49 protein-coding genes (2 of these 49 cut by a window edge) are annotated in these 57671 nt (G+C 55.3%); 17 read left to right on the forward strand and 32 right to left on the reverse strand.

Annotation, left to right across the window (positions count from 1 at the left end; all coding sequences use genetic code 11):
- From SH678x_RS07585 to rpsO, 16 genes are all read right to left on the reverse strand, one after another.
- A protein-coding gene (locus tag SH678x_RS07585; RefSeq protein WP_496922288.1) for an ABC transporter ATP-binding protein crosses the window boundary here: on the reverse strand, nucleotides 1-564 show its 5' portion. The gene continues 366 nt to the left of window position 1, outside the view; the window shows 564 of its 930 coding nt (coding positions 1-564); it begins with the start codon at nucleotides 562-564; its stop codon lies off the left edge, out of view.
- Nucleotides 565-572: 8 nt separating this feature from the next.
- Entirely contained in the window at nucleotides 573-1532 is a 960-nt protein-coding gene (locus SH678x_RS07590; RefSeq protein ID WP_496922289.1) for an ABC transporter permease, read from the reverse strand.
- Nucleotides 1519-2451, reverse strand: coding sequence for an ABC transporter ATP-binding protein (locus tag SH678x_RS07595; RefSeq protein ID WP_496922290.1), 933 nt, complete (start codon nucleotides 2449-2451; stop codon nucleotides 1519-1521). Before SH678x_RS07595 ends, SH678x_RS07590 begins: the two co-directional genes overlap by 14 nt.
- Nucleotides 2452-2537: 86 nt before the next feature.
- Nucleotides 2538-4628, reverse strand: a complete 2091-nt coding sequence (locus SH678x_RS07600; RefSeq protein WP_496922291.1) for an elongation factor G — start codon at nucleotides 4626-4628, stop codon at nucleotides 2538-2540.
- Nucleotides 4629-4716: 88 nt separating this feature from the next.
- Nucleotides 4717-5472, reverse strand: a complete 756-nt coding sequence (gene hisA, locus SH678x_RS07605; RefSeq protein ID WP_496922292.1) for a 1-(5-phosphoribosyl)-5-[(5-phosphoribosylamino)methylideneamino]imidazole-4-carboxamide isomerase — start codon at nucleotides 5470-5472, stop codon at nucleotides 4717-4719.
- Nucleotides 5473-5736: 264 nt separating this feature from the next.
- Complete coding sequence (gene hisH, locus SH678x_RS07610; protein WP_496922293.1) at nucleotides 5737-6345, reverse strand: imidazole glycerol phosphate synthase subunit HisH; 609 nt, start codon at nucleotides 6343-6345, stop codon at nucleotides 5737-5739.
- 117 nt (nucleotides 6346-6462) lie between these two features.
- Complete coding sequence (locus SH678x_RS07615; protein ID WP_496922294.1) at nucleotides 6463-7227, reverse strand: OmpA/MotB family protein; 765 nt, start codon at nucleotides 7225-7227, stop codon at nucleotides 6463-6465.
- A 158-nt stretch (nucleotides 7228-7385) separates the two neighbouring features.
- Nucleotides 7386-7895: a hypothetical protein gene (locus SH678x_RS07620; RefSeq protein WP_496922295.1), complete on the reverse strand. Its 510-nt coding sequence runs from the start codon at nucleotides 7893-7895 to the stop codon at nucleotides 7386-7388.
- A complete protein-coding gene (locus tag SH678x_RS07625) occupies nucleotides 7895-9232 on the reverse strand; it encodes a prepilin peptidase (RefSeq protein ID WP_496922296.1) in 1338 nt (445 codons plus the stop codon). The genes SH678x_RS07620 and SH678x_RS07625 overlap by 1 nt, the downstream gene beginning before the upstream one ends.
- A gap of 82 nt (nucleotides 9233-9314) precedes the next feature.
- Nucleotides 9315-9845: a shikimate kinase gene (locus SH678x_RS07630; protein ID WP_496922297.1), complete on the reverse strand. Its 531-nt coding sequence runs from the start codon at nucleotides 9843-9845 to the stop codon at nucleotides 9315-9317.
- 14 nt (nucleotides 9846-9859) lie between these two features.
- Nucleotides 9860-11362, reverse strand: a complete 1503-nt coding sequence (gene aroE, locus SH678x_RS07635) for a shikimate dehydrogenase (RefSeq protein ID WP_496922298.1) — start codon at nucleotides 11360-11362, stop codon at nucleotides 9860-9862.
- Nucleotides 11363-11471: 109 nt separating this feature from the next.
- Complete coding sequence (gene mutL, locus SH678x_RS07640) at nucleotides 11472-13364, reverse strand: DNA mismatch repair endonuclease MutL (RefSeq protein WP_496922299.1); 1893 nt, start codon at nucleotides 13362-13364, stop codon at nucleotides 11472-11474.
- Nucleotides 13365-13386: 22 nt separating this feature from the next.
- A complete protein-coding gene (locus tag SH678x_RS07645) occupies nucleotides 13387-14787 on the reverse strand; it encodes a sigma-54-dependent transcriptional regulator (RefSeq protein ID WP_496922300.1) in 1401 nt (466 codons plus the stop codon).
- Nucleotides 14788-14845: 58 nt separating this feature from the next.
- Complete coding sequence (locus SH678x_RS07650) at nucleotides 14846-15652, reverse strand: two-component system sensor histidine kinase NtrB (RefSeq protein ID WP_496922301.1); 807 nt, start codon at nucleotides 15650-15652, stop codon at nucleotides 14846-14848.
- 156 nt (nucleotides 15653-15808) lie between these two features.
- On the reverse strand, nucleotides 15809-17926 hold the full coding sequence (pnp, locus tag SH678x_RS07655) for a polyribonucleotide nucleotidyltransferase (RefSeq protein WP_496922302.1): 2118 nt from the start codon (nucleotides 17924-17926) through the stop codon (nucleotides 15809-15811).
- 201 nt (nucleotides 17927-18127) lie between these two features.
- Entirely contained in the window at nucleotides 18128-18397 is a 270-nt protein-coding gene (gene rpsO / locus SH678x_RS07660) for a 30S ribosomal protein S15 (protein WP_496922303.1), read from the reverse strand.
- Between the two features lie 357 nt (nucleotides 18398-18754).
- Between rpsO and SH678x_RS07665 the strand changes: the two genes are divergently transcribed.
- Nucleotides 18755-18994: a hypothetical protein gene (locus SH678x_RS07665; RefSeq protein WP_496922304.1), complete on the forward strand. Its 240-nt coding sequence runs from the start codon at nucleotides 18755-18757 to the stop codon at nucleotides 18992-18994.
- Nucleotides 18991-19272 (forward strand): hypothetical protein, encoded by a 282-nt coding sequence (locus SH678x_RS07670; RefSeq protein WP_496922305.1) that lies wholly within the window; start codon nucleotides 18991-18993, stop codon nucleotides 19270-19272. The genes SH678x_RS07665 and SH678x_RS07670 overlap by 4 nt, the downstream gene beginning before the upstream one ends.
- A 20-nt stretch (nucleotides 19273-19292) precedes the next feature.
- Here the strand turns inward: SH678x_RS07670 and SH678x_RS07675 are convergent, their stop codons facing one another.
- The 3 genes from SH678x_RS07675 to SH678x_RS07685 all read right to left on the reverse strand — a co-directional run bounded on the left by SH678x_RS07675 (nucleotide 19293) and on the right by SH678x_RS07685 (nucleotide 23996).
- The gene (locus SH678x_RS07675; RefSeq protein ID WP_496922306.1) at nucleotides 19293-20042 is read right to left on the reverse strand and encodes a PEP-CTERM sorting domain-containing protein; all 750 of its coding nucleotides are present in this window, start codon (nucleotides 20040-20042) and stop codon (nucleotides 19293-19295) included.
- 224 nt (nucleotides 20043-20266) lie between these two features.
- Complete coding sequence (locus SH678x_RS07680) at nucleotides 20267-21274, reverse strand: acyl-CoA desaturase (protein ID WP_496922307.1); 1008 nt, start codon at nucleotides 21272-21274, stop codon at nucleotides 20267-20269.
- 196 nt (nucleotides 21275-21470) lie between these two features.
- Nucleotides 21471-23996, reverse strand: coding sequence for a ComEC/Rec2 family competence protein (locus SH678x_RS07685; RefSeq protein ID WP_496922308.1), 2526 nt, complete (start codon nucleotides 23994-23996; stop codon nucleotides 21471-21473).
- Between the two features lie 174 nt (nucleotides 23997-24170).
- On the opposite strand from SH678x_RS07685, the gene SH678x_RS07690 reads away from it, so the two are divergent.
- The 4 genes from SH678x_RS07690 (at nucleotide 24171) to SH678x_RS07705 (ending at nucleotide 30438) form a co-directional block, all read left to right on the forward strand.
- A complete protein-coding gene (locus SH678x_RS07690; RefSeq protein WP_496922309.1) occupies nucleotides 24171-26312 on the forward strand; it encodes a S9 family peptidase in 2142 nt (713 codons plus the stop codon).
- Between the two features lie 111 nt (nucleotides 26313-26423).
- Nucleotides 26424-28097 (forward strand): CotH kinase family protein, encoded by a 1674-nt coding sequence (locus SH678x_RS07695; RefSeq protein WP_496922310.1) that lies wholly within the window; start codon nucleotides 26424-26426, stop codon nucleotides 28095-28097.
- A gap of 258 nt (nucleotides 28098-28355) precedes the next feature.
- Nucleotides 28356-29759, forward strand: coding sequence for a TrkH family potassium uptake protein (locus tag SH678x_RS07700; RefSeq protein ID WP_496922311.1), 1404 nt, complete (start codon nucleotides 28356-28358; stop codon nucleotides 29757-29759).
- A gap of 22 nt (nucleotides 29760-29781) precedes the next feature.
- On the forward strand, nucleotides 29782-30438 hold the full coding sequence (locus SH678x_RS07705; RefSeq protein ID WP_496922312.1) for an NAD-binding protein: 657 nt from the start codon (nucleotides 29782-29784) through the stop codon (nucleotides 30436-30438).
- Nucleotides 30439-30491: 53 nt separating this feature from the next.
- Here SH678x_RS07705 and SH678x_RS07710 read toward each other — a convergent pair whose 3' ends face one another.
- The 4 genes from SH678x_RS07710 to SH678x_RS07725 are packed head-to-tail and all read right to left on the reverse strand — an operon-like array spanning nucleotide 30492 to nucleotide 34550.
- Complete coding sequence (locus SH678x_RS07710; RefSeq protein WP_496922313.1) at nucleotides 30492-30782, reverse strand: putative quinol monooxygenase; 291 nt, start codon at nucleotides 30780-30782, stop codon at nucleotides 30492-30494.
- Nucleotides 30783-30824: 42 nt separating this feature from the next.
- Nucleotides 30825-31871 (reverse strand): glutathione synthase, encoded by a 1047-nt coding sequence (locus tag SH678x_RS07715; protein ID WP_496922314.1) that lies wholly within the window; start codon nucleotides 31869-31871, stop codon nucleotides 30825-30827.
- A gap of 22 nt (nucleotides 31872-31893) precedes the next feature.
- Nucleotides 31894-33816: a flavohemoglobin expression-modulating QEGLA motif protein gene (locus SH678x_RS07720; RefSeq protein WP_496922315.1), complete on the reverse strand. Its 1923-nt coding sequence runs from the start codon at nucleotides 33814-33816 to the stop codon at nucleotides 31894-31896.
- Nucleotides 33813-34550 carry an N-formylglutamate amidohydrolase gene (locus SH678x_RS07725; RefSeq protein ID WP_496922316.1) on the reverse strand — a complete coding sequence of 246 codons (738 nt, stop codon included), beginning with the start codon at nucleotides 34548-34550 and terminating at the stop codon, nucleotides 33813-33815. Before SH678x_RS07725 ends, SH678x_RS07720 begins: the two co-directional genes overlap by 4 nt.
- A 192-nt stretch (nucleotides 34551-34742) precedes the next feature.
- Between SH678x_RS07725 and SH678x_RS07730 the strand changes: the two genes are divergently transcribed.
- Nucleotides 34743-35720, forward strand: a complete 978-nt coding sequence (locus SH678x_RS07730; protein ID WP_496922317.1) for a DUF6807 domain-containing protein — start codon at nucleotides 34743-34745, stop codon at nucleotides 35718-35720.
- A gap of 16 nt (nucleotides 35721-35736) precedes the next feature.
- Here the strand turns inward: SH678x_RS07730 and SH678x_RS07735 are convergent, their stop codons facing one another.
- On the reverse strand, nucleotides 35737-36630 hold the full coding sequence (locus SH678x_RS07735) for a peptidylprolyl isomerase (RefSeq protein ID WP_496922318.1): 894 nt from the start codon (nucleotides 36628-36630) through the stop codon (nucleotides 35737-35739).
- A 320-nt stretch (nucleotides 36631-36950) separates the two neighbouring features.
- Between SH678x_RS07735 and xylA the strand changes: the two genes are divergently transcribed.
- From xylA to SH678x_RS07770, 7 genes are all read left to right on the forward strand, one after another.
- The gene (gene xylA, locus SH678x_RS07740) at nucleotides 36951-38261 is read left to right on the forward strand and encodes a xylose isomerase (protein WP_496922319.1); all 1311 of its coding nucleotides are present in this window, start codon (nucleotides 36951-36953) and stop codon (nucleotides 38259-38261) included.
- Between the two features lie 183 nt (nucleotides 38262-38444).
- Entirely contained in the window at nucleotides 38445-39569 is a 1125-nt protein-coding gene (locus SH678x_RS07745; RefSeq protein WP_496922320.1) for a C45 family autoproteolytic acyltransferase/hydrolase, read from the forward strand.
- Between the two features lie 160 nt (nucleotides 39570-39729).
- The gene (locus SH678x_RS07750; RefSeq protein ID WP_496922321.1) at nucleotides 39730-40503 is read left to right on the forward strand and encodes a glycosyltransferase family 2 protein; all 774 of its coding nucleotides are present in this window, start codon (nucleotides 39730-39732) and stop codon (nucleotides 40501-40503) included.
- Between the two features lie 144 nt (nucleotides 40504-40647).
- Nucleotides 40648-40977, forward strand: a complete 330-nt coding sequence (locus tag SH678x_RS07755) for an ArsR/SmtB family transcription factor (RefSeq protein ID WP_496922322.1) — start codon at nucleotides 40648-40650, stop codon at nucleotides 40975-40977.
- Between the two features lie 17 nt (nucleotides 40978-40994).
- On the forward strand, nucleotides 40995-41513 hold the full coding sequence (locus tag SH678x_RS07760) for a rhodanese-like domain-containing protein (RefSeq protein WP_496922323.1): 519 nt from the start codon (nucleotides 40995-40997) through the stop codon (nucleotides 41511-41513).
- A gap of 31 nt (nucleotides 41514-41544) precedes the next feature.
- On the forward strand, nucleotides 41545-43191 hold the full coding sequence (locus tag SH678x_RS07765; protein ID WP_496922324.1) for an FAD-dependent oxidoreductase: 1647 nt from the start codon (nucleotides 41545-41547) through the stop codon (nucleotides 43189-43191).
- Between the two features lie 13 nt (nucleotides 43192-43204).
- Nucleotides 43205-43633, forward strand: a complete 429-nt coding sequence (locus tag SH678x_RS07770; protein WP_496922325.1) for a ferritin-like domain-containing protein — start codon at nucleotides 43205-43207, stop codon at nucleotides 43631-43633.
- A gap of 169 nt (nucleotides 43634-43802) precedes the next feature.
- Here SH678x_RS07770 and SH678x_RS07775 read toward each other — a convergent pair whose 3' ends face one another.
- From SH678x_RS07775 to SH678x_RS07785, 3 genes are all read right to left on the reverse strand, one after another.
- Nucleotides 43803-44705 (reverse strand): PfkB family carbohydrate kinase, encoded by a 903-nt coding sequence (locus SH678x_RS07775; RefSeq protein WP_496922326.1) that lies wholly within the window; start codon nucleotides 44703-44705, stop codon nucleotides 43803-43805.
- Between the two features lie 119 nt (nucleotides 44706-44824).
- Nucleotides 44825-46471, reverse strand: coding sequence for a DUF1559 domain-containing protein (locus SH678x_RS07780; protein ID WP_496922327.1), 1647 nt, complete (start codon nucleotides 46469-46471; stop codon nucleotides 44825-44827).
- A 41-nt stretch (nucleotides 46472-46512) separates the two neighbouring features.
- Nucleotides 46513-47106: a transposase gene (locus SH678x_RS07785; protein ID WP_496922328.1), complete on the reverse strand. Its 594-nt coding sequence runs from the start codon at nucleotides 47104-47106 to the stop codon at nucleotides 46513-46515.
- A gap of 145 nt (nucleotides 47107-47251) precedes the next feature.
- Here SH678x_RS07785 and SH678x_RS07790 point away from each other — a divergent pair, with 145 nt between their 5' ends.
- Entirely contained in the window at nucleotides 47252-48667 is a 1416-nt protein-coding gene (locus tag SH678x_RS07790; protein ID WP_496922329.1) for an NCS2 family permease, read from the forward strand.
- Here SH678x_RS07790 and SH678x_RS07795 read toward each other — a convergent pair.
- Nucleotides 48664-50343, reverse strand: a complete 1680-nt coding sequence (locus SH678x_RS07795) for a glutamine--tRNA ligase/YqeY domain fusion protein (protein WP_496922330.1) — start codon at nucleotides 50341-50343, stop codon at nucleotides 48664-48666. The two genes, SH678x_RS07790 and SH678x_RS07795, sit on opposite strands and share 4 nt — an antisense overlap.
- Nucleotides 50344-50659: 316 nt before the next feature.
- On the opposite strand from SH678x_RS07795, the gene SH678x_RS07800 reads away from it, so the two are divergent.
- Together SH678x_RS07800 and SH678x_RS07805 are read left to right on the forward strand one after the other, a co-directional pair.
- Nucleotides 50660-51139 (forward strand): hypothetical protein, encoded by a 480-nt coding sequence (locus SH678x_RS07800; RefSeq protein ID WP_496922331.1) that lies wholly within the window; start codon nucleotides 50660-50662, stop codon nucleotides 51137-51139.
- Nucleotides 51140-51268: 129 nt separating this feature from the next.
- Nucleotides 51269-52321 carry a response regulator gene (locus SH678x_RS07805; protein ID WP_496922332.1) on the forward strand — a complete coding sequence of 351 codons (1053 nt, stop codon included), beginning with the start codon at nucleotides 51269-51271 and terminating at the stop codon, nucleotides 52319-52321.
- A 6-nt stretch (nucleotides 52322-52327) separates the two neighbouring features.
- On the opposite strand, the gene SH678x_RS07810 is transcribed toward SH678x_RS07805, so the two are convergent.
- From SH678x_RS07810 to SH678x_RS07825, 4 genes are all read right to left on the reverse strand, one after another.
- Nucleotides 52328-52804, reverse strand: coding sequence for a hypothetical protein (locus SH678x_RS07810; RefSeq protein ID WP_496922333.1), 477 nt, complete (start codon nucleotides 52802-52804; stop codon nucleotides 52328-52330).
- Between the two features lie 141 nt (nucleotides 52805-52945).
- Nucleotides 52946-54097 (reverse strand): glutamate 5-kinase, encoded by a 1152-nt coding sequence (proB, locus tag SH678x_RS07815; RefSeq protein ID WP_496922334.1) that lies wholly within the window; start codon nucleotides 54095-54097, stop codon nucleotides 52946-52948.
- Nucleotides 54098-54183: 86 nt separating this feature from the next.
- Entirely contained in the window at nucleotides 54184-56202 is a 2019-nt protein-coding gene (locus SH678x_RS07820) for a S1C family serine protease (RefSeq protein WP_496922335.1), read from the reverse strand.
- Nucleotides 56203-56208: 6 nt separating this feature from the next.
- Nucleotides 56209-57671, reverse strand: the 3' portion of a protein-coding gene (locus SH678x_RS07825) for a fused MFS/spermidine synthase (RefSeq protein WP_496922336.1). The gene runs 1054 nt beyond the window's last position; 1463 of the gene's 2517 nt are visible here — the last part of the coding sequence; its start codon lies off the right edge, out of view — the gene reads right to left on this strand; the stop codon is at nucleotides 56209-56211.

The raw sequence follows: 57671 nt of genomic DNA on the forward strand, positions 1-57671 counted from the left end.
ATGGCTGGCGAGCAGCAAGCTTTTTCCCTGAGAAATCCATTGTTTGAGTAACGCCCCCATTTCGTGTCGGCCAATGGGGTCGAGGCCATTGAACGGTTCATCGAGAATTAAAAAATCGGGATTGTGGACGATCGCTTGGGCCAACTTCACGCGTTGCCGCATCCCGCGGGAATAGCTGGAAATGGCCCGATGCATGGCGTCCTTCATGCCGACGATGACCAGAGATTCTTGCGCCGCTTTGGTGGCAGCCGATGCGCTCATCCCTTGCAGTTGACTCAGATAGCGGACCCATTCGTAGCCCGAGACGTTCGCATACAGCCCTTCGCTACCAGGACAATATCCTAAGCGACGAAATAGCTCCGCATTGTTGCTTGGCGATTCTCCGAACACTCGCACACGACCAATCGTGGGGCGAAGCTGACCGGTGAGCAAATTCAGAAGCGTGCTCTTCCCCGAGCCGTTGGGTCCCAGCAGTCCATACGCTCCCGCCGGTAGTGACAGCGTCATATCGTTGACGCCGATCACCGTGCCGTAGAGTTTCGTGACGTGGGAAAGTTCAATCATGGCTCAATCTAAGCACGCAGTGGTGCGGAAATCCTGCGGAAAAGAATCACGGTGGAAATAACGGTTATCGTGGCGAGGATCGCGGCGGCGTGCTTCACCTGGTCAAACGTGGCAAAGTCGAAGACCCACCGCTGCACTTGTCCCAGCGAATGATAAAGCGACACCGTGGACCATTTTTCCAGCACTTCTGGCGCGTCGGAATTCATACGCTCCATTTCGATGCCGGTCATCACAACGTAAGTGAAAGCGCCAAGAATCCAGACGGCGAACCAGCCGAACCCCGCGTAGCGGCTCTCCTGAGTCATCGACGACATGCACAAAGCGAGCGAAGCCGTGGGAATCATCAACACAGCCGACGCAGCGATGATTCGCAGCGGTAAATCCCACGTGTCGTACACGACGTTCGCACTCGGTGAAAGCAACACACCGAGTATGTACAGCACCAAAGCCGGTGCCGCGGAGATCATGATCAAATAAAACCAGACCGTGGCCAGCTTGCCGAGCGCATACTGCCACCGTGCCAACGGACGCGAGAAATACAGGAGAAACGCGCGTGAACGGACGTCTTGCGAGATCAAAGGTGGGGCGATGATTCCCACCATCAACACCATCAGCCCTCCCTGAGAATAGCGGAGGAACAAATAGAGAAGCCAGGACCATACCGAATGGCGCGCGACGGCTTCATCTTCGATATCGAGAGTTGCGGACAGCCCTTCCAATGTTGCTGCCTCGCGAGGAAGAATAAATCTGAGGTTATCTCGCATTTCTTTCACTGTGAGTGAATGTTCCCAGAGAAAGAAAAATACTCCGAACCAAATTGCCGGTAGCCAAGCGAAGAACATCATCCGCTTGAGCCACGCGCTTTGCCACGCACGGCGCACACCGGCTTTAGTAATGACCACCCAGCGCGTCCAGGGGGACGCCAGCCGCTCGTGCCACTCGCGGTAACCCAGATCATGAATTGGCATCTGGTTGCTCCCGAACGGCAGAGAGGAAAATTTCTTCCAGCGAGTTCCGCGACGGTTCCAATGACCGAATACCTATATTGGCTTGATTGGCGACCTGCCAAATTTTAACCGCAAGTTCCGCGTGCTGGCCATCGACGGTGATCGCACCGAGGGCGTCGAAACGTGCTTTGAGTCCGGCGCGTTCCAATTTCTTTGCAAATTCTTCGGCGTTATCGATCACATGAATCTTGAGAGAAGGCGCAGTTGGCTGGCTCAAACGATCCAGGCGATCAGCCACGCGCACCCGTGATTTCGCCAGAATAATTACGGCGTCGCTTACAGCTTGCACGTCGGGCAAGATGTGCGTGCATAACAAGACCGCCTTGCCGTGATTGCGAGCCAATATCTTTATGCGGCTCAGCATGGTTTCCCGTTCGGCGGGATCAAGGCCTGACGTAGGTTCGTCGAGAATCAACAGTGGCGGATCATGCACCAACGCTTGCGCAAATCGCAGCTTTTGCCGCATGCCGGTCGAATAGGTCTCCACCGTCCGATAGCGTTCTTGGCCCATGCCGCAGAAATCGAGAATTTCGTGAGCACGACGGAGGGCTTCCAAACCTGGGAAACGCGAAAGCTGCGCGGCGAGCTGGACCGATTCCACGCCCGAAAGACCGGCGAGGTAGCAATCGTCCTCGGGCATGTAGCCCACGCGTTCGCGAATCTGGCGGTTGTGACGGCCGAGTTGGTATTCCAACAACCGGCCGCGGCCGCTCGTGGCCCGCAACAAGCCCAGCAAGACTTTAATGAGCGTGCTTTTGCCCGCACCGTTGGGCCCCAACAGGCTTGTGATGCCAGGCTCGATCTGGAGCGACACCCGGTCGAGCGCCCGATAAGAACCGTAGTTCTTGGTGATCTCTTCCAGTTCGATCAGTGGGGTCATCAAGGGCTCGCGCCAGCAGGTCGGTTCGTGTATCTCGCTAGGAAGATAATAGCGTATTCGCCGCCCGAGTGCGATTCTTGGCTTCCTTATTCTTCCTCGGCTTTGAGTTGTGCTTTGGAAATAATCTCCTGCTGGACGTTGCCGGGAACGACGTCGTAATGGGAAAATTCCATCGTGTAGCTCCCCTGCCCTCCCGTCATTGAAGAGAGCGTGCGAGCGTACGTTGATACTTCCGCGAGTGGGGCTTTGGCTTCGACCGTGGTCATGCCGCCGCCGACTGTTTCCATGCCGACCATCTGTCCACGCCGGCCCGAGAGATCACTGGAAATATCACCGACATTCCCCGCGGGGACGGTGATGTGCAGATTTACGATTGGTTCCAGCAAACCTGGGCGAGCCTGCTTGAAAATCTCCGCGAAGACGCGGCTTCCGGCGATGCGAAACGCTGTTTCGTTGCTGTCGACGGGGTGGTCTTTGCCGAAGTGGACTTCAACGCAAACATTTTGAATGGGGTAACCAGCGACAACTCCCTTGCCGATCCGCTCAAGAAAACCCTTTTCAATGGCGGGCATGAAGTTGCCCGGGATCGTGCCCCCCACGACGGAATCGACCCAGAGGAAATTATTCTTGGCGTGGTAATGCGTCGATTTGAGATGGGGAAATCGTTCCTTGGTGGCGAACTCTTCAGGATTAGCGCCTTCGGGGAAAGGGTAGATTCTCGCATGCACTTCGGCGAACTGACCCGCCCCGCCTGATTGTTTTTTGTGACGGTAGCTTCCTTCGGCGTCGGTCTGCACGGTTTCACGATAGGGGATTTTCGGTTCCTTGGCATCGACCTCGACGTGATCGCGCCGCTTGAGCCGCTCACGAATCATCGATAAATGCAATTCGCTCATGCCGGTGAGCACCATTTCTTTTGTTTCCGGATCATGGTCGAGATGGATCGTGGGATCTTCCTCGGTGATCTTGTGCAGCGCACCAGAAAGTTTGGCTTCATCGCCACGAGTTTTCGGTGCGACGGCCAACCCCACCATCGGTGTGGGATAGTTGATCGGCGGCAACTGGACGTCGCCGAGCGACATTCCTGTATGGAGGTCTTCGCACTTCGCCACCGCCACGATGTCGCCCGGACCCGCTTCATCGACTGCGGCCGTATCGTGAGCCTGTACGCTGAGTAACGCGGGAATCTTGATTCCTTTGCGCGAGCCGTTGGCTTCGAGCGTCGAATCCTTCTTGAGCGTTCCCGCATAAACGCGAATAAAACTCAAGCGATGCACGAAGGGATCGATGCGGGTTTTGAACACCTGTGCCGCCAGCGGAGCCTTGGCGTCGGCCTTAAGTGTCACGGTATCGCCATTACGACCGGCAGTCCGTGCCACGCTATCTGGCGGCAGCGTGGCCGTTGCCAACACGTCGAGCAGTTCCGTAACCCCGACATCCTTTTTCGTCGACACACACACAATGGGCGTGAGGTTTCCCGCGGCAACAGCCTGGACCAACAACTTGTTGAGCTCGGCTTGGGAGGGCATTTCACCTTCAAAGTAGCGCTCCATCACTTTCTCGTCGACTTCGATGATCGATTCCACGAGTGCTTCGTGGATCGCCTTGGGATCCATCACCGCGCCGTTAGTATCACCAGGGACTTCCAGTGTGTTAATGACCCCTGTGAGCGATTCCCCCAAACCGACTGGTATATTCAATAGCGCACAGCCGTTGCCAAATACTTCTTTGATCGTGTTGATCAAACCGGGGAAGTCGATATTCTCGGTGTCGAGCTTATTGATCACCAGGATCCGGCCGCAACCGGCTTTGCCTGCCTCGTTCCAAGCGCGGCGCGTGTTCACTTTAATGCCCGAGTGGGCGTCGATGGCGATGAGTGCCGTTTCCACGGCTCGCAAGGCGCCGACCATTTGGCCGACGAAATCGGGGTAGCCCGGACAGTCAATGATGTTGATCCGCTTGCCAGCGTGATCGAGATGGACGACGCTCGATTCTATTGAATGTTTGTGATGTTTCTCTTCTTCGTCGAAATCACAGATGCTCGTGCCGGCATCGACACTTGGCTTGCCATTCACTGCTCCGCTGTGAATAAGCAGTTGATCGACCAAAGTGGTCTTGCCGGCATTGCCGTGTCCACAAATCGCAAGGTTCCGAATATCGGCGACATTCCTGACCATGGTTGCTCCCTGTGAAAAGCTACTGAGCAAACGCACCAGCCGCCGCCGCGGCGCGCGTCTGTCATAATGTAATTGAAAAGTAAGTTCTTTAGCGCTCTGCTCCTCTGACTAAGGGGTTCTTGGTTGCAAACTCCGAGGTGAGTTGAATCGCTTCCGCCAGATCGATCGTGTTTTCGTACAAAGCTCGGCCAATAATCGCGCCGGCCATGCCGGCTTCGGCCAGTTGCTTCACGTCGTCGAGCGTAGTGACGCCCCCCGAGGCGACCACAGGCACGCCAACATGTTGCTGCATGCGAGCCATTTCGGGGACGTTCGCGCCCTGCATCATGCCATCGGTGGCGATGTCGGTGTAAACAATCGCTGCCAAAGGAACATCGCGGAACCAGTCGGCCAGTTCGATCGCTTGCATTTTGCTGACTTCCAGCCAGCCGTCGGTCGCAACATAGCCATCCTTGGCATCGATACCGAGCACGAGCTTCTCGGGATAGGTTTTGCACATCGTGCGAAACCAGTCGGCGTTTTTGAGGGCCTGAGTACCAAGAACCAAGCGATGTAAACCAAGTCCCAAGAGATCTTCGATAATCGCTTGATCGCGGACGCCGCCGCCGAGTTCACATTCCATGTCAACCGCGGCCACGATGTCGCGAATCACGCTGCGATTGGTGGGTTTGCCATCTTTCGCGCCGTCGAGATCGACAATATGCAGATGCCGAGCACCGGCTTGTTGAAACTTCAGCGCGAATTCGACGGGATTATCAGAAAACACCGTCACCCGGTTGTAGTCGCCTTGTCGCAGGCGAACACACTGACCACCCAGAAGATCGATCGCAGGCCATATCTGCATCGTAATGCCACCAACTTCCGAGTGCTAATTGACGAGTGCCTATTTGAAATATCGCATAGAAATGCGTGAATTTCAAGGAGCGGGGTCAGCAAGATTTACCACGAAGGCACCAAGAACACGAAGTAATCTACTTAGATTGATGCAGTTTTGTCTTAAGATACTTATTCTGGGAGTTCTGCTATTCCTTAGTATCAAGACGGCAAAATTCAGCTGTCAGCGAAAACTACTTTCCTTGGAGTTCTTCGTGTCTTTGTGGTTCAGGATTTACTTTAGCTCCGCGAAATTACGTAACACACGCAAACCATCGCTCTGACTTTTTTCGGGGTGGAATTGCGTGGCAAACAGATTATCGCGCCAAATCGATGCGCAGAAGGGATCAGGATACGACGCTTCGCCGTCGATTACACCTTTGTCCTCAGGCACAACGTAGTAAGAGTGAACGAAGTAAAAATGAGCGTCGTTCGATATGCCTTCGAAGATGGGGGCACGCCGTTGAAAGCGGACTTGATTCCAGCCCATGTGCGGCACTTTGTACTCCGAGGGAATATCAAACTTGCGGACCTCGCCGGGAATGATGCCCAGCCCTTCATGTTCGCCATCTTCAAAGCCGCGATCGAACAGGAGCTGGAGACCCAAGCAAATTCCCAAAAACGGTTTGCCACTTTCGATGGCATCGTTAATCGGTCCAACCAATTGGCGGCGATGCAGTTCGGCAATGGCGTCAGCGAAAGCTCCCACGCCGGGCAGCACAATCTTGCTGGCTTTAGCAAGAATACTGGGATCGCTCGTGATGGCCGCCGCATGGCCGACGCGTTCAAAGCCTTTTTGAACACTGCGGAGGTTGCCCATTTGATAGTCGATAATTGCGATCATGCGGTTGCCGTGGAGTAAAACAATATCAGCCGCTCGCGGCTTAGCGAATCCGTGGCCACTGGACGGACACGTGAGTGAATTCCAAGTTCACATTGTAACTCAGAAACCGCGCCATTTCTAAGGGCGGCTGGCGATTCGTTCGGGATAAACCACGAACTCGATGCGGCGGTTGCGCGCCTTGCCTTCTTCAGTCGCATTAGAAACGACCGCGTGGTTGCCGCCGTGGCCGATCACAAAGATTTGCACGGCGGGCATCGTTCCCTGCTCGATCACGGCATTGTAGACGGCCAAGGCTTGGGCCGCAGAAAGGTGATGATTACTGGGATGCTGCTGCGAATGAGTGGGCGAATCGTCGGTGTGGCCTTCGATGCCCACGATGTGCTCGGGAAAATTCTGGCGGAGATCGGTGGCGATGCTCACCAACAGCGGCTTCGCATCATCTTTGAGGTACGGGCTTCCCGGCATGAAGAGTTGATCGGCGGGAACCTCCACGCGGAGTTGATCGCCGTCCTGACGAATTTGCACGCCGGGCATATCGGCGATCTTCAAATTCTTGGTCATGCTGTTATTCGCACGAATCTCGCCCGACTCGCGCTGCGTGGCCGAGGCCATGAGTGCCGACGTTTTGTTGCGGAGTTGCGAATTGTCGTCCCGCATCGCTAGAAGTTGATCCGTCGTCGAACGAAGTTGATCGCGCGTGGCGCTCACTTCATCGGTGAGGAGCTGCACTTTTTGCCGTGATTGGGCAAGCAGTGTTTCAAGTTCTTGATTGTCGCGATCGAGCGATTGGGCTCGTGTTTGATATTCTTGACTTTGCTGTGCGACGAGCTGCATTTGCTGATCGGCCGCTGCGGCGGCTTGCGCATTGGGCTTCGAAGCCATGCGTCCACAACCGCTTGTGGCGAATAAGCTGAGACCGACAACAGTGATCAGAACGCGTGTGAGCATGTTTTGCTGAGATATACAGACGGCGCGTGCGGCGAATCGACCTCGCGCGAGGGCGGACGTTAGCAAGCACCGCCGAGAGCAACAAGAGCAGCTCAACAACTGCTAGCAAAAGGCAAACGGACGGCTGGATATTGGCCGTAGAATCGTTTGATGAAATTCCGATGCCAGCGTTGCGGTTTGTGCTTTTCCCACCCTTGCCGTGCTAGTAGCCGATCCGACAATCGACCATTGGCAGCATCGCACACAATCGCATCAATTTGCTTTTCGGCCGCAATGGCATCCAGAGTGGTAATCGCTGCGCGGCAAGTGGCGTAATTTGTCCCCATACTGGAGACCAAATATTTAAGGGCCAGAAAACTTGGGCAAGAGCGGGGTTGGTTATAGTACAACAGGCAGCGATCAGACCGCCCCTTGGCATGGTAGCGGCTGGCAACTGGCCACAACTCCGGCAGATCGATGAGTTTGGGAAACCAACGCAAGTGAACGGCCTGCAGGCGGCCCGCCGATGTTTCGATCACGGCATAGCGTGCCTTGCGAATCGCTGGCAACGCGGCGAGCCATTCTTCTGGTGTTCGACATAATAGAGTTTTCGCGAACCACATTATTCGCTCTCTCCCCAACCAAAGAGACGAAGCTTGATCTGCTGCCAGATAAACAGAATCACGCCTAACAGCAGGAAACACACAAACAGCACGGCCGGCATCAGCCAGCCCAACTGGAAGGCGAATTCCACGCGGTTCCACACGGTCGCCCAGTAAACCATCACAAATAATGCGCCCAGGCAGAGAAACGGACCGTAGGGGATCACGTCGTCGCGTTTCGTGACCGCTTGAGCAAGACCGATGACGAGTCCTGCAAACGGGGCGACAAAAAACACGACCACACAAGCTTGCCAGCCGAGGAACGTGCCGATCATCATCATGAGTGTGACGTCGCCAAAGCCCATCGCTTCGCGACCCAAGGCTGCCGAGCCCACGAGACGGACTATCCAGACGAGACCTCCGCTCACAACAAGCCCCACCAGCGCGGTGAATAACCCAATCCACGCCGCCTCGCCCCACAGCCAAACGCCGGCAATCGCCAGCGAGCCAACCAACGCAATCACGCCCAGCGGTGGCCGCGTCAGTTCGCGCACCACACGTCGAGTGATGACTTTCAATTTGCTGATCGCACTACGTCGTCCCCGCCAGATCCGCGGCGTGAGCGCGAAACACCACAGCCACCAACAGGCCAGTCCCGCAGCGAGCGATTTCCAATTGGGGGCACCATTGAGGCTTTCCGGCCAAGCATTGGGCGCAGAAAGCGTGGCTGGTTCGACATATGCAGTCAGTTGAGGGGCAAGTTGGGCAAGTGGTACTTCAGTTCCCAGCGATGGAACGGCGAGAGGAAAGGTCCCAATGGGCAGTAAACTCAAAGGGAGGCACGCCGCCAATATCAGACCGAGAAACGTGCCGGGGACAGTGATTTCGTCGGGGATGATTTTTTCATCGATATCGATGAAGCTGGCAGCAACCATCAGTGTGATTAGCAGTACGTGACTGAGGAACGTCGGCCAAACCGCTGCAAAGGGAATTAAGCTGGGATCAATTGTGATAGGTTGATTGGCGTTGAGTAACAGAATGTCTTCAAGTTGAGCAACCGCGAGTCCGCGCTGAAACACTTCCCACCAGCAAAGCGTCGCCAGGCCGAGACCCATGCCAAGTTCCAAAAGCATGGGCCGAATCCAAAAGCCACGACCATGAATTTCGCTCTCACGCGCCAGTCTTACCCAACCGAGCACCGGCACACGATCCCCAGCCGCTCGCGGCTTAGCGTCGGTGTGCATCGGCCCCCAAGGCGAAATTTCGCGTGGGTTCCAAGCCAAGCGATAGATGGCCCAATTCGCAAGTGCTCCCAGCACCGTGCCTAAAACAAAGATGGCCGCCAGTACAATCGCCATGGCTAATAGCCGCGGGCGGTAGCCAGCGGACGAGACAGTGCTGACCGCTGGCTACCGCCTGCGGCTAGGAAAGATGCTTGAGTTACCGAGCCCTGAGCGCCGCGAAAATTTCGTCGGCAATCTCGGCCGGTTCCTTACTATCCGTATCGACCTCAAGCGTAGCACACCCCCGATAAAATGGCTCTCGTTGAGCCAAGAGGGTTACGATTTCGGTCCGTCCGCCGTGATTAGTCAGGTTAGGACGCCGCGCGGCCGTCGTTGCATCCTGGTTAATCCGTTCGTCCAGTGTTTCCGCCGTGGCCCGCAGCCAGACAACGGCTTGGCACTCTGCAAGAGCCGAGCGGTTGGTTTCGCGTAAGATGACGCCTCCACCGAGCCCCAAAACGGTTCGTTCGCGGCGGCAAAGCTCGGTCGTGATTTGTTCTTCGAGATCACGAAAGGACGGTTCGCCGTCGTCGGCAAAGATCGCGGCGATGGATTTCCCCGCGCGGAGTTCCACTTCCACGTCGGCGTCTATCCAATCCCATGCCAGCCGCCGGGCGAGCAGCTGCGCGACGGTCGTTTTGCCCGTGCCGCGGTAACCGATCAATGCGATGGGGCGTGAATCGTTCATGGAGGGGAATTCGATCAACGACCTCCCCCGATGGGGCCGATCGCCTTCTTCAAAACTTCTCGCATCAGATTCGGCGGGGCTTCTTGCCGTGTGAACAAGAAGAACTGCAATTGTGCCTGACGCACGAACATCTCGACGCCGGTGATAACTTCGCAATTTCGCGCGCGGGCATCTTTGATGAGCAAGGTCGACTCAGGATTGTAAACTGTGTCGAACACCAACATCGAAGGTTTGAGGAACGTCTTGCTGATGGGGGATTCATCGACGTTGGGATGCATGCCAATCGGGGTGCAATTGACGATGATGTCGCATTGAGCCCGATGCCGGGCATCCCAGTCTATGGCTTTGCTATCAAACGCTTCGGCGAGCCGGTCGCTGCGCTGCTTGGTCCGCGAGGCAATCGTTACCAGTGCCCCGCGACTTTTGAGCCCATAAACAATCGGCCGAGCCACGCCGCCGGCGCCTAAGACCAGCACTCGCTTGTTCTTGACGGGGCTCGGCTTTGCGCCGATTTCTCCCAGCGAGTACTCAATGCAATCCATCGCCGCGTTGTAGTCGGTGTTGTAGCCGATGACTTCCGTGCCTTCGAAAACGACCGTGTTGACCGCTGCAATACTTTTGACCGCGGGGTCGACCTTGGTGAGGTATTTGGCGATCGCTTCCTTGTGGGGAATCGTGACGCTCAAGCCCTTCACGCCCAGACGCGGGGCATCTTGGATGAATTGGCCGAGCGCATCCGAGGGTACGCGAAAGGGTACGTACACCGCGTTGATTTCTTTGTTCATGAACGCCGCATTATGCACGTGCGGGCTCAGGCTATGGCCCACGGGGTCGGCGATCACGCCGTACACGGCCGTTTCTGGAGTGATGTGATTGTAACGATAGACCTCGTTCATCTGCTGAAAGCTAAGCTGCCCGGGCGCGAGGGTTCGCTCGTGATGAAATGTGGCGTAGGTGTAGGGCGCGCCAAACTTCGCGGCGAGGATTCGCGAAGGCGTGCCAATGTCTCCCATGCACATCGCCACAGTGGGAATCTCGCTCTCCTGCATCATCTCGAGCATTCGCAGATTGTCGTGCGGGTCGTTGGCCATCGTGGCGATCTTGATGATGTCGGGATCAAGCTGCGCCATTTCGGCGTGCAGTTCGCGTAAGTTTTCGGGTGTCTTGCGAAAATTGTGGTAGCTGATGATCCGCTTGGTCTTGCCGAAGCGGGGAATCTGCGAAGCGATGTCTTCTTCGATATCAACGTAATCAACCCCTTCGGCAATGGCTTCGCGCAAGAGCAGTTGTCGCGCCTCTTCGGTGCCGGACCACTTGCCACCGTCTTCCATCCGCCGGCAGGTGATAATGACTTGGCAATCCAAATCGCCTTGCTCGGCGAGTAACCGGCGAATGTTGATCTTGCTGGCGACATAATCCAAGCGCAGCTCGACAAGATTGGCCCCCTGCTCCGCCAGATGGCGATGCTCGGCCATGATGTGCTTGTGACGACTGCGTCCGATGGCAACACAAATCATGAGAAAAGAACTTTCAACGAATTTATAAAATATATGAACTATTTTCTGATGCCGCCGCTCGCGGTTTAGCGGCACGAACTCTCTATTGTGATAGAATCCCCGCCCCAATTCAAATCCGCTTGAATTGCCGGTCCAACTCGTCGCGGGTAAATGTGAGGGCCGTCGGCCGACCGTGCGGGCAATGATGGTGGTCCTGGGCCAAATGGCGTTGGGCGAGCAGGGCGTCGACCTCCTCGGGGGTGAGGGAATCCCCAAATTTAATCGCCGCTTTGCAGGCGATCATGTGCAAAAGCTCATCGAGCAGGTCGCGAGATTGCAATTGCTTTCCGCCGGCTTGCAGTTGCTCGACTAGTCCCGCCAAAACTTCCCGGGGACTAAAATTGGCCAGCATCGCCGGATAAGCTGAAACCAAGACCGTCTCACCCCCAAAAGGTTCAACTTCCAGCCCAAGCTGCGCGAGCACGTCGCGATGTTCGAGCAGCGCCCCCGCCTCGCTCGCGGCCATGTCGACCGGTTCGGGGACCAGGAGTTTCTGACTTTCGAGCTGACCTTGAGCGACTTTTTCGCGGAGTTGTTCGTAGAGAATTCGTTCGTGCAGCGCGTGTTGATCGATGACCTCCAGGCCATCGGGATTCTCCACCACGATGTAGCGATTATGAATTTGAATCGCCCGCGCGGCAAAATGCGCGGCGGGGATTGTGGCCGCTTGAGTCGCGGACGGCGCGGGATCGACTCTGAGCGTGGGAGTCGCGGGCGCGACACGAAATGATGCTTCGAGCGTGTGCAGACGCAAACCCTCGGCGGCCGAACCTTGGGGCGAATTGCTACCGAAGCTATTAAACTCCGCTTGCACTTCAGGGGTGCGGCTCAGTTGGTTTTTCGCCCAAGCGTAAAGCTCACTCGCACCAGCGGGCTCACCGTCGCTGACAGTCGATTGGCCAGGAAACGAGCCGCGGGCCACGAGGTCGGTGGTGAGAAACTTCGTGCGCAGTGTGCCCAACAGTTGGCTGTAAATCCGCCCTCCATCTTGAAAGCGAACTTCCAGCTTTGTCGGATGAACATTCACGTCCACCAGCGCGGGGGACAATTCCAAGTTCAAGAAACAAATCGGATAGCGGCCCGTCAGCAGTAATCCCCGATAGGCTTCCCCCAGTGCATGCTGCAACGAGCGGTCGCGAATGCAACGGCCGTTGAGCATGAGGTATTGCAACCGATTGTTGCCACGGCTTTGGCTGGGATTGGCCACGTAACCCGACAGCCGCACCTGCTCGTCGGAACTATCGATGGCAATCAGTGCGTTCGCGATTTCTTTGTCGAACAGCACGGCGATGCGCTCGCGTAGATCACTCACCGCCGGCAAATCGTGAGTCACCCGCGTGCCATGATTGAGGGTGAAGTGAACGTGCGGGGCCGCGAGTGCCAGTCGGGTAACCGCTTCGCTGATGTGACCCATCTCGGTTTGCGTGGTACGCAGGAATTTATGCCGCACCGGTGTATTGAAAAACAAGTGCCGAACTTCAATCGTCGTTCCCACGGGGCAGCCGACGGGGCGAATCGGCTCGGCACGGCCCCCCACGACTTCCAGTTCCGCACCCGCTTCACAATCACCGGGACGGCTGCGAAGCACCAGTCGGCTCACTTCGGCAATCGACGCGAGGGCCTCACCGCGAAAGCCAAGTGTCGTGACGTGAAACAAATCGTCTGCCGCGGCAATCTTGCTCGTGGCATGGCTCGCTACCGCGAGCGATAATTCATCGGCCGCGATGCCACAGCCATTGTCCGCAACACGTATCAACTCCACCCCGCCCTGCTCGACCGTGATATCAATTCGCGTCGCGCCACTGTCGACCGAGTTCTCGACCAATTCCTTGACGACGCTCGCTGGCCGCTCGATCACCTCACCGGCGGCGATCTTGTTAACAACACTCGTCGGCAGTTGGCGGATTGTGGGCATAAGCGAAAGTTGAAATAGGAAAGTGGAAAGGGGAAAGGGGAATCGCATTTCCACTTTCCTATTTCTCCTTTTACAAGTTGTATTCTTTGATCTTCCGATAAAGCGTCCGCTCACCGATGCCGAGCATTCGCGCGGCTTCTTCGCGGTTGCCACCGGCGAATTCCAACGTCTCGGCGATGAACATGCCTTCTAGGTCGGCCAGCGACTTGCCAACCAAACCCGAAAGCCCTTGGCCGCCGACTTCGACGGTGGTGTGGTTATTCGTCGCCGCAAGTTCGTCCGGCAAATCATCGACGTCGAGCACCTGATCGTAGTCGACGACGATCATGCTTTCGATGATGTTCTTGAGTTGCCGCACGTTGCCGGGCCAATCGTAGGTCATTAGCCGCCGCCGCGCGGCCGTAGTGATGCTCTTAATCTCTTTGTGATGCCGTTGGCTGTGGATTTTGATGAAATGATCGATCAACAGCGGAATATCTTGCGTGCGGTCTCGCAGCCGCGGCAAAGTGATCGTCACAACTTTCAATCGATGATACAAATCTTCGCGGAACGTGCCGGCACGGATCGCTTCTTCCAGGTCACGATTGGTAGCCGAGATGATTCGCACGTTGACTTTAATTGTTTCATTGGAGCCCACACGAGTGATCTCACTGCTTTCCAAAACTCGCAACAGCTTGATCTGCGTGGGAAGTGGCATGTCTCCCACTTCATCAAGAAACAGCGTTCCCCCGTGGGAATATTCAAACTTGCCGACGCGGTCGGCACTGGCGTCGGTGAATGCCCCCTTCACATGGCCGAAGAGCTCGCTTTCTAAAATGTGTTCACTCAGCGCGGCACAATTGAGGGCCACGAAGGGGCGGCTCTTGCGCGGGCTGTTCTGATGAATTGCCTGGGCGATCAATTCCTTGCCCGTGCCGGTGTCCCCTTGGATCAACACCGTGGCATCGGTGGGGGCGATCCGCCGCAAGCGGTCGATCACCTCATACATTTGCGGACTGTTGCCGATGACTCCTTCAAAGCCAAATTTTTCATCAAGCCGACGGCTCAGCTCCGCGTTGGCGCGGCGTAGATGTTGATTACGCGCGGCGTTGTCGACCACTGCGCGGAGTTGTTTCAAATCGAGCGGCTTGAGCAGGTAATTGAAGGCCCCCTGCTGCATCGCTTCGACGGCCGATTGAATCGTGCCGTGGCCCGTGACGAGAATCACTTCGGCATCGGGTTGCAAATCCTTGCAAATCGCCAAGATTTCGAGGCCACCCACGTCGGGCATTTTGAGATCGCTGATTACGATCTCGAACGTATCCTGTTCAAGCAGCTTGGCCCCTTCGGTGCCCGTAATCGCGACAGTGCACTGATAGCCAACCCGCGATAAGCTGTCGGCCATGGTTTCGGCGTGCGCAGCATCGTTGTCGATTATTAGAGCCCGAATCGGTGGGCCCGTGGTCGCGGTGGTAGTTCGGGATTCAGCCATGAATACTCGAAGCGTTAAAGAGGTGTGAAAGCAATCTTGGAAAATCGTGGGACAACGGTCAATAGTCGGTCGGTAACGTCACGACCGACGACGGAGTCAAATCGATGGTGCGGGTTTCTTGAGTTAATCGCGCAGGGATAGGCAGCTCGATCGTGATTTGCGTCCCGTGCCCAACTTCGCTCTGCACGGTAATGCGGCCATTGTGTGCATCGATAATTTTGGCCGTGGTCGGCAAGCCCAATCCCGATCCCCCTGGCTTGGTCGAGAAAAAGGCGTCAAACATTTGCGCGGCGGTCCGGTCGTCCATGCCGATGCCCGTGTCGATCAAGTGGATCGCCACGCTGCCGTTGGTGGCGGCGGTGCGGACCATCAGTTGCCCCCCCTCGGGCATCGCTTGCTTGGCATTCAAGATTAAATTAAAGAGCGCGCCTCGAAACGCTTCGCGATCCAAGAGCACCGTCGGCAATTCAGGATCGAGATAACGCACGATCTCTACTCCTGCCTCGGCGGCCTCGGGCTGGAAGAAGTCGAGCGTGTCTCCGATTTCCTTGTTGAGATCGGTTGGCGTCAGATGCAGATGCCGCACCTTGGCGTATTGTAGAAAATCATCCAGCAAATCTTGCAGTCGTTGGCATTCACGCTGCATGACGTCGATCCGCTTGGCCGCGCGACGTTGTGCAGGCGTTTGGGCTTCCTCTAAATCTTCGGCCAAGAGTTCCATGTTGAGCCGAATCGTCGAGAGCGGATTCTTGATCTCGTGAGCCAACGCCCCCGCGAGCCGAGCGATCTCGGTGTACTGATCCATCAGCCGCTTGACGGCTTCGGAAGTTTGCTCGGTACCGATGCTGGCTGGTTCGTGCGACATGCTTAGTATGATAGAGGAATTATTCCCATTTCTGGAGACATCACGCTGGGAATTAAGGCAGGAACGCTATTCTTCTGGATCACACAACAAAAAACGCTCAACGCCCTGCAGGTGCCGAGCGGTGAGCGATAAGCATTCTTAATGTTGGTCCGGATGCTATTCAGCAGCCGAATCGACCGTTTCGTTGAGCTCTTCCATCGCAGCACGACGGCTGAGCTTCACGCGGTCTTGCTCGTCGACGGCGATCACTTTCACTTTCATCGAGTCGCCAACCGAGCAAATGTCGGCCACGCTGCCGACGTACTCGTTGGAGAGTTCGCTGATGTGGCACAAGCCGTCACGACCGGGCAGGATTTCAACAAACGCGCCAAAGTCCTTGATGCTCGTCACGCGGCCGTTGTAGATCTTGCCGACCTGTACGCTGGCCGTCAGGGCATCCACGCGGGCCAAGCCTTCTTCCGCGGAAGCCTGATCGGCGGCAGCGACGGTAACCGTGCCGTCTTCTTCGACGTCGATCGTGCAACCAACATCTTCTTGGATACCGCGAATCGTCTTGCCACCAGGGCCGATCAACAGGCCAATCTTCTGGGGGTCGATCTTCGTACGCAACAACCGTGGGGCCGATTCAGCCGTGGTCGAGCGAGGACGGGGAATCGCGCTGAGCATCTTCCGCAAGATTTCGATCCGCGCTTCCCGGGATTGGGTTAACGTCGCGCGGATGATTTCCTCGCTGATACCCTTGATTTTAAGGTCGAGCTGGATACCCGTGATGCCGTTCTGCGTGCCGGCGATCTTGAAGTCCATGTCGCCGAAGTGATCTTCGTTGCCGATGATGTCGGTCAGCAGCGTGAACTTGTCACCCTCCTTGATCAACCCCACGGAAATACCGGCGACGGGATTCGTGATCGGCACACCCGCGGCCATCAAGCCCAACGTGGCACCGCAGACCGAAGCCATTGAACTCGAGCCGTTGGATTCCAAAATGTCCGAAATCACGCGGATCGTGTATGGGAACTTCTCGTGATCGGGGAGCACGGGATTCACGCTCCGTTCAGCAAGAGCACCGTGGCCGATTTCGCGGCGACCGGGACCACGAATCGGACGGCATTCACCGACCGAGAACGATGGGAAGTTGTAGTCGAGCATGAACCGCTTGGTGTATTCGTCGAACAGACCGTCAACGCGTTGCTCATCGCGGCCCGTGCCGAGCGTAACGGTGATAAACGCTTGGGTTTCACCACGCTGGAACACGGCCGAACCATGCACGCGGGGGAGCAAGTCCACTTCGCAATGAATGGGACGCAGTTCCGTGCTGGCGCGACCGTCGGAGCGGGTGCCATTAAGGATTTGCTCGCGAGTGAGCTTTTCTTCCAAGATGTGCCACTGCTTGTAGAACGAATCGAGTGTGTAAGCCCCTTCAGCTTTCGGATCAGGAATCAAAGCCGCGACGGCTTCTTCCTTGATCGCAACAACGGCATCGTGCCGAGCATGCTTGCCGTCAATCAAATTAGCTTCGCGATAGCGATCGCCATATTTCTCCATGATGACGTCGTACAAGCCATCCGAAGGAGCTGCTACGTACGGAACCTTCTCCGTGCCGACCTTTTGGGCCAATTCTTCTTGCAGTTCGCAAAGCTCTTTCACATAGCGATGGGCCGTCATAATCGCTTCGGCCATCACGTCTTCGGGCATCTCGCGCGAGAAGCCCTCGATCATCAGCACGGCATCCTTCGTGCCCGAGACGATCAAGTCGAGCGAGCTGACTTCCAAATCATCTTGCGTAGGGAACGGCACAAATTGGCCTTCGATATAACCCAGACGCACCGAACCCAAAGGGCCAGAGAACGGCAGCGGCGAAACGCACAACGCAGCGCTGGCACCATTCATGGCCAACACGTCGCCATCGGTTTGCTTATCGCTCGACATGACGAACGCTTGGATCTGAACTTCCTCGAAATATCCTTCGGGGAACATCGGACGAATGGGGCGATCCATCAAACGGGCGGTCAGCGTTTCTTTGGTCGTGGGCCGGCCTTCACGCTTCATGAAGCCGCCGGGGAATTTGCCTGCCGCGGCAGTGCGCTCGCGATAATCGCAAGTCAAAGGAAAGAAGTCAGTACCGGGACGAGAAGGGCCACCCGCGGCGGCACACAAGACAACGGTGTCGCCGTATTGGACGAGACAGCTACCTGCCGCTTGCTTGGCGAGATAACCGGTTTCAATGCTCAACGTGCCGTTGCCGATTTGTCTTTCAACGCGAATTTTATTGCTCAATGTTTTCTTCCTACTTTTGGGAAAGCCAATAACGCATGTTCAATCAAGGATTGGCGAGAAATTCGCGCAAAACTGCGCGAATACTCTGAGCCGACCGGCATGCGGCGAGAGAGAGCCTAAACTCATTGCAGAACGAAGTAATGGCCGTAGCTTGCGTTCGCACTTTCTGCGATTTACCTACGCCAAATTACTTACGCCAAATTACTTACGAATGTCCAGACGGCGTAACAGATCGAGATACTTTTGTGGATTCTTGCGCTTAACATAATCCAACAAACGGCGGCGCTTGCCGACGATAGTTAGCAGGCCACGGCGGCAAGCATGATCCTTGTCATGCTCGCGCAAGTGCTTGGTCAACTCGGCGATGCGGGTTGTCAGAATGGAAATCTGAATCTCGGGAGAACCCGTATCCGTCCCACCGCGCCCATATTCAGTGACCAATTCCTGCTTGCGTTCTTTCGTGACCGACATTTTTTCCTACTCTTGAACTGTTATTGCCAGCCTGTCACCGATGAGATTAGACGGTTCGTCCCGCCGACCCGAAGCCCATTGCTTCGTGAGCCAGCTTATCCAGCGAACCTCAGTGACATAGTGTTGCGGCTGTTCCTACCTACTCTACGTGTTACAAAATTAAAATACGACCCCTCTAATTTAGCGATCTTTGGCCTGCTGGCAACCGCAAAAATATGGGGAAAAGGGTGTAAATTGAACATGTGGCAGCCATTTAGCAGTGCTTCAAGGCCATCGAAGTGCTCTTTTCTGGTATGTTGAATAGCACCTCTTTAGAATACGGGAGGCATCACCTTTTGAGCGAGAGCATTTTCAACCATGCAAGAAATCACCGTCGCGCAATCCTTCGGCGATCAACTCGGCAAACTCGCCAGCCAAGCCATTGTCTGTGACAGCCATGGCAGGGCTTTGGGCATTTTTTCGCCCCTACCCGCTCATCCGCCCGTCAAAGATTTGCGGCTTGAGCCGCCACTTTCAATTGCCGAAACAGAGAACCTTCGCAGCGTGAAGACTGGTAAGCCCCTGGATGAGATTCTTAACCGACTTGGAATCCAATGAGCTACAGGGTCTTCTGGTCGCCTCAAGCTGAAGAACGTCTTGAGGCAATATTTGCGAACCGAGAAGATCGTGATCAATGTGTTGAGGCAGCGAGAGATCTTGATCGCGCCTTAGCCACGGACCCTGATGGTTTCGGTGAATCTCGCTACGATACGGTAAGAGTTGGATTTGCACTGCCCTTGGGCATCCAGTTTGAAGTGCTGGCAGACGTTGATACCGCCATCGTCTACGATGTATGGCGTATTGATCGTTCAATCGGCGAAATAGCTGCTGAATAATTCAAGGTAGTTTTAAATTTCTAAGCCATCACACGCCGCGTCATCATCGCACAGCCGGCAACGACAAGCAGACCAAGCGTCGATGGTTCTGGCACGGTCAGGTTCGCCGTGATTTCTATGTTGTCGATTTCCATCTCATCGTTGCCATTCCCTTCGACGAAGTCGTTGATGATGAGTTCGATCGAAGCGCCATTGAGGATCGAAGAAAGCGAAATAACTCCGCTGTCTGCGGATTGGTTCTCGGGGTCAGCAGGAACGTAATCCATGAAGCTCAGCGGTACGTTGTTCTGCGCTAGTAATCGGTACCAAGTGCCGCCCGTTCCGCCTGTGCGGAAGGAGATGTCGAATGAAGGCGGCAACTCGCCGGGAGTTGCTTCGACATCGAAACGGATCTCAAAATCTTCATAACCGGTGCCGTCAAGCGTGATATAAAGAAGCGCGTCGTTACCGAAGTTACCCGCTAAAGGTCCTGCACCATCGCTCTTGTCGACCTGAAAAGTGCTGACGCCGCCAATGTCAAAGTTACTTCCGCCCCCCTTGATATCGTCGAACTTGAGGGTGTTGGTGGGATCGAAGATAGCGCCGCTGGTGGGCGAGGTATATGAGACAAACCCTGTTCCGCCATTGTTGTCTAAGCTATTAGCGACTCCCAAAAATGCTTGCAGATTGGCGTTGCCTGCTACTGTGCCATCTACCTCGGGTGCAAAATCCTGTTTGTTGGGATTGGTGGTGAAGTCGTAATCGCTGGCGAATCCCCAGAAAGCAACCACTTCGCGCGCCGAAGTTGTAGAACTAGATGACAAGAGGACGCAGAGGCACATAAGCGCGGAACAAGTAAAAGTAGGTCGCATCATGAGTCGTATTTTCTGGAGAAGTAGTGAAAAGCAAGCGTGAAATAGTGGGATTGATCCACCTAGTATAAACTGGGAGAGAAACGCTGTATACTTTTTTGTTCTCCACCGGCTCAGACTAAAGCTCGGCTTGAGAAACATTGTTACACGGCTTGCTTGCGGACGTCTTTCAGTCGAATCACATCCCAAGCCAGCCCAAGCTTTTCCATCAGTAGGATGCACCAATAGGTGACATCGATCTCCCACCAACGGTGGCCCTGGCTGGCAACACGCTGATAGGCGTGATGGTTGTTATGCCAACCTTCACCCCAGGCCAAGATCGCCACCCACCACAAGTTACGGCTATTGTCGGTGGTGTCGTAATTGCGATAGCCCCATAGATGCGTGGCGGAATTCACGAACCAGGTAACGTGCAGCACGTAGACCATCCGCACGCCGAGGCCCCAAAAGACCATTGACCACCCAGCCCAGGCCGAGCCGAGTCCCCAACTTTCGGGACCAAAATAGCCCATGGCGAAGAGAACGCCACCCAGCAAGAAGTGCGAAGGCAAGAACATATAGTGCAGCACGACCATCACCTTGTCTTTGGTGATATCGGGGGCATAGCGGCTCAAAAGATCTTTGTGCCACTTGCGGCCGAAGTCCGGCATGAACCACAACAGATGGCTCCACCAGTTGCCATGCACGGGCGAATGAGGATCGCCATCTTCATCGCTATGTGCGTGGTGTTTGCGATGTTGAGCCACCCACGTGAGTGCCGAGCCTTCGCCCGATAATCCTCCGAGGAACGCGAGTAGCCAGCGGATCGGACGATAGGTTTGAAAACTCTGATGCGTAAGCAAGCGATGATAACCCATGCAGACGCCAAAGCTGCCGGTAACAAATGCCAGAATCACGCAAGTAATAAGTGCGGGCCACGTGAAAAAGAACGGTGCGATCACGGCCAGGACATGAACCACCGCGATCCAAATCACGATTGGCCAGTTTGGTCCCAGTTCATCGAAGGCTTGCTTGCCACGGAGGTAGGCAGCATTGGCGGCTGCCATCGCGGCCGTGCCCGATTGTTTGAGACTGGCCTGATAATCAGCGGCCCGTTGCTGCCAATGGGGATGATTATTATTGGATTCGGGCGAGGAAGATTCCGTCGACACGTTTGCTGTTCCTTAAAAGTTATGCAAAGTGTTGTTGATATCGAGTTTCAAGAAGTCGTCTCGATACATCAATCTTTACCAACTAACCCCCGGCAATCAATGGCTGGTTTTGGCTGTTTCAGGTTGCCACATAGTCGCCAACCTAGAAAGCATAGGGAATTTGGGTGTTTATCGATAGGGCGTCCAAAAGCCTGAATTAATTGTTATGCAAGAAACTGCCGCGAAAGGCGTGCCAAACGACTCCGGCAGAACTGACAGTAAAATCGACCGCACCTTCTTGCGAGGTGTGAAAGACTTGGGCTCCAGCTTTATTGTACGAGACCGTGGCGAATTGGGTTTGAGTAGGTTGATAGCGGCCGCTTAGGACCACCCATTCTGGCGTACACCAGTTGGCGAAACCCGGCGGGTCGCTGTTGTTGCTACCGTGATGCGGGGCGAGCAGCACATCGACGTCCAGCGGGGCTTCGGCCATCACGGCTTCAATCCCAGGAGATTCCAAATCGCCCGGCAACAGAATACGCTGACCGGCGAATTCAATCAGCAGCAGAACGCTGTTGGCATTATCGAGACCGGCCACTCCGAATTGGGGCGGATGCAGAACTTCGATGTTCACCCGTTCGTCATCAATGGGCAGGACATCGTTCATCCACACAACTTCCAGCGGCACACCTGCCTGAGTGATTTTTTCTTTCAAAAAGTTGGGTGCGGTCAATTCGCCTTGCGTTGCCCAGGGATCGAACATTAAGGGTGAGACGAAGATTTGATCGACGGAAAATCGCTCGAGCAAGCCGGGCACGCCGTTGTAGTGATCCACGTCGGCATGCGAGATCACGATGGCGTCGATGTGTGTGATGCCTTGTGACCAAAGAAAGCTGGAAATGACGTTTGTGGTTCCTTCGGGCGAGCCCAAACTGCCCGCATCGTAGAGAAACGTTTCGCCCGAGGGAAATTCCATAACGACGCACGTTCCATGTCCCACCGAAAGGAAAGTGCATTGCAGTTGATCGCTGGCGCGATGATTCCAAGTCGAAACGGCAAGCCCGAATGCAATCCAAAACATTGCCAGCACAGCCTGATTCTTAAGTTTCGGCCGCAAGTGGGGGAGCAAAGCAAACCAAGCCAGCGCTGCATAAAATACGACAAGCCACCACAGCGTTGGACCCGCGAAGTAGGCGTAGCTTCCCGGCACTCGGCTGCCCAGGTCAATGATCCATTCACTCAGTAGTAGGCAGATTCCACAGACTTTCCCGAGTAGCCAAGCAATGGGAGCAAACAAAAATCCGACCGTACAAATCAGTAACCCGGAAACCAAAGCAATTGACATCGGCAGCCAAGCGAGTGGCGTTAGCACAAACGATGACGGACTGATGATATTAAAGTTGTAAAGGAGCAACGGTGTCACGACGATCCAAGCCGCGATCGACGCGACGCATACGAGCCACACGCGATGCTTAAAGCCATCCCAGAAGAATTGTGGCCACGTGGAGTAGCTGGCGATCATCCGCTCTAGGGGATCATTGTCGTCGTGCGGCCAGATCCATGCGATTGAAGCGACGACAGCCGCGACTCCCAGAAAACTGAGTTGGGTTCCCGTGCGAAATAATTCCGCCGGGTTGATCACCATCACCAACAAAGCTGCCGTGGCAAGGGAATTCACGATATTGAGTTGACGAAATCGCGCGATCGCGAGGAGCGAGCAGACCACAAAGATTGTCGAACGCACGACCGAGGGTTGCGGCCCAACAATGGCTGCGTAAGCCAGGACGCAGAAAATTATCAGAACGAGCCTTGTCGACTGTGAAACAGGCAGAAAACTTGCAACCAGCCCAACTAACACGGCAATGAGGCCCACGTGCATGCCGGAAACGACGACTAAATGAATCGTCCCCGTATTCATGAAGGCGTCCATGGTTTCGTCGTTGAGTTCTCCCCGTACACCCAAGGTCAGAGCTTGCGCCATCGACTGTTGGTTGAAGCCGACATAGCGAGTGAGTTGCCGTTGACACCAACGGCCCATTGCAGCCAGCCAAGTATCGAATGACAAGGAACTTGCCGGCTCTAAAACTGACACGCAGGCGGGTGATTGAGTGAACAATTCGCAATGATGTCCCGCCGCGCGGTCGGCGAGTGAGAAATCAAACTGCCCTGGATTCATCACGGGTCTCAACTCACTCAATCGAGCGAAGATGAGCAACTGATCCCCCGGCGTAATCTCGGGCAGCACGCCATTGACCCGTAATCGCACCGTACCGCTGACCTGTTGCCATCTTGTGCCGTTGCGTAAGCGTGTAACTTGAATTTCGACTTCGCTGCGAGGCTCGGCGGGAATCGCTCGCAAAGGTGTTGTTTCCGCGGCGGGTCGCCAACTCGATGGAGTCGTGGCGGTGGCCTTCAGGCAAACCGGCTCCGTCGTGGCCGCCGCGTAACGGGCAAGATCGGTGTTAGCGCAATAATTCCACCGCAGATCGTGCCAAGACCCGCCTAAAAATAGACAGGCGAACAGCAGCGCTACGAGCGACGTACGCAAGTAATGGCCGTGATAGAGAAGTAGTGCCAGTGCGGTTGCGATTCCCGCCGCCGCCGCCCACCAATCGATGGCCGTACGAGATTCAAACCACACCGAGCCAAATCGATCGGCAACGATGCCCAAAGCGAATGCCACGGCCACGAGTAGCAAAGGCTGCGTGGCCAGTGCATGATCGCTGGCTCCAGCTCTGGACAACCCTGATTCTGGCAATTTCAGACGCATCGTGGACGTTTCGCGGCGTGGAAAATCTGAAGCTGTTTAGTGTAACGCGGGGCCTGAGCTGGCGAAATTAATTGTGCGCTTGTGGCAATACAAAAAACTCGAAACAATACCCGATTCCTTGCCTTGTCATGTCTACGGAGAATCCGCATGAAATATGCTTATCTTGAAATTTCCAGCCCACGGAAGTGGGCCAGCAGACTTTTTCTGGCTTTGCTCACGCTCGGCGGTGTGATGAACGCAACAGCCGCGGAAACACCAACCAAAATCAAATCAGCCAAGGAGCCCACCTTGATTCCCCGCAGTGTCTTGTTTGGCAATCCCCAGCGTGCGAGTGCCCGCGTCAGTCCCAATGGCAAATGGTTCAGCTACCTTGCCCCCGTGGATGGGATTCTCAATGTCTGGGTGGCTCCGATTGATGATATTTCCAAAGCCAAGCCCGTGACCAACGACAAGATTCGCGACATTCGCGGTTACTACTGGGCTTATACCGGTAATCACATCCTTTACACACAAGACAAGGCTGGCGACGAGAACTGGCACATTTATTCCACGAATGTCGGTACTGGCGAAACTAAAGACCTTACGCCGCTCGACAACATTCATGCTCAAGTTCAAGACACGAGCGACAAATTCCCCAATGAAATCCTGATCGGTCTCAACGATCGTATTCCGCAACTTCACGATGTGTGGCGCGTGAACATCGAAACGGGCGAACGCGAGCTCGTGCAAAAGAATGAAGGGGTCGCCGCCTATGTGACTGACAACGACTTCAATGTGCGGTTTGCCTTCAACTACACCCCTGATGGCGGCACCGCGTTGATGAAGCCCAAGAAGCCGGGCGATACGGGCGAAGGGGCTGAATGGGAAGAGTTCATCACCACGGGTCCTGAAGATGCGATGAACACGGGCCCCGCCGGTTTCGACAAGACGGGCGATGTGCTGTATTTGCAAGACAGCCGCAATCGTGACACCGGTGGGTTGTACGCTTTGAATCTCAATACCGGCGAAACCAAGCTCATCGCCGACGATCCCCGCGCCGACGTGGGGAGTGTGATGACCCATCCCACGGAGAAGACGATTCAAGCCGTGAGCTTTAATTACACCCGCGACGAATGGAAGATTCTCGACGAAGCGATTCGCGCTGACCTCGATTATCTGGCGACCGTCGAAGATGGCGAAGTGCTGGTCACGAGTCGCACGCTGGACGACAAACTCTGGACCGTGGCTTATATGCTCGATGACGGGCCGATCAAGTTTTATCTTTACGATCGCGACAAAAAGAAAGCCAAATTCCTGTTTAACAGTCGAGATGATCTCGAAAACTACGAGTTTTCCAAGATGCACACCCCCATCATCAAGAGTCGCGATGGGCTAAATCTGGTTTCGTATTTAACCTTACCCAAGGGGTCCGATCCTGATGGCGATGGCGTCCCCGATAAGCCAGTCCCCTTGGTGCTCGATGTGCATGGTGGTCCCTGGGCGCGCGATGACTGGGGCTTTAACAGCTCGCATCAATGGCTGGCCGACCGCGGCTACGCGGTGCTGAGCGTCAATTACCGCGGCTCGACCGGTTTTGGTAAGAATTTTGTCAACGCCGCCAACGGCGAATGGTCGCGCAAAATGCACGAGGATTTGATCGACGCCGTGAACTGGGCCGTCGACAAAGGCATCGCTCAACGTGACAAGGTCGCCATCATGGGTGGCAGCTACGGTGGTTATGCCACGCTCGTCGGTTTGACTTATACGCCCGATGTGTTTGCCTGCGGCGTCGACATTGTCGGCCCGTCGAGTTTGGTGACGCTGCTTGAGAACGTCCCGCCTTATTGGATTCCGTTCATGCCGGTGATGAAAGTCCGCGTCGGCGACGTCGACACCGAGGAAGGTCGCGCGGAATTGCTTAAGCGTTCGCCGCTGACTTTGGTGGATAAGATCGTCAAGCCGCTGCTCATCGGCCAAGGGGCCAACGACCCCCGCGTGACGCAGCTCGAAGCCGATCAAATTGTCGACGCGATGGAATCGAAGAAAATTCCTGTCACCTATGTCCTCTATCCCGACGAAGGTCACGGTTTTTCCAACGAACCGAATCGTATGTCGTTCAATGCCGTGACTGAAGCCTTTCTGGCCGAGCAACTTGGTGGGAAATTCGAACCGGTCGGCAAAGACTTTGAAGGTTCGAGCATTCATGTCCCCGTGGGCGCCGACGGCGTGCCAGGGATTGGTGATCACTTGAGTGCCGATCGCAAGGAAATGCCACCCGTGGAGGTGAAGTCTGAGAAAGCAGTCGAGTAAGCACGGCGAAACTTTCGTAGGTCAGCGCGGTTTAATTGAGTTGAGCCGGGTCGTCTCGACCCCGATCTAGCGGGAGAGACGATCCGGCTTGCTTGTTAAAAGGGACTTGCCATGCGCATTGTGTTCGCTCTGATCGTCGCCTGCCTACTCGCCACATCGCTTTTCGCCCAACCACCGCAAGGATTTGGACCGCCCGGTTTTGGTCCCCCCGGCGGGCCCGGCTTTGGCGGTCCTGGTGGACCGATGGGGCAAGAACGCAAGCTTGTGGCCGAGTTTGACGAAGATGGCGATGGCCGCTTGAATCGCGCCGAACGTGATGCAGCTCGCGAGGAAATGCCACCCGCCGGTGAACGACGAGGACCCCGGTTTGGTCCTCGCAACGACCGAGAACCTCCCGAACCAGGCGTTGCCATTTCCCCTGGCGATGTGACGAATGCCTCCGAAGCAGGGCTGTATGATCCCAATGCGTTACGGACGCTGTTTTTGAACTTCGAGAACGATGATTGGCAAGAAGAACTCGCCGCCTTTTACAACACCGACGTGGAAGTTCCCGCGAAGTTGATCGTTGATGGCCAGGAAAATCCCGATGTCGGGGTTCACTACCGCGGCCAATCGTCCTATTTCATGGTTCCCACGGGGTACAAGCGCTCGCTGAATCTCTCGCTGGACGACCTGCACGAAGATCAACGGCTTGACGGCTACAAGACGCTGAATTTGCTGAATCTCAACGGCGACGACTCGATGATGAGTTCCGCGTTGTATTCGCACATCGCGCGGACATATATTCCGGCCCCGCGAGCCAATTTGGTCCGCGTTGTGATCAATGGCGAGAATTGGGGCATCTACGGCAACGTCGAGCAGTTCAACAAAGATTTTCTCAAAGCGAACTATGGCAAGGCCAAGGGGGCACGCTGGAAAGTCAGCGGCAGCCCCAACGGCGATGGCGGCCTGAGATACTTGGGCGAAGAGATCGAACCTTATCGCGAACGTTACGAGATCAAATCAAAAGACAACGAGAAATCGTGGCAAGCACTTATTGAATTGTGCCGCGTCTTGGAAGAAACGCCCCCTGATGATTTGCAGGCCAAACTCGAACCGATTTTGGATATTGATTCGACGTTGTGGTTCTTGGCCCTCGACGTGGCTCTGGTGAACAGTGACGGCTATTGGACGCGGGCGAGTGATTACAGTCTGTTTCTCGATGCCGATGGGCAATTTCATTTGATTCCGCACGACATGAACGAAGCGCTACGCGAAGGACATGGACCGCCGGGAGGCCGTCGCGGCCCGCCCGGAAGATTTGGCCCACCCGAGGGCCGTCGTGCCGAGGGACCACCGCCGGGTGGCTCACCATTTGGCCCACCGGGCATGGGACCTCCAGGCTTTGGCCCACCAGGAGGTGGACGAGGCGGACCCCGCGAAGGGGGCGTCGATTTGGATCCTCTCGTGGGCTTGAAAAACGAGCGAACACCCCTGCGGAGTAAATTGCTCGCCGTGCCGGAACTAAGGGAGCGCTACTTGGCAGCCGTGCGGACGATTGCCGAACAGTCGCTCGATTGGGAGCAGTTGGGCCCGGTCGTGGCTGAGTACCGCGAGTTGATTGCCGACGAAGTCGCCGCCGACACGAAGAAGTTGGGCACAACCGCGGGATTCTTGCAGGCCACGTCCGACGACGTGAAGACGAAGGGATTAAAGAGCTTTGTTGAACGCCGGCGGAAGTATCTGCTTGAGAAGACCGAGGACGTTGACGTTTCACTAGCCCCGGCGACCCGAAGCGGGCCATGAGGTCAAGTGCCGGCTACCTCAATTGACTAAGTGGTTTCTTTACGGCTTCAGAGGATGGCGGGGATACATGGCCCTCACTCATGTGCCACTGAGTCGAATACATTTTCTTTTTCAATCAGCAGACATCGACGCGATATGAAACCGACCGCCAGACAAGTCCCGTAGGTTGCTGCCCGCACTGATATGCTCTAACATCTTATTGTTCCAAGAGACCGACGGCGGACTTCGAATACCTCTTGTTTTTTTGATGAGCGCTCAGTGAAATTGAAGAAGCGTCGCACGATCGACAAATGGGACGTTGCGCGTCGACATAGCTTGTTGAGTGCACAATGGCTGACCCCGCCGCGCTTGTTTGTCGGCTCGTTTGCCATCTTGATTCTTGTGGGCACACTCGGCCTCCTGTTTCTGCCTGGTCTCTATACGGGCGAACCGCTTGACTGGATAGACGCACTTTTTACTTCGACAAGCGCGGTTTGCGTGACCGGCTTGATTGTTGAGGACACGGCCACGTACTTTACCATGGCCGGGCAGGCGTGGTTACTCTTGCTCATTCAGTTGGGTGGTTTGGGGATGATTGCCTTTTCGAGCATTATTATCACCGCCTTGGGAAAAAGACTTTCGTTGCGACACGAGGCGTTTTCGAACGATCTCTCTCGCGCTGCCCCTCATGTGAATATGCGCCAACTCACGTTTGACGTGCTTCGCTTTACGATCGCGATTGAACTGCTCGGTGCTATCATTTTGTATGTCTTATGGATTTCACACATGGGGTGGGTCGATGCCGCTTGGCCTGCCGTGTTCCATTCAGTGAGCGCCTTTTGCAACGCGGGATTTTCGACTTTCAGCAACAGCCTGATGAGCTTCCAGAAAGCCCCAGCGACATTGATCGTCATCATGTCTCTGATTGTCGCAGGGGGGCTGGGTTTCCTGGCTATGGAAGAAATCCATCTCCGCTATGTCGCAGGTCAGCAAAATAAGATCTTCCGAATATCCTTGCACAGCCGGATCGTCGTAGTGACCACGATCGCGTTGATCCTCGGAGGCTGGGTCCTTTTTGCAAGTTTTGAAAAGGACGCCTCACTGAGGCATCTTTCGATAGCCGATCAGGCAACCAATTCCTTATTCTTGAGCGTCACGGCGCGAACGGCGGGATTTAATTCCGTCGACTACTCCCAAGCTAGCGACAGTGCCAATTTTCTGACGATCATTCTTATGATGATCGGTGGATCCCCAGGTTCCACCGCGGGGGGAATCAAGACAACGACCTTCGCGCTCATTGGTTTGGTTGCCTGGTCACGGTTTATGGGGTACGAATCGACCAGTTTTGCGGGGCGATCGATTCCCAAGGAAACCACCGAGCGAGCTATCGGACTCTTTGTCATGGCGTTTGGGCTGGTGACCGTCGGCATCTTGTTGCTCACAGCCATTCAGCCGGCGCAAGACCGGTTTTTAAGCCAAATGTTTGAGGTCGTCAGCGCTTTTAATACCGTCGGGCTTTCCATGGGAGAAACACCTGCGCTCAACAATCGAGGGCGACTGCTCATGGTGGTGCTCATGTTTCTGGGGAGGGTAGGTCCCTTGACTCTCGCCTCAGCTATTGCGATCGGTCAATACAGGCGTAGTAATTTCCGCTACTCGTATGAAGACGTCATCGTCGGGTAAAACGTGCTTTGAGAGAATAGTTATGAAACGATTCGTCATTGTCGGTTTGGGAAATTTTGGCGCGAGTGTCGCAGAGGCATTGTTTGCCAAAGGTCACGAGGTCGTCGCGATTGATCCTGACGAGAAATCGGTCGATCGTGTGGCCCCTTACGTCACGCGCGCTGCGGTGGGTGATGGACGCGACGTGCAGGTGCTCGAGCGTATAGGAGCTAAGGGGGCCGATGCAGGGGTGATCAGCACTGGAGACGATATCACGGCAAGCATACTTTCGACGATGGCCCTGCATGACATCCATGTTCGCGACGTTTACGTCAAAGTCATCTCACGCGATCACGCCCGGGTTATGGATCACCTGGGTGTCACTGAATCAATCTTTCCAGAGCGTGAATCTGCGATCTCACTCGGATCGCGCATGTCTGGAGTTGGCCTGTTGAATTATGTCCGACTGGGGCCAGGTTTTAGCATTCAGGAAATGGCGGTGCCGGAGTGTTGGAGCGGCAAATCGCTGCGCGTTTTGGAACTTCGCAGACAGTTCGGCATTTCCGTAATCGCAATTCACGACGTGCTGACTGATCAGATCGACCCTGCTCCGGATCCTGATGCTTTGTTGAAGGATTCAGAAACGCTGCTTGTCGCGGGCAAAGATGAGGATCTCGTTCGAATTGCCGAAGTCCATTAAGTGGCAACATTGGCTGGCCGGCTCGAAGCAAAGGCACCGAGGCGCACGGCACGTCACGAAGTCGCTTGCTCCCACGTATCCAACTGCCGCGTGGCAATCCACGGCCCGGCGACGCTCGCAAACCATGCAAAATGCTCCGATGCGGTGTGGACGTTGAATGCCGCTTCGTCGTCGTAGCGCTCAAAAATAAACACACGCAAATCGTCGGCGGGGTCAAATGCCACGTCGAACTGCCGGCAGCCGGTTTCTTTGGTAAGCGAGTTATTCGCGTGCCGCAATACGGCCTCGCGAAACGGGCCGACGTGCTCGGGCTGAATCGTAATGTAAACGGTGACAACGAACATTGAAATTTTCCATTTAGCCGAATCGTTTCGGTTCGGTATTTGTTACAAAGTGGCCATGTCAACGTTATTGAAATTGCGTTGATAGAAGCCCATATATTGCACTTTTCGCTCGAGGGCTTCAATCACAGGAATCGTGAAATTTACGTTTTCAAAGCTTTGGGCACTTCCCAAACCGCCGGGGCTGAAAACATTGATTTCCATCAGCTTGTTGCCAACGATGTCGAGTCCCACAAAGAACATGCCGTCGGTCACGAGTTTGGGCCGCACGATCTCTGCGATCCGCAAGGCGGCGTCATCCACCACCGCTTGTGCCTTTTTGCCCCCCGCGTGAATATTGCTGCGAATGTCGTCGCCGCTGCGAACCCGGCGGAAGGCGGCATATTTGCCTTTATAACGGAGCGGCTGGCCGTTCATCATAAACAGCCGCATGTCCCCTTCCGCGGCCAGCGGCAGATATTCCTGCGCGACGACATACCCATCACGTGAAATGGACTCGATCATTTGATTGAGATTGCCGAGCTGATCGCCCACGATGCGAAAGACCCCCTGCCCTCCCGAGCCTTGCAGCGGCTTAATCACGACGTCGTTGTTATGCGAGCGTGCAAAGTCGCGAATCTCGTTGCGATCGCGGGTGATGAGCGTGGCGGGGCGAACTTCCTCGGGAAACAACTGGAAGTACATTTTGTTGATGGCGTGATTCAGGCCGTCGGGATCGTTGAGTACAATCACCCCGTGGCGCATGGCGGCACGGCCGAAGATAATTCCCGCTTGCTGTGCCCAGCTGCGTGGTCCCTGATCTTGAGCCGGATCGTTGCGCAACATCAAAATATCAAGATCTTGCACGCTGATCCGCTCGATGATGCCGTTCGGGCCGCGCAATTCCTGAAGGAAAGTCTTCGTCGATTTATATTTTTGCCCCGGAGCCGTCCGCGCGCGGGCTCGAACTTGATCATCAGGATCAAACGCAAAATCGCCCGTGCCAATCATCCAGGCCTGATGGCCCTGATTGATCGCGGTCATAGCCAGCCGCGTGGTGGTGTAGCCTTCTTCTTCGGTCGCAATGTTATTAACGACAAAACCAATCCGCATAAACTGTTCCTGTGAAGAGCATTCAGTCTTCGATGAGATTGAGGACCGTCATCCCCGAGCCAAGTCGTTCCAGGCGTTCCGCCACGCCGGGAAGTTGCAAGTAACGCGGCTGGAGCGTCGCCGGTAATATTACCTTGCGATGCAACAACTCGCGCACGAAGCGAATATGTTCGCTCGCAATCTTACCTACGAACAAGGGGTCGAGCGTCCCCCCTTGTCCCAAATAGTCCAAGATTTCAACTAACCCCCGGAGATAGACGGCATCCTTGGTCAATCCGCCACCACGGTAGACACGCATCGTGACGGTATAAGCGACACGTTGAGCAAATTCAAACTCTTTGGCGAGCGCCCGAAAAGTTTCGACAAACGTAGCACCTTCCAGCAACATATGCACCGCCCACACTCGTGCGGCCAACAACCGCAACCGCGGCTTGCTCAACCCACCGACTAAATATTCGCTTAACACAGCGATACCTTCTTGCAGCGAATCGTAACCGGCCAGCCCCGTGTGCAGCAGCTTAAAAGGCTCGACAAGCCCGTTGTAATACGTAAGCAAATGCGTGCCAACTTCATGGTGCAAAAGCGCGTCGATCCGGCTGCGAGGAATTTTCGCGTCACGACCGATTAGCAGATCTCCGTCAGAGCACATCAAACCCGCGTACATGTCATCACGGATCACCACCTCGGCGGTGAATTGGGGCATCAGTTTTTTGTAGTAGTCCACCTCCTTGCGAGCATGTTTGGCAAACTCCGCGGCGGTGACTTCGCCTTGGCTCACATCCTCGCGGCTATGAGCCTTGATTTTTTCTAGCAAACTTTGTGCCAGGCTCAGCAAGCTCGCGCTCAATTCGCCGTAGACTTGTTGGCTGCCAAAGACGAATCGTTTGGTGCCCACGTCGCTGAGCATCGTGATCTTGCGGTCAAGTTCGTCGCGACGTTCGTGAAACAATTCATGCAGCGTCGGGTCTTCGATTTTGTCGATGGCGAGTTGAAACAGCTGCCGCTTGAGTCCCGACGGCTCCATCGCAAGCGGGCGATAGTAATAACGCGGCCCAGCTTCAAAATGCCCCTTCTGAAATTCATGCCACGCAGCCTCGGCGTTCACGGGCGTAACTTGCAGGAGAAAACTAAAGCTCTTGCTGATTTCATTGAGACGCCGATCGACGAAGCGTACCGAGTTAAGAATCGTGCTACGACCGAGCGAATAAAAATGCTCGGGGGTAGCGTTGGTGTGAACCTTGCAAAAAGCGAAGAACGCCTGCTTGAGAGCCCGTCCGATGTTGCGTTTCACCATCCGCAATACCGACGGATACAACTCCCCTGTGGAATGATTGCGATAAACGGGGCGAACGCAGATTCCAACGACCTCGGAACCCATCTCGTAAAGTTTCGCCGGGGTCAGCAGTGCGGCGACACTTCCTAAAGTTGCGTTGGGCGTGGTATCGACCGCCACGGCGGCCGCCTGTTTCAAATATGTGATACGTTCCAGTTGCCGACGCAACGCTTCGATAGTTCGCATTGGCGTATGCGGGCTGCGAGCTTCGATGGAGAATGCCGGGCGAAACTCCGTCGGTTCGAGCGCACTTTCGGCAAAAGCCGCTTTGACATCGGCATCTTCCGCGGACCAAACTTCAATAATCAGGAATGCCCCGAAGCGCTCGCGTTGCAATTCGATAATTGTCTTCAGGAGTTGCAGCAACTCTTTTTTGACCATCGAAGGGGGAATTATCAAATACGCCGCTTCACCTTTGACCAACTCCGCGGTGCCGAAATCATTCTCAGCAGTCTGACGGTACACCGCGAGAAACGGCAACGGCCGTTCCATATAGAGCGATCCGCCACCAGGGAGATCGCAGCTCACGGGCTGCCCCGCCAACAGCCGCGCATGGATGTCGTCCAAAAATTCTTGGGAAAGGGTCGATATTGAAGCGATTCCGCGGCTCAAAGCTTATCGACCTCCTCCAGCACTCCCGGGGCCGTGCTTTCGAGCGCCGCCGTGATCGCCGCGAGCAACGCCGGAATCGGCACACCGGTCCACTCGTCCATAAAGAATTTCTTGAACTCGATGCAGAGGTTGCACACGGTAGTCGGGAAGGTTTCGCCAACCCACTCCGCAAAATGGCCCCCCTCGAATTTGATGTTCTCGCGGACATCGAGTTTCCCGCCGGGAAAATCGTGTTCTCGCAAGTCGCTCATGAATCGCTCCAACACGGGTCGCCATTGTGGGTGGTTGTAAGCCGTGCCGAGATTAACCTGCGGATTGAGTTGGGGATCATCATACGGTGCCTGCGGCCCGAGGCGGTGATGATTGTAAGTGTGTAATTCGTAAATCACCACGCGGCCATGCTCGGCCACCTTGCGGGTGAGCAGTTCCTTGACCGTCTCGTAAAACTCGGCACGTATCGCTCGCGAGCGATCTAACACGTCTTCGGCCAAAGGCTCACGCCAGACGGTGAGTCCCCAGGCATCGGCTGGCGTCTGGTAAACCGCCTTTTCGCGTGGACGGTTAAGGTCGACCTCAAACCGCGAACGACGCGCAATCACTTTTGTGGGTGCGATAGCAGTCCACACGGCCGTAAAAGGATCTTCCTCTCGCAACCGGTCGGCTTCCGACAACGCGAAGAGCGGTAAGAGCTCTTCGCGCACGTTATGTCCATCATGCAGGGCGACCGCAACCACGGGGCCTGAACCCTCGACAATTTCCCAAGCTTGACCAGCGATGACGGCACCTCATTGATTAGGACTGTTTCGTTGCAAAGTTCACATGATATTTTCGCAAACTGTACGAGGGAAGTAGAGATGCGCCATTTAACCCAGCGGCGAAGTCATGTTAAGCTGGTCTGACTCTTCGTGTTTGTCTGGGAGATTTGCATGCGATTCTTAGCCCTCATCGTTAGCTTTTGTGTGCTATTTAAGAGTGTGTGCTTGGCCGCGGAAACGGAGCACAAGCTCTCGTTGAGCCAAGAAGACGATGGCGTAACGATCAACATCGATGGCGAATTATTTACCCGTTATCTGACCAAATCGGGTACGCGACCGGTGCTTTGGCCGGTGATTGGTCCAACGGGTAAGCCCTTCACGCGCGCCTATCCCGTGGGTGAGGGCACTGCCGGAGAAGCCCAAGATCATATTCATCACCGTTCGGTTTGGGTCGGTTACGAAGGGATCAACGGCATCGATTTCTGGCATGAACCCGGCTCGGGGGATAAGCCCTTTCCCTTTGGTGAACAACGGCAGCGAGAATTCGTTCGTGCTGACACCGACGGCGAAACGGCGACCATCATCACAAAGAATGATTGGCTCGCGCCGGATGGCGAAAAAGTTTGTGAAGACGAACGCACTTGGACTTTCGGCACGGATGGCGAAGACCGTTGGCTCGATTGCCGATTGGTGCTGACAGCCAGCGAAGGTGACCTAGAATTTTCTGACAGCAAGGAAGGCGTCTTTGCCTTGCGAGTCGCCGACAGCATGAACGTTGATCACAAGCAAGGTGGCCGCATTGTCAGTAGCCGTGGGCTCACCGATGACGCTGCGTGGGCCCAGCCGGCCGAATGGGTCGACTATCAAGGGCCCATCGAAGGCGAGCAGGTGGGGATCGCGATTTTTGCTCACCCCGAAAGTTTGAACTACCCCGCACCCTGGCACGTGCGGACTTACGGCCTCTTCGCTGGGAACCCTTTAGGTAAGCTCGCCTTCACGGACGGTGATGGCGATGTTCGCGAACGACCACTCCGCCTGACTTTGCCGAAGGGGGCTTCATTGGTCTTGCACTATCGCATCGTGCTGCATCGGGGTGACGAAAAGGAAGCGAAGCTGGCTGAGAAATACAAAGCCTTTAGCGGTGATTAAATTCGATTTCCGATGACTATCGTAATCGTCGTGTCGCGAATCCTAACAACGCGATACCAACGATCGCAACGCTGCTCGGCTCGGGCACGGTAGCAATACTTGCCAGCGGTATTGATTGGCCAACTGAATGTTGCCAAATGAGAAAATCTTTTCCATCAACACGGCCATCGCCGTTGCCGTCGGCTTCGGCTTTGGTGGTCGAACCATAATCAGCTTGCCAAATCGTCAGATCGGCCTGATTCACAACCCCGTCCAAGTTATAATCTCCGGCGGGCAGATTCAAAATCGAGACATCGGAAATGACAACGGCTTCGGTATTGAAGACATTTTGTTGAGCGATCACCTTTTGGAGATCGGTCACCGGAAAATCCGTGAATGCGCCACCCGCGTTAACGCGCGACAGCGCGGCGATACTGTCGACAACGGACATGCCGTTCCCCAGCACGCGGCCAAAAACCGTGAACCCACCGTTTTGATTGTCGAGATTGCTGCTGTTGTTCGCCAGGTTGAAAAACCATTGGCTGGTGGCACTGTTCGGATCTCCACCCAGTTTGGCATAGGCAACTGTTCCGCGAAGATTCGAAATACCAAACTCGTTCTGCACGGCCGGGTAGGTCACCACATTGGTAGGGTGAAAAACATCGGGGCTTAGACTAAAACCGCCTCCTTGCACGATGAAGCCTGGCACGCTGCGGTGAATGACCGTGCCGTCCCAACGATTGGCGTTCGCGTAGCTTTTAAAATTGTTCACCGACAGTGGTGTGGCCGAGTCGTACAACCTCACGTTGATCGTGCCGAGTGTCGTCTGAAACCGCGCAATCGTAGCGCTGGCGGTCTGTGTGCAAAGCGTCACTATAAGTATCAGGGCTGCGACGCGCGCGGCCGTGAGCTGGGAAAAACGCAAATTCATTATGACGACGTTCTGTTCCGTGAGAGCGAGCCGTGGTGCCGATCAAATGAGTGATTTCAATGGCTAGCCTTCATGGTAGTACGGCTGTCGCAATCCGTCCACAAAACGGCCCGTTCGCATCACCGCAAAAACTACCTATTTTGTCGCAAATTCATAGATTTTTCGGCCTTGTGGAATCCTGACATCAGGCGGGCCAACCGCTAGAATCGATGGATTAGGAACTCGCCGGGCCAGACACTTGGCCGCCGCGAATTTCCCAACGAAAGTAACTCCTCTCGCCTCGTCGCGAATTGTAAAAGATTACAAAGGTTCAACTTATCATGGCCGCGTTTCCCGAAATCAGCCGTATTCCCTTTGAAGGTCCGCAAAGCAAGAACCCCCTGGCCTTCCGCTACTACGACGCCGACGAAAAAGTGGAAGGCCGCACGATGCGCGACCACTTACGGTTCAGCGTTGTGTACTGGCACACGTTCCGCGGCACGGGGAGCGACCCGTTTGGTCCCGGCACGGCTGTGCGACCTTGGGAAGATGGCAGTGATTCGGTTGAGAATGCCAAGAACCGCGCTCGTGTGGCGTTTGAGTTCATCGACAAGCTCGGCGCGCCGTTCTATGCCTTCCACGATCGTGACGTGGCTCCCGAAGGGAAAACTCTCGCTGAATCCAATAAGAATCTCGACGCCGTTGCCGCGGTGCTCAAGGAAGAGCAAGAGCGGACCGGCATCAAGCTCTTATGGGGCACGGCGAACATGTTCAGCAACCCGCGCTATATGCACGGGGCGGCAACTAGCCCCAATAGCGAAGTCTTCGCCTATGCTGCCGCGCAAGTGAAGAAGGCCCTCGAAGTCACTCACGAATTGGGTGGAGCGGGCTACACGTTCTGGGGTGGACGCGAAGGTTATCAGAATCTTTGGAACACCAACATGCAGCGCGAGCTCGATAATCTGGCTCGCTTCCTGCACATGGCCGTCGATTACGCCAAGCAAATCGGTTTCAAAGGCCAGTTCTACATCGAGCCCAAGCCGAAGGAACCGACCAAGCATCAGTACGACAGCGATGCCGCGGCGTGTCTCAACTTTCTACGCCAATATGATTTGCTCGATCATTTGAAACTGAATCTCGAAACTAATCACGCGACCTTGGCGGGGCACACGATGCAGCACGAACTCGACGTGGCTGGCTCGGCCGGCGCGCTGGGCTCAATCGACGCCAACACGGGCGACATGCTGTTGGGTTGGGATACGGATCAATTTCCCACCGACATTTATCTCACCACCCAGTGTATGTATGAGATTCTCAAGTATGGCGGGCTGAAGACGGGCGGCGTGAATTTCGATGCCAAGGTTCGCCGCGAGAGCTTCGAGCCAATCGATCTGTTCTATGCCCACATCGGTGGCATGGACGCATTTGCCCGTGGTCTGAAAATCGCCGCCGCCATTCGTGCCGACGGCAAACTCGAAGGGATTCTTAAGGAACGTTACGCCAGTTGGGATAGCGGTCTCGGCGCCGAAATCGAAGGGGGCAAGCATTCGCTCGCTTCGCTGGAAAAGGTTGCGCTTGAAAAGGGTGAAATCAGCGGCAACCGCAGTGGACGCCAGGAAATGATCGAAAACTTGATCAACACCTACCTTTAATTCCTGCCAGCATTCCTTTAAACCGCTAATCTGCGCTAATTATCGCTAATATTTTATTAGCGCCCTTTAGCGTGGATTAGCGGTTTTGCTTTTCACAGTGTAATTCAGTCGCTGTTGGTCGAATCGTGTGGAGCGCTATAATTACGGCGTAACGGATTCCTTTGGTGATTGTTGGGCCTTCTCATGATTCGCGCTTTAGTGTTTCTGTTCGTCGTTGCGTTATGTTGCTCGCAGCTTTGCGCAGAAGAACTCTTTCCCACGGCACGGCATGGTCTTGGTGAATTGCGGTATATCAATTCAATTCCCGTGGTGACTTTGGTGGGCACGCCGGAAGAAATTGGCGAGCAACATGCCGCGCTCTTGGCGAAGCATTCCAGCGATTTGCTCGGCTTTCCCAAACGATTGTTCATTGAATCGGGGATGGAATTCTTTTATCCGCTAGCCGCCCAGGCGGGGAGAACGCTCATGCTCAATGCGCCCGAGCGGTACCAGCGAGAAATCAATGCCGCAGCCAACCAAGGAAAACTCGATCTGGAAACCTTGGCCGTGGGAAACACGCTGCTCGAATTGCGGCGAATCGGTTGTTCCACCTTGATTGTCGAACCAAGCAAAAGCGCCACCGGCAAAATGCTGTTTGGTCGAAACTTCGATTTCCCGCCGTTTGGTGTGCTCGATCGTTTCAGCGTGGTCAGCGTCGTGAAACCCACGGGCAAGCATGCTTTCGTGTCGATTGGTTATCCCGGCATGATGGGCGTCGTCTCGGGCATGAACGACGCGGGACTCTGCGTGGCGACGCTCGATGTTTATGACTCGGCGGATGGTTCCAGCCACTTCGATGCCTTGGGCGTGCCCATGACCCTCACCTTTCGACAAATCTTAGAAGAATGCACGACCGTCGCCGAGGCCGAAGCGTTGCTCAAGCGTACGCGCGCCACCACACAGGCCAACCTCGCGGTGTGCGATCCAGAGCAGGCCGTTATTTTTGAGATTACGCCGAAGCAAATCGCCCGACGCGATGCCACACAGGGTGTGCTGCCTTGCACGAACCACTTCCGCATGCCGGGATTAATTATCAACGACGAGTGCTGGCGTTATGACCGCCTGCAGACCGCCGGGCAGAAGTCGGCTCTGGGCGTTGCCGACATTCAGGCGGCATTGCATAGTGCCAACCAGGGCGAGATGACGCTGCAAACAATGGTCTTCGAGCCCACGGATTTGGTTCTGCACCTGGCGCTCGGCACGCCCCCCAGTTCCGCGCACACGATGCAGCGGCTAGAACTTAAAGAATTGCTCGCGCCAGCAGAGTGATCGATTCACCGCCTGTTAAACTTTGACGCCTCGGTGTTCTGGCGAAAGCGTTGAAGCGACGCCGTGCGAAACAATTTTGTTGAGCGCACAGGCCGCAATCGGCGATTTTTTCTAATGGATAGACTCGCCGATCTCTTTCTCGCTTCTGCAGGACTCACCCGTGGCTACACCCGACCTCTCGAAGTTGACTGCTATCATTCGCACCTTTGATCAACCCAAGGCCCTGAGTCGCTTGGTGAGCAGCATTCGCAAGTTTCACCCCGAACTCAAAGTGCTTGTGGCCGACGACGGCGTCGAGCCGACAAAATGCAAGCAAGCCGATTACTTCCGCCTGCCGAGCGAAAAAGGCCAAGCTGCGGCGCACAATGCCCTGCTTGCCCGAGTACGCACGCCCTATTTCCTGATGCTCGACAATCGTGCTGAAATCCACCGCGATAGTCAGCTCGTAACCTTGCTGGATCTCGTGGCAAGCGACCGGCTCGACGTGGCAGCGGGGGAAATCATCGGTTCGGCAAAGAAACTTTGGTTCTTCACAAAACGCAAGCCACTGCCCCAGCACGCCCTCTTGGAAATTGCTGGTGACCGTCTCGGCTTGATTGCAGGCTCACGCTCCCAAGGCGATGGTTTTTGGTGGTGCGATCTCGTGGGCAACTTCTTCGTGGCCCGCACGGATCGGGTGCGTGCCATGGGGGGCTGGGATCCCGAACTCCGTGACGATGCTCGCGAGGAGTTTTTCTTCCGTGCCCACCGCCATGGCATCCGCGTCGGCTTTCAGTCGGCCGCTTCGATCTGGCTGTGGCAGGAGAAAACCAAAGCCACCGAAGAGCCACAGCACGATCTGCTGGGACTCGCCGTTGCTAAGATGGGCCTTTCGCAGATGTCCGATCTCACGGGGCGGGTGATTCGTCCCCCCCGGATGGCCCGGGCGGCATAGCTCGTTCTGGCCGCTATTACCGGATCGCGTGGCGATCCGGCTATTCGCTGTGCCTAATGTTGCCTAGCTTGCCATGTTCGCAGCAAGTTTCCTCACTTGAATATATCGGAATCTTCCGATATATTTGAGTAGAAAGGAAATCCCATGGCTGCACAAACAGGTTCTAAAGCAAAAACACAGCGACGCAAAACGCTGACCCCCGAGGCATTTGCGCACGCTGCCGAATGCCTCAAGATTCTCGCGCATCCCCATCGGCTCAAGATCGTGCAACTGCTCCTCGACCACGAATATACTGTGGGCGAACTGGCCGAAGTTTGCGAAATTGTGCCCCACATGGCATCGGAGCATCTGCGTTTGATGCAGCGCTGTGGGTTTCTTGATAGCACCAAAGATGGCCAGCGGCGTTACTATCGCGTCGTCGAACCGCAATTGGCCAATATCATTCATTGCGTCGAGCAGCGTTTCGGGAGTTAGACTCCCAGGAGGTTGTTATGTCCGTTGCCACGATTTCTCCACAGGATTTATCCGAGCGCATCAAACGAGGCGAGGCTTGCGAAATCATCGATGTCCGTATGCCGGCCGAGTATCGTGAAGTGCATGCCACGGTCGCACGGAACGTACCGCTCGATGAGCTAACGCCGCAAGCAGTTCCTGCTGATCAAGGTCAGCCGCTCTACTTCATTTGCAAAATGGGGGGCCGCTCGGCCAAGGCTTGCCAAAAAATGATTGATGCTGGCGTAGCAAATGTCGTGAGCGTTGATGGCGGGACGCAAGCGTGGGAAGCAGCGGGGCTTCCCGTTGTTCGTGGCAAAAAGGCGATGTCCCTTGAACGGCAAGTTCGCATCGCGGCGGGGAGTCTCGTTTTACTGGGAGTGGTTCTCGGGTACTTCGTTCATCCCTACTTCGTCGGTCTGAGTGCGTTCGTGGGGGCGGGGCTTGTCTTTGCCGGTGTGACCGACACCTGTGGCATGGGGATGTTACTCGCGCGGATGCCGTGGAATAAAGTTTGATTCAATCTCTTATTGAAAGCGCAGGTGTAAGATGAAAATCGTCATCGTGGGTGCGGTGGCGGGTGGGGCATCGGCCGCGGCTCGGGCACGCCGCTTGGACGAAGACGCCGAGATCATTCTTTTTGAACGAGGCGAGGCGCCCTCATTTGCCAACTGCGGCCTCCCCTATTACGTCGGCGGCGTGATTCAGGGCCGTGATAAATTGCTCGTCGCGCCGAAACAGCGACTTATCGAGCGCTATCGGCTGGATGTTCGCACACGCAGTGAAGTGCTGAGCATTGACCGCCAAGCAAGAAAAGCACATGTCCGCGAGCTGGAATCAGGCCGCGAATACTCTGAGTCCTACGACAAGTTGATTCTTTCCCCCGGTGCCGTGCCAATTCGCCCGCCGATTCCTGGCGCGAATCTGCCCAATGTGTTTACGTTGCGCGATCTGCGCGATGCCGATCAACTGTTTGCGGTGACAAGCTCAGCGAAAAGTGCAGTCATCGTTGGTGCGGGCTTCATTGGTTTGGAAATGGCCGAAAATCTCGTCCATCGCGGGATTCAAACCACGGTGGTGGAACTGGCCAACCAGATTCTGCCTCCTTGGGACGCCGAAATGGTCAGCCCGATTGCCGACCACTTGCGTGCCAAGGGCGTGCAGCTTGTGCTCTCCGATGCCGCGGAAGCGATCGAACCTCAAAATGGTCAGCTGCATTTGCGCCTGCGGTCTGGTGAGCAACTCACTGCCGATTTTGTGGTGCTGAGCGTGGGCGTTCGGCCCGAGAACAAACTGGCCCTTGATGCAGAATTAGAAGTTGGTCCGCGTGGCGGCATCCGTGTCAACGAATACATGCAAACGAGCGACCCCGATATTTATGCAGTCGGCGATGCGGTCGAAACTTTCAACTTCATCGACGGGTCACCGTCGCAGATTCCACTGGCCGGTCCCGCCAACCGCCAGGGCCGCATCGCCGCTGACCATATATTTGGTTATGAGGCTCATTTTCGCGGTACCCAGGGCACGGCCATCGTCGGTGTGTTTGAGATGGCAGCTGCGATGACTGGATTCAGCGAGAAAGCATTGCGGGCGTCGAATACTCCTTACAAGAAAATTTACGTGCATCCCGCGAACCATGCGGGCTACTATCCTGGTGCCGAGCAGATGACTTTGAAACTCTTATTCGCACCCTCCGATGGCAAAATTCTTGGCGCACAAGTTGCTGGACGCTCCGGAGTTGATAAGCGGATCGACGTGCTGGCTGTTGCGATTCAAGCGGGTATGACCGTGTACGACTTGGAAGAAATGGAACTCGCCTACGCCCCGCAATTTGGTTCGGCGAAAGATCCGGTTAATATGGCGGGGTTTGTTGCGGCTGATGTACTGGAAGAGTTGCAGCCGATTGCTCACTTCGACCAAACGCAGGATAATGAGGACAAGTTTCTGGTGGATGTGCGTTCGCCGGAAGAATTCGCGCGGGGTAGTGTCCCGGGCGCGGTAAATATACCCATTGAACAGTTGCGTGAGCGGCTTGAGGAGTTGCCACGAGAGAAAACCATCTTGGCTTATTGCCAAGTGGGGCAGCGCGGTTACTTAGCAACACGCATCCTCGCGCAGCGGGGATTCAACGTGGCCAATTTGAGCGGCGGCTATACAACTTACAAACAAGTCATCGCTGCTCGCGAACAAAAATAAAATGGAGGATGATATGGAAAAAGAAACCCTGATCAAGAAGCTCAATGAAGATCTAGCGGGTGAACTCTCGGCGATTATTCAATATTTGACTTATGCCGCCAAAGCGACCGGGCCGTATCGTCCGCAACTCGCGGAGTTTTTCCTGGCCGAAGTGCCCGATGAACAAGGCCACGCGCAGTTCTTAGCTAACAAGATCGTGGCCTTGGGTGGCGAGCCGACGACGGTCCCCCGTCCAGTGACCGAAGCCCACAGCAATCACGAAATGCTCGAAGCGATCCTCAAGGCCGAGAAAAAAGCGACCGCCGACTACACTCAGCGGGCCAAAGAAGCCGATGCGTTCGGCGATAAAGGCCTGGCCGTGCAGCTCGAAGACATGGTCCGCGACGAAAGCGGCCACGCCGAAGAAACCGAACGGATCTTGCGCGATTGGCCGCTGAAATAATTGCTGCCGCGCAAACGCCTACGTACAGGGTCATCCTGAGAGAGCCTAGGCGACCGAAGTATCTGGCTTCAATCATCGCACGCTTACGAAGTGTGTGACGATTGAAGCCAGTTTATTTCCCTGTGATCAAATCTGATCGCGGCTAAACAATCGAAAGTTCGTTGCTTTATTAGAAGTTGAGCATCTTACGATAGAGCTCCATCCGCTCATCGATATCCGCACGGGTAATCTCGGTCAGCCGTTCCAGTCCAAAACCTTCGACATTAAAACTCGCCACGAGAATACCATAGGCCATGGCGGTCTTGAGCGTCTCGGGATCGAAGTTGTCACGTTCGGAGAGATAACCCATCATGCCGCCGGCGAAGCTGTCGCCCGCGCCCGTGGGATCGATGACGTTTTGCGTGGGGTAGGCCGGGAGCACATAGGTTTCATGTTCGCTAAAGAACATGGCCCCATGCTCGCCCTTTTTGATAATCACAAACTTGGGACCCATCTCGCGCACGCGATGTCCCGCCGTGACGAGATTTTCCGTTTGGGCGATCAATTTCGCTTCGCTGTCGTTAAGCACCAACCCATCGAGTTGCGTGAGTAGCTTGTTCAGATCGTCCCGTGCGATGTTAATCCACAAGTCCATCGTGTCGGCCACGGCTAACCGTCGGCCCGGTACTTGCGAAAGAACTTTCATTTGCACGGCCGGCACGCCGTTGGCGAGAAACACATACTTCGCCCGACGATAACTTTCCGGCAACACGGGATCGAACTCGCCGAACACGTTGAGCTGTACGTCGAGCGTGTCGCGGTCGTTCATGTTGTCGTGATACCGGCCGGTCCAAGTGAAGGTCTTACCCCCTTCCACTTGGTGCAGCCCTGACACGTCGATGTTGCGGTCGCTGAGCAACTTGGTGTGCTCGGCGGGCCAATCGGCACCGACGACCCCCACGAGCCGCACGCTTGTGAAGAAGCTCGCGGCATAGGAGAAGTGGGTGGCCGAACCCCCAAGCAGGTTATCCCGACGGTCAGTGGGAGTTTCGACGTTATCAATAGCGACCGATCCGACAACAACAAGTGGCATAGTTCGAGTTACGCGTGGTGAGTGGCGAGCCCGCTTCAGCGGGCGGGCAGTGAATTCTAAACGAACCCGCGATTATGCCCGCTTGGGCCCTACCATGACAAGGGCCGAAACCGCCAAACTTACGGTAGAGGCGTCAGTTCATTTCCGGCTCTGGTCAGTGCCCCCTTGAACCATGTGAGATCAATCTCGCCATTAATGGTTCGCACATGAGCATCAGCAAAGCTCGCCAGAAAAGTGCCTGGATGCAGGTTGGGGATAAGTCCATTGAGCGGATTTTTTTCTTCCAGCTCCCAGTCTTCGGGTTTAGTCCATGTCGTTGCTCGGTCATCGTTCACTTGCACGATCATGATGGTATTAGCCGTGCCGTCTCGAATTCCTGCAAAGGTAGTGCCTTTGTCGGTGCCATTAAAGAACATCTTTTCACCGACAACACCCAGATAATGAGTCTTGCCGTTGGCTGGCTGCCACTTTGAGCTTGGGTCGAGAAATTCGGGTGGCATCAAGGCAATCAGCTTTTTATTGTGATCGCTATCCCAAGGTTCATCGAGATGAAATTGGTCATAGAGCGCTTGCTGTTCAAAGAACGGAAGGATATGCACGCGCCAACTCAAAAGCGGCTTTCCGTCGGGGCTATAATTAGCATGCGCAGGGAAAGCCTTTTTCGTGTCAGCATAGTTGTGCAGCGCGAGGTTGATTTTCTTCATGTTGTTGGCCGATGCCATTTGCCGCGCCGCTTCCCGCGCGGCTTGCACAGCGGGGAGCAACAAAGCCACCAAGATTCCCGAAATGGCCACCGTTGTCAGTGCCGTGGCATCGCTCCCCTCCCCTGCAACACGAAAGATGACAAACTTCTCCCCTTCGCGTTTGGGCATCACCGCGTCGTAAGTGCTCGAGAGCATCCGCTCTTGATAACGGCCAAGCGCTTGTTGCACAGGATCGGCATCCGCTTTAAGCCGAGCGATCTCAGCGTTCGCTTGTGTCTTGATCAGGTCGGCAGTCTTCACCAGGATTTGCTCAAGCTTTTCGGCGTCTGCAGCGTTGTTGGCGTCGACGACCAGCTCGCTCGTGCCGGCGTTCGAAACATTCATGCGGAATTCAACCGACTTGATCAAGTTGGGCGCTTCATACAGATACCCCAACTCCATGGGGATTTCGGCTTGCATGAGACCCATGTTAATCATCGGGCGCAGCGGCGCAACGTCGACCGCGACATACAAATCATCCCCCGCCGCCGAGGCCAGCTGAGCATTGATGTTGTTCTCGTAGGGCGTGATCCCGCCGGTGAGAAACTTTTGCAGGACGTCTTCCGACGTGGCAAGAATCGTCCTGTCGGTGGGGAAATAGAGGCTCGGCTCGATCTGCTTGGGATTCTTGAAATGCGGCCGTGCGCTACCGACCTGTTCTTCCAAATTTTTTGTCACTTCGGGGACCAGTTTTCCGGTCACGTCGCTGGTGAAACTCATGATCACCGAATAATTCGGCGGGCCGGTGAGTGGCGGCTCCATCGAAATTAGCAAGCGGTCCATTTCCAAGGCGTCGATGCCAACGTGCTGGATGGAAGCTGCCTGCAACACTTCCAGCGGCATCATCTGAAACATGGGCGAGTTGTAAATCGCTTGCGGCCGCGCCGAGACGACGAGGCACGCCTGGGGTAGCACGTAAGTCATATCAATCGGCGGCACATCTTGAGCCAGCAACTGCCCACTCGGCGTAACCAGCATCAAGAACGCCAAAAACCAACACATGAAACGCGATTGAATCAACATAAGAAAAGTCTCCAGGCGAGCCCGCTTAAGCGGGCGGCGCCTTACTTAGGCCGTTGTTTCAAATACCGTTTATACGGCACCCCATCTAAAAAAGCATCCAGTTCAAGCGAACGCCGAATAGCGGACTCCACATTAACGTTCACTCGCGTGTGCGGATAGGACCGCCAATCATCCGCGAAGCCATGGCGGACCGCCTGCATCAGCGTGTACCGATAAGCCAACCGGCCTTGTCTTTCATCGCGGATCGCCCCGTCGAAGTATTCGTGACCTTTGGCATCGCGCCAAAAATTAAGTCGCCGCTCGGGCAACAAATCATTCACCAATTTTGCCACGGAACCGTGAAGTCGCTGCATCAACGGCGAAAGATTTCGCCCTTCGTACAAATAGCCAAGCGTGTGATAATGATTGTCCAGCAGCGAAGTCACCCAAGGCACGAAGCGAAATTGCTTGGTATAGTGCTCAAATCGATCCCAGAAAATGGCTTTAGCCGCTTCGCTGCGAAGTGCAGGAAACTGATCGCGACACCGAGCAGTAATGAAGTAAACTTGGTTGTCAATTAACCAATGCTCGTACCGATGCGAATCACGGTACTCAAGATTCCGACCTCGCGAGATTTTGCGAACAGGTTTGGACATGTGCCGCATTGTAATGGAGTTTTGACATCATGCAAAGCAGTTTTAGGCACCGCCCGCTGAAGCGGGCTCGCCTGTAGGCGATTTGAGTAGGCGAGCCCGCTTCAGCGGGCGGTGCATTCAATTAACTATGTAACCCCACTCCCTCATGAATTTCCTCGAACGCCAATTCCACCTCTCCGCCCGCGGCACCACCGTCGGCACTGAGCTCGCCGCGGGGCTGACCACATTCCTCACGATGTGTTACATCATCTTCGTGCAGCCCGCGATGCTTTCGGGAAAGATGTTCGGCATCGATACCGGCATGGACTTCGCCGGCGTCATGGCCGCAACCTGCATTGCCTCGGCCATCGCCTCAGTTGTGATGGCACTCATGGCGAACTACCCCGTGGCCCTAGCCCCGGGGATGGGAATTAACGCCTATTTCGTGCTCGCCTTGCTCCCCGCCATCGCGGCCACGGGTCATAACGAGCCTTGGCAAGTCGCGCTGGGCGTAGTGCTGCTAAGTGGTCTGTTATTCTTAGTGCTGACGCTGCTGGGCGTACGCGAAAAAATCTTCGATGCCCTCAGCCCCAGCCTCAAGAGTGCGATCGCCGTAGGCATCGGATTATTTATTGCATTGATCGGACTCAAAAATGGCGAAGTCATTATCGCCAACCCCGCGACGTTCATCGCTATGAATCACGTTGTTTACGATCCCGACGTGATCGTTTTCTTCGCGGGACTCGTGATCGGCGGAGCATTTTTCTCCCGCAACATCCGCGGGGCCGTCCTCGCGGGAATCGTAGCATCCTTGCTCACGGCTATCTTGCTGCAAATGCTGCTGCCTAACTTTGAAAGCTGGACATCAAATCCCGTCGTGGCTCAATCGCAACTCATGACGAAGTTACATTGGTCCGGCGATTGGATGGCCCCTCCCCCATCGCTTGCACCAACCTTTTTCAAATTCGATCTGCTCGGCGTGTTCGACCTGCGAATCCTGCCGTTCGTGGTCGTGTTTTTGTTCATCGACATGTTCGACACGATTGGCACGCTTATCGGAGTGACCCAACAAGCGGGACTCGTGAAAAATGGCAAGCTCCCCAATGTCGGCCGCGCGATGACTGCCGACGCCACGGGCACGATTTGCGGGGCTTGCCTCGGCACGTCGACCGTGACCAGCTACGTGGAATCCGCCGCCGGAGTGGAAGCCGGGGGCCGCACCGGTTTGACGGCAATCTTCACGGCCTGTTGTTTTCTCGCTGCGCTATTTTTCGCACCGCTTGTGGAACTCGTCGGTTCCTATCCACCGATCACCGCGTCGGCCTTGGTGTTGGTGGGAGCCATGATGGTTCGGAACATCACCGAAATCGAATGGCAAACCCCCGGCGAATCAATCCCCGCGTTCCTGCTGATGATCGCCATCCCCTTCACGTTTTCCATCGGCGACGGCATCGCGTTGGGCTTGGTCGCGTACGTGGCGATCAATTTACTCGCTGGCCGTAAACAAGCCGTCAATCTGACACTCGGAATTCTCGCAGCACTAATACTCGCTTACTTTGTGTTTGTAAGGGCGAGTGTTTAACTCTTCTTCGCTTCCTTCACCCAGCTATCGCGCAACGTCGAGGTGCGATTGAATACCGGCTTGTTCGGTTTCGAGTCCATCGGATCGACGAAGAAGTAGCCCAGCCGTTCGAATTGGTAATGTTCTCCCGGCATGGCGTTGAGCAGCGATGGTTCGAGTTGGGCCGTGGTCAGCACGTCGAGCGAATTCGGATTGATGTTATCGAGAAACGTTCCCCCTTCGGGAGCTTCGTCTGGATTCTCCACGCGGAACAAGTGATCGTAGAGCCGCACTTCGGCGTTGATCGCGCTTGCGGCGGAAACCCAGTGGATCGTCCCCTTCACTTTACGGCTGTGATCGGGATCGAACGTGCAGTGCAGTTCCGTGATTTTGCCCATCGCATCTTTTTTCACTTCATCACATTTGATAATTCCCGCGCAGCGAACGCGCACTTCGCCCCCTGGCTTCAAACGGAAGAATTTCGACGGCGCATCCTCCATGAAATCGTCTTCTTCGATAAAGATTTCGCGCGTCAGTGGGATCATCCGCGTTCCCATTTCTGGCTTTTGCGGATGATTGGGAGCTTCGATTTCAATCACTTCGCCGAGTTCGATATTTGTCAGCACGACTTTGAGCGGTTTCAGAACAGCCATCGCCCGCGGGGCCGCATCGTTGAGGTTTTCGCGAATCGCATCTTCCAGCCATGCCATGTCGATCGTGCTGTTGAACTTTGCCACGCCGATGCGTTCGCAGAATGCTTGAATCGCCTCGGCCGTGTAGCCGCGGCGGCGCAGACCACGAATCGTGAGCATCCGCGGATCGTCCCAACCCGAGACGTGCTTCTCGGTCACCAATTGCAATAGTTTACGCTTACTCATCACGGCGAAGGTGAGGTTCAGCCGTGCAAATTCAATCTGTTGCGGATGATGAATCCCTAGTGATTCACAGAACCAATCGTACAGCGGGCGATGATTTTCAAACTCGAGCGTGCAAATCGAGTGCGTGATTCCTTCGATCGAATCGCTTTGCCCATGGGTGTAATCGTAGGACGGATAGATGCACCACGTATCGCCCGTGCGATGATGGTGGGCATGCTTGATGCGATACATCACCGGATCGCGGAGATTGATGTTCGAAGAAGCCATATCGATCTTCGCGCGCAAGGTCCGCGCGCCGTCGGGGAATTCCCCTTTCCGCATCCGCGCGAACAAATCGAGATTCTCCTCGACGCTGCGATCGCGGTAGGGACTGTTCTTGCCAGATTCAACAAGTGTGCCGCGGTATTCGCGCATCTCTTCGGCGTTCAGGTCGCAGACAAAAGCCTTCCCACCTTTGATCAACTGCACCGCCCAGTCGTGGAGCTGCTCGAAGTAATCCGAGGCGAAGAACAACCGATCTTCCCAATCACCCCCCAGCCAGCGGACGTCGTCGAGAATCGAATCGACATACTCCTGTTCTTCCTTGGTGGGATTAGTGTCGTCAAACCGCAGATTGAATTTGCCGCCGTACTGCCGCGCAAGCCCTGCATTCAAGCAAATGCTCTTGGCATGGCCAATGTGCAGGTAGCCGTTCGGCTCGGGCGGGAACCGGGTATGGACGCGTCCCCCGTTCTTTCCGGCTGCCAAATCGGCATCGATGATTTGTTCAATAAAATTCCGCGAGGCTTTTTCCTCGCCGGGGGTCGGTGCGGTCGACATCGCAGGTCCTACTTAAAGTCGCATGATTGCCTAATCTCACTATCAATTTAGCAAATCTTGGCCGCCTTGAGGTAGGTGAGAATCAAATGGTTTTGGATTCACACACAGTAAATCATGAAAACATGGGGTCAATTAAAAAGCAGACAGCGCAGCTTTCTCGGAATTGAGTTGCAGCAACCACCTGCGGAGACGCCCCTTGAATCGCCAATTCAACAAGGATCACTACATCCCGAACAGTCCCTACGATTCTTAGGGCGTTATGAGCTACGTTATAGATGGGAGACTTTTTTAGAATTCTTGAGCGAGGAGCGGAACAATGGCTAAGCATATCCAACGCAAAAAGTATCTGGTCGATCAGGAAGTCCAAGGAGGTTTGCTAGGCAAGGCCGCCTGTTATTGGCTGCTCAGTCTGGCGGTGGTGACGGCTCTCAATGTCCTTGGCTGGGTTTACATCACTCCGGGTGCCGATGCCTTAATTCGGATGCGTGCCGAGGTCCCTTCACTCTTGGGCGCACTTTTGATTGCGGTTGGCAGCACGCTCATCCTGTTGCCAATTTTGATGTACGACCTTGCCAAGCACACCAATCGCTTCGCGGGACCCATCTATCGATTGCAACGCTGCATGAACGACCTGGCAGCCGGGAAGCCAGTTCGTTCGATAGCATTTCGTAAAGACGACTATTGGAAAGATTTAGCAGAATCCTTTAACCAAGTGGTTGCACGTATGGAAAGGCTTGAGCATGCCCAGCCTTCCACGGACTTTGTTGAATTCGACACATTGATCGCTAAGAACTAAGCAAAGTATTACTGATTGATATCTTAAGCAGAAGTACATCCCTCCTTGTTGGGTCGAACCATGTCAAGCTATCCCTGTGGTGATTCCCATTCCGTGGGGCGAGCAGCAACCGGATGTTAGGCAAGTATCATGGCGTCTGTGTATTGGTACGTTAAGGCGATTGAGCAGCTCTCTTCAATCGCCAAGCAATTGGCCCTGGCAACTGATCTCGAACATGTCGCGCTGCTCGTTAACCATGCGCTCGGCGAATTGCTCTCGGCCGATGGCGGCAGTTTGGTTCTCCGCTATGGCGATCAATGTTATTGCCTACCCGAACCTGACCAAGACATTCTTCACGACGGCCAACTGCTACCCCTGCATCTTTGCAACAGTGGCTGGGCCATGCTCAATCGTCGAGTCGCGGTTTGCCATGACATCAACCTCGACGAGCGTTTTCAATTCGGCGCGGATAGCCACACGTTCGCCAAGAGTTTGATAATCGTGCCGCTGGGGCATCCTCGTCCGCAGGCCGCAATCAGCACCTATTGGCTACAAAAGCACGAATCGTCTGACGAGGAAGTGGCCATTCTCAAGATGCTCGCTCACATGGTCGAGTTGGCACTCAGTCGAGTTGGCATCCCCGCGTTGCCTCGGCTACAGCGGATAGCCGTCGAAGAAATTCACACGGGAACGATTCTTTTTGCCCTGCCCTGCGACCTCGCCGAGTGTGTCGACGCAGAGAGAAACCCCAACTGTTTGGCAAATGTTTTACTGGTTGAGGATATAGAAGATCATCTACTTCTAACCAAAAGGCTTTTGTTTGAAAAAGGCGGCCTCGGCTGCAATCTCCAGATCGCCAACAACTCCAAGCAGGCACTTGATCAGCTGTACGAAGCCCACTATCGCCGCGAGCCCATTGATCTGATCTTGCTGGATATCAGTCTTCCCGGCATGGACGGCTTCCAACTGATGCAGCTCATCCAAACGAGCGACACCTTTCGTCACACGCCCATCATCATGTGTACCGTTTCGACCGACGCGCAAGACAAACAACGAGCCGCAACGTTGGGCGCGGCCGGTTATTTGATCAAGCCACCGCACCTCGAACGATTCAAAGTCATTGTCAAAAAGCTCGAATCGATTCAAGTGCAAGCTTACGGACAGGACCAGCGCCTGGTACGCAGCCTGCAAGCGGCTTCTTAAACGCAACTATTGCCCCTGCGCAGCTCGGGCGGCATAAACGCGCACGGCGGCTCGCAGCACGTCGTATTGATAAAGCTCATCCGCTTCGCCGCTGTAACGCATCAGCGCCAGATCGGCTTCTTGAAGTTGCTTGAGTTGTTGTGCGGTGAGATTCCGCGTCAAAAAATCATTCTCCGCCGCGGTCCGAACGGGAGAATAATCGCCGACTCTCAAAAACGGTCGGTAATCCGCGAGCCGACGATTCAGCACGGCAAGTTCTAATCGAGTTTGCACTGATGCATCGGCGAGGGCCTGACGCTTCATCGGCAAAGTCACTTGCCGATACTCAATGAGCTGTTGTCGCGCGAGTGCGTAGTCACGATAGGCATCCACCAGTTCCGGCGTCAAAACGATGGCAGTCGTGCCCTGGGGGAGACTTTCTTGGGCAGATGCGAATGACGAAAACAGCGCTAGCACAACACAAACAGCAAACAACAAACGCATAAGAATCTCCGAAAAGCAAGCGAGCGGGGGACGTAAGTCCCCTGCAGATTCGCTGGTGATCACCAACTTTTCAGAGTAATTACCAACTCAACGATTGCCAGTAAATCGTGAGATAAGTGGCCATTAGCCGTTACAATCGCCCTAACCCAACACAAGCAGGTTATTACGATGAACGATTTCGTCGTAAGGTCGATGGCCTAGCAACTCGGCGATGCGTTCGGTCGGTTGGCCGGCGATGATCTTCATTTCCTCGGCCGAATAATTGGTGAGTCCCCGCGCGAACTCGCGGCCCGTGTTGTCGCAGAGCGAGACTACATCCCCTTTGATAAAACTCCCAGCGACCGCGGCCACGCCCACGGCGAGCAAACTCCGCCCGCCGGTGGCGATGGCTTGGCATGCTCCTACGTCGAGCGTGAGTTTCCCCGCGGGGATCGCTCCCCAACCGATCCACCGCTTACGCGAATCAAGCGACGGTCCCTCGGCGATAAACAGCGTGCCGACATCTTTACCGGCGAGGATATCGGCAATCACGTTCTCGCGTCGGCCGCTGGCAATTACCACATTCTCACCGGCCGTCGTCGCGATCCGCGCGGCGTTGAGCTTGCTGGTCATCCCCCCCGTGCTGAGCTTGATGCCGGGGCGTTGCGGATTGTCATGCACCAACTGCTGCTGCGCTGCGGCAATGTCGGTGATGATCGACAACACCTTGGAATCGGGATCGCTCGGATCACCCGAGTAAACTCCTTCGATATCGGAAAGCAATACGAGCACCGACGCGCGGATCAGATTCGTCACCAGAGCCGCGAGTCGGTCGTTGTCGCCCAAACTCAATTTGAGTTCTTCGGTGCTGACCGTGTCGTTCTCGTTGATGATCGGCACGGCATTCGACTCGAACAATGCAAACAGCGTGTTGCGGATGTTGAGATACCGGCTGCGATCTTTGAGGTCGTCGGCTGTCAGGAGAATTTGTGCGGCATGCAGTTGAAACGGCTCGAGCGCGCGGTTGTAGGTTTCGATCAAATAGCTTTGACCCACGGCCGCCGCGGCTTGCAGTTGTGCCAAATCCGTGGGGCGCGATTTGAGCCCCATTCGTCCCAGGCCGGCCCCCACGGCCCCGCTGCTCACCAGCACGCATTTTTTGCCCGACTTCCATAAAGTCGCCAACTGTCCCGCGATATTTGCCACGCGATCTTTATCGAGCGTGCCGTCGGGATGGGTGAGCACCCGTGTGCCCACTTTCACAACGACCAGCTCGGCCGAGGACATGATTTCTTGACGTACGAGATCCGACATGTGACGAAAGAGTATAAGTAGGCTAGAGGCAGTTAACTATGTGTGGCCATCCTACCGCAGCCAGTGCTGATAACGCCAGCGGAAGATTAAGGATTCGTTTGATCGTTCGCCGTCAATTCTTCAATGACTTTGACGATGGAATCCGCCGCGATGGCGTACGTCTCCGTGCGGCCCGAACGGGCGACGTTGAAGCCCACGACTTCGCCATCAAGATTGACCGCTGGCCCACCCACGTCGGTCGGCTCGATCACGGTATCATGCTGAAAGGCACTGGCGAAGCCAAACCGGCGCTCGCTCAATTCGCTCCCCAAGCTGTTTTGGAATTCATTGCGTGTGGGACGCAAACCAGGGAACCGGCCCATCAACACGGCAGTCAGTTCCAACTCTTTGCCGCTGCGATCAACCAGCAGCTTCACCGTGTCGCCCGGGCTGTATTCCTGCACTCGTTTAATCAGTGCTTCACGTGAAGGCGTTGCGATCCCTTCGATCTGGAGGATCACGTCGTTAATGAGCATCCCCGCCTTGGCGGCCGCCGAACCGGGAAAGATCCGCACGATCCGCGCATCGCCGGTTTCGCTGTCGAGTTGCACTCCCAGAATGCCGGCTTGGTGGGGAATCACGCGCGGCTCGACGCTCACGACGCCAACTTCCACGGGATAGCTGTCTCTCCCCACCGAGGCGAGCCACGAACCGACGATCGGCACCGTCTCGGCGGAAATTTTAAGCGTCGGCAAATCCTTGGCGTCAACATTCAGTAGCGCCAAGTCGAACTCCCGACTCACTCCCGCCAACTCGGCCGGCAATTCCCGTCCATCCGGCAGGACGCAAGTCAGCGTTCCGTTAAGGGCACTGGCCTTGGTCAGAATTCCACCATTCGCGTTAACGACGCCGCCCAACGCGACTTTGCGACCATCCACGTGAACTTCCACAACGGCTTCACGGGCATCAGCCACCACGTCGCGAAACGCAGCCCGAACGTGCGGCCCGTGCGCGAATCTCCAACTGGGAACCGTGATCCGCTCCTGCGGATAATTCACTTGCAGTTCTTCTTCGCCATGTTGATGGGTGTCATGGGCCGTCAAATCGAGCGTCCCCGGCAAAGCATCGGCAATCAAACCCAGCCGCACCTTAAACGTCATCGGCTTGTTATCGCGCAAGACTTCGAGTTCGACACGATCGCCGGGATCTTTGGCCAGCACCAACCGATTCAGCTCATCGAGCGACTTTATCGCAGTATTGTTTGCCGTTTGAATGATGTCGCCGGGCTTCAGCCCCGACTTGGCGGCTGGAAAACCGGGAAACACTTGCGTCACGATACAGCGGTCGGCAACATCGCGACCCGCGATGCCGAGCATCACACGTTCCCCTTCGTTATCAGAATCATCGAACCCACGGCCCCAGACTTTACCCGCCACGAGCTCGTCCCAATTTGTCCGGATTTCTTCCACCGGAACATGAAAATTATGCTCAGCTTGCATGCCGATGCTCATGTGAATCGCTAGGACTTCCCCCTGCATGTTGAACAGCGGTCCCCCCGAGTCGCCCCCTACGAGCGTGCAGTCTGTGCAGATCCATTCGCCACCTTGTGCGAGAATTCGTCCCAAACGAATCGGCGGCGAGCGATCATCCAAAATCCCGCCCGGTTGCCCCGTGGCGACCACCCACGATCCCACTTCGACTTGTTCATCCGGCGCAAGGGGAGCAAACGGCAAGTCTTCGGGGACTTCGTCGAGTTGCACCATGCCGGCATCCATCGGATGATGTGCCCCCAAGGTGTGCCCCTTGAGCCGTCGCCCATCGGCCAGCACCACCGTCGCCGGCCGATCGGGTCCGCCAATCACATGGGCCGCCGTGAGCACTAGCCCTTCGGGCGAAATCAACACGCCACTGCCGATGCTATGGCCGACTTCAATCTCGACCGTCGCCGCGACGGCTTGGGTCGCAATTTTTTCGACCTGGCTTTGCAGCAGGCGAAGATCCGCTATGTTCTCGGGGTAGCGTTCCTCGAGGACCTTTCCCAACTCGGGCGAAATCGGAAGCGCATCGGCAGCCCAGCCGAAAATCGGTATTACGCAAATCAATAAGAATAAAACGGATCGCAGCATATCGACTTAATTATTCGCGGGTTCGACGGAATTGGGCAGCGGCAAACCTAGCACCGCGTGCAATCGCTCGAAGTAGCGACCATCATTCTTCAGCCAATCAGCTGGATAACGCAGCGGTGCGATGATCAGCTTGAGAATTGCGTCGGGGGCTTGAAAGTGCGATGCCATGCCCGCCATGTACTCAAGGCGAAGTGACGATTCCTGATTGATTTCGGCATCCGCAAGGACTTCCCCCAAATCTTTCCCACGGCCGACATAGTGATGGAACAATTCGAGAACCGTTCCCAGATTCACTTCTGTCAGCGCCTTTTTCAGATCCGGATTGGAATTGATCCGCTGCCGTAGCTTCTCCAAATCTAACGGTGTTTCGTCCACTTGGGCCACCGCGATGATGTCGTAGCCATGACTGCGATTCACGCCACTGGACCAGAGTGTGGCGTGGGGAAACACTTCCAAAAACGTCGCTAGCTCGCAGGAAACGGTCATCATATCCGTTTGATACAAGGGGATCCATTGAACGAACACTCCCCCGGGATTGAGATGCGCCTTGCAGAGTTCGTAGTACTCCTTGGAATACAAAATAGCCGAGCCACGCACCCAGGGATGGATCGAATCCGAGCTGATGATGTCGAATTTGTCTTTGCACGTCGCCATGAAATGCCGAGCGTCGTCGATCACAATTTCAGTTCGCGAGTCGGTCACAACGTTGTGGTTCTGCTCGTCGAAAAAGCGAGCGGCGTCAACGATGGCTGGTTCAATTTCGCAGATTTGAATTTTTTCGACTTCCGGGTAGAGCACGAAACTGCCGGCCGTGGTGCCCGCTCCCAATCCCACTGTCAATGTCGATTTCGGTTGGGGGTGAATCAGTGCCGCGACGTGTCCCAACATGCGCTGGCATCGCAGGTCAGCAACCATCGTCGAGGCCTCGACTTTCCCCGCGACGCAGAGAGATCGTAACCCGGTTTCTTTTTCTTTCATCACGACGACCGATGTATTTTCGCTCTCTTTCTCAAATAGATGATCAAAGTCTTTCCACGCCCAGGGCATAATCGCATTCCCCAAGATGCCATGTGGCAGTGGCCATAAGAAGATTAAGCACATGACGGCAATTGCGAGTGCGGCCCAGCGTGTTCGCTGACCTGTGAGCCAAGGCATGTCGTACCATTTTGTCCCCCGTTCAGCTTGGGGATGTCGGCTGTGTTCGAAGTGGAGCGTCAGCAAGGCCGCAGCGGCCGAGACGATCACCATCAATTGTTGGGTTCGTTGCGACCCGATTCCCGGCACCAGCCACAGAGTTGTGAGTATCGAGCCCAGAATCGCACCGCACGTATTCGACGCATAAAGTTGACCAACTAGACGTCCCGTGTCCGGTTGCCCTTGGCCGACTGAGGCAATCGCGAAGGAAAACGTTGCGCCCCACAACAGAGCGGCGGGGAAAACCGATGCCAAGCTCCGGATCGTATCGTGTA

This window comes from Bythopirellula superficialaquae (assembly GCF_059632245.1).

Excerpts from the sequence above, each read along its gene's own strand:
- SH678x_RS07590 (WP_496922289.1), bottom strand. The coding sequence starts at position 1,532 with ATGCCAATTCATGATCTGGGTTACCGCGAGTGGCACGAGCGGCTGGCG.
- SH678x_RS07595 (WP_496922290.1), bottom strand. The coding sequence starts at position 2,451 with ATGACCCCACTGATCGAACTGGAAGAGATCACCAAGAACTACGGTTCT.
- SH678x_RS07600 (WP_496922291.1), bottom strand. The coding sequence starts at position 4,628 with ATGGTCAGGAATGTCGCCGATATTCGGAACCTTGCGATTTGTGGACAC.
- hisA (WP_496922292.1), bottom strand. The coding sequence starts at position 5,472 with ATGCAGATATGGCCTGCGATCGATCTTCTGGGTGGTCAGTGTGTTCGC.
- hisH (WP_496922293.1), bottom strand. The coding sequence starts at position 6,345 with ATGATCGCAATTATCGACTATCAAATGGGCAACCTCCGCAGTGTTCAA.
- SH678x_RS07615 (WP_496922294.1), bottom strand. The coding sequence starts at position 7,227 with ATGGCTTCGAAGCCCAATGCGCAAGCCGCCGCAGCGGCCGATCAGCAA.
- SH678x_RS07620 (WP_496922295.1), bottom strand. The coding sequence starts at position 7,895 with ATGTGGTTCGCGAAAACTCTATTATGTCGAACACCAGAAGAATGGCTC.
- SH678x_RS07625 (WP_496922296.1), bottom strand. The coding sequence starts at position 9,232 with ATGGCGATTGTACTGGCGGCCATCTTTGTTTTAGGCACGGTGCTGGGA.
- SH678x_RS07630 (WP_496922297.1), bottom strand. The coding sequence starts at position 9,845 with ATGAACGATTCACGCCCCATCGCATTGATCGGTTACCGCGGCACGGGC.
- aroE (WP_496922298.1), bottom strand. The coding sequence starts at position 11,362 with ATGATTTGTGTTGCCATCGGACGCAGTCGTCACAAGCACATCATGGCC.
- mutL (WP_496922299.1), bottom strand. The coding sequence starts at position 13,364 with ATGCGATTCCCCTTTCCCCTTTCCACTTTCCTATTTCAACTTTCGCTT.
- SH678x_RS07645 (WP_496922300.1), bottom strand. The coding sequence starts at position 14,787 with ATGGCTGAATCCCGAACTACCACCGCGACCACGGGCCCACCGATTCGG.
- SH678x_RS07650 (WP_496922301.1), bottom strand. The coding sequence starts at position 15,652 with ATGTCGCACGAACCAGCCAGCATCGGTACCGAGCAAACTTCCGAAGCC.
- rpsO (WP_496922303.1), bottom strand. The coding sequence starts at position 18,397 with ATGTCGGTCACGAAAGAACGCAAGCAGGAATTGGTCACTGAATATGGG.
- SH678x_RS07665 (WP_496922304.1), top strand. The coding sequence starts at position 18,755 with ATGCAAGAAATCACCGTCGCGCAATCCTTCGGCGATCAACTCGGCAAA.
- SH678x_RS07670 (WP_496922305.1), top strand. The coding sequence starts at position 18,991 with ATGAGCTACAGGGTCTTCTGGTCGCCTCAAGCTGAAGAACGTCTTGAG.
- SH678x_RS07690 (WP_496922309.1), top strand. The coding sequence starts at position 24,171 with ATGAAATATGCTTATCTTGAAATTTCCAGCCCACGGAAGTGGGCCAGC.
- SH678x_RS07695 (WP_496922310.1), top strand. The coding sequence starts at position 26,424 with ATGCGCATTGTGTTCGCTCTGATCGTCGCCTGCCTACTCGCCACATCG.
- SH678x_RS07705 (WP_496922312.1), top strand. The coding sequence starts at position 29,782 with ATGAAACGATTCGTCATTGTCGGTTTGGGAAATTTTGGCGCGAGTGTC.
- SH678x_RS07710 (WP_496922313.1), bottom strand. The coding sequence starts at position 30,782 with ATGTTCGTTGTCACCGTTTACATTACGATTCAGCCCGAGCACGTCGGC.
- SH678x_RS07715 (WP_496922314.1), bottom strand. The coding sequence starts at position 31,871 with ATGCGGATTGGTTTTGTCGTTAATAACATTGCGACCGAAGAAGAAGGC.
- SH678x_RS07730 (WP_496922317.1), top strand. The coding sequence starts at position 34,743 with ATGCGATTCTTAGCCCTCATCGTTAGCTTTTGTGTGCTATTTAAGAGT.
- SH678x_RS07735 (WP_496922318.1), bottom strand. The coding sequence starts at position 36,630 with ATGAATTTGCGTTTTTCCCAGCTCACGGCCGCGCGCGTCGCAGCCCTG.
- xylA (WP_496922319.1), top strand. The coding sequence starts at position 36,951 with ATGGCCGCGTTTCCCGAAATCAGCCGTATTCCCTTTGAAGGTCCGCAA.
- SH678x_RS07745 (WP_496922320.1), top strand. The coding sequence starts at position 38,445 with ATGATTCGCGCTTTAGTGTTTCTGTTCGTCGTTGCGTTATGTTGCTCG.
- SH678x_RS07755 (WP_496922322.1), top strand. The coding sequence starts at position 40,648 with ATGGCTGCACAAACAGGTTCTAAAGCAAAAACACAGCGACGCAAAACG.
- SH678x_RS07760 (WP_496922323.1), top strand. The coding sequence starts at position 40,995 with ATGTCCGTTGCCACGATTTCTCCACAGGATTTATCCGAGCGCATCAAA.
- SH678x_RS07765 (WP_496922324.1), top strand. The coding sequence starts at position 41,545 with ATGAAAATCGTCATCGTGGGTGCGGTGGCGGGTGGGGCATCGGCCGCG.
- SH678x_RS07770 (WP_496922325.1), top strand. The coding sequence starts at position 43,205 with ATGGAAAAAGAAACCCTGATCAAGAAGCTCAATGAAGATCTAGCGGGT.
- SH678x_RS07775 (WP_496922326.1), bottom strand. The coding sequence starts at position 44,705 with ATGCCACTTGTTGTTGTCGGATCGGTCGCTATTGATAACGTCGAAACT.
- SH678x_RS07780 (WP_496922327.1), bottom strand. The coding sequence starts at position 46,471 with ATGTTGATTCAATCGCGTTTCATGTGTTGGTTTTTGGCGTTCTTGATG.
- SH678x_RS07785 (WP_496922328.1), bottom strand. The coding sequence starts at position 47,106 with ATGTCCAAACCTGTTCGCAAAATCTCGCGAGGTCGGAATCTTGAGTAC.
- SH678x_RS07790 (WP_496922329.1), top strand. The coding sequence starts at position 47,252 with ATGAATTTCCTCGAACGCCAATTCCACCTCTCCGCCCGCGGCACCACC.
- SH678x_RS07795 (WP_496922330.1), bottom strand. The coding sequence starts at position 50,343 with ATGTCGACCGCACCGACCCCCGGCGAGGAAAAAGCCTCGCGGAATTTT.
- SH678x_RS07800 (WP_496922331.1), top strand. The coding sequence starts at position 50,660 with ATGGCTAAGCATATCCAACGCAAAAAGTATCTGGTCGATCAGGAAGTC.
- SH678x_RS07805 (WP_496922332.1), top strand. The coding sequence starts at position 51,269 with ATGGCGTCTGTGTATTGGTACGTTAAGGCGATTGAGCAGCTCTCTTCA.
- SH678x_RS07810 (WP_496922333.1), bottom strand. The coding sequence starts at position 52,804 with ATGCGTTTGTTGTTTGCTGTTTGTGTTGTGCTAGCGCTGTTTTCGTCA.
- proB (WP_496922334.1), bottom strand. The coding sequence starts at position 54,097 with ATGTCGGATCTCGTACGTCAAGAAATCATGTCCTCGGCCGAGCTGGTC.
- SH678x_RS07820 (WP_496922335.1), bottom strand. The coding sequence starts at position 56,202 with ATGCTGCGATCCGTTTTATTCTTATTGATTTGCGTAATACCGATTTTC.